Origin of the sequence: Amycolatopsis sp. NPDC051372 (assembly GCF_040682095.1) — a bacterium.
Classification (GTDB): domain Bacteria; phylum Actinomycetota; class Actinomycetes; order Mycobacteriales; family Pseudonocardiaceae; genus Amycolatopsis.
This window is the reverse complement of record NZ_JBFBAF010000043.1, coordinates 1-55,597: the sequence shown is the minus strand read 5'-3', so window position 1 is coordinate 55,597 and position 55,597 is coordinate 1. Positions and strand designations below refer to the sequence as shown.

Sequence of the window (55,597 nt, the reverse complement as noted above, 5' to 3'; positions counted from 1 at the left end):
ACGGTCAGCCGCGGCGGGGCGTACGGCACGAACGGGTATCGGTGCTTCCGCGTCTGAGTCACGCTGACCACACTGCCAACCAGCGATTACCGAGTCCAGCTTGAAGAGCTGAGCCCAGTTATATGCTGAGCTCATGAATCTGCCGAACGTGACGATCCGGCAGCTCGAATACCTGATCGCCGTCGCCGAAACGGGTTCGCTCACCACCGCGGCCACGCGCTGCCACGTCTCGCAGGGCGCCATTTCGCTCGCCCTCACAGAGGTGGAACGTGCCCTGGGCCTGCGGCTGGTGATCCGTTCACCCCGGCGTGGTGCTTCGCTCACCGCGGCCGGCAAGCAGGTACTCGCCGACGCGCGGCGGGTGGTCGGGGCCATGAGCGACCTCGGCGTGGAAGCCCGGGGCCTGGGCCGCCACGTGAGCGGCACGCTGGTCGTCGGCTGCTACGGCCCGATCGCGCCCTTCCACCTGCCGGCCGCCATCGCGACGTTCGAAAACGATCATCCGGACGTCTCGGTGCGGTTCGTCGAGGGCAGCCTGCCCGAGATCCAGGACCACCTGCTCGACGGGCGGTGTGAGATCGCGTTCCTCTACGAACAGGACGTCTACCCCGCGATCGCCTTCCGAACCTTGTACGACCAGCAGCCGGCGGTCCTCCTGCCTGGCAACCACCGGTTGGCCGGCCGCGAGTCGCTCTCGCTCGGGGAGCTGGCCGACGAGCCCTTCATCCTGCTCGACGTGCCGCCGAGCGAGCGCTACTTCCGCGCGGTGTTCGAGTCCGCACATCTGGCGATGGTGCCGACCCATCGGGCGCGAACTTTCGAACTCGCGCGGTCGCTTGTCGCCCGCGGTCTCGGCTACTCGATGACCGTTCAGCAACCCGCGCTGTCGCATTCCTACGAAGGCTTGGCAGTGATCGCACTTCCGTTGCGCGAAAAGGCACCTTCGACGCCGGTCATCATGGGCTGGCCGGCCGGGGGCCCGCTCACACATCGCGCGCAGGCGTTCCTCGACCATTGCGAACGGCTGTTCGCGGAAGGCCGCTGACCACGGCGTTCCGGCCGCAGCGCCTCGACCTGAACATCCTGGCCTCGGCATTCCGACCTCAGCGTCCTGAAGCGAACGCCCGATCCAGACCCGTCTTCGCTCCGCCCCGGCCGAGCGTATGGTGCAGCCGCTTGCCTTCGACGTACACCCCGAGCTTGTTCGGGTCGAACGCGACGAACCCGGCGACCGCCGCCGACTCCGCCGGCGCGTCCGCATAGGACCACGCGGCCCCGGACCGACCACCGATGGCGTAGTAGGTCGCGACCCCCTTGTACGGACACCGAGTCCGCAAGGTCTCCTCGGACAACGCGGTCTCGTCGACGTCCGCGCGCGGCAAGTACCACTGCGGCTCCCGGTCCGATTCGTACAGCACCCGCGAGCGGCGCGACTTCGCGACCAACCGTCCGTCCACTTCGACCAGGACCTCACGCGAGGCGTTCCGCACGTCGATGCGGTGGTACGGGTCCGCCGCGTGAGCGGTGACGGGTTCGTCCTCTTCCTGGAACCCGTCCATGGCCCGCCACGAGAAGGCGACGAGGTTCGCGAACTCCGCGGCGTGAGCGGGTGGACGCACGTGCTGCCAGGCCGCACCCTCGTGAACCCGGTCCCCGACGCGGACGGCGAACCACGCCGTCTTCCCGAGATCCGGGTGCAGCGTCGTCCGCTGCCGGAACTCCAGGACCTCCACGCGAACGTCCGTGGCCGGGAAGTACGCGACGGGGAACCGCCCCGGCGTGTGCAGGAGAATCGCGTCCTCGCTGTCCGCGATCCACTCCCCCGCGAACCGCACCCGCAGCCTGCGCCGCAGCGGTTCGCGGTACGACAGGCGATCCGGCAACGCGTCGGGCACGAGGAACTTGCCCCGGAACATGTCCGGCTGCGCAGCGAGCAACCACGGTAATGGCATCACGAACCTCCCTTCATCGTTTCGTTCCCCTCGGCACGACCGGAGCCACGCCGGCCTGCTCCCGCACGGATCGGTGTCCGACACGCGCCAGGCCGCCTCGTGGTAACCCGAATTGCGCAGGTACACGGTCAACTTTCGTCCACTGAGGACAGCATCACACCAGCGGCTCGCCACCGTCGACGCCGAGCGACACCCCGGTCACGAACCCGTTGGTCAGCGCGAAGAGCACGGCGTCGGCGATGTCCTCCGACGTCCCGATCCGCCGCGCGGGGTTGCTCGCCGAACGCTGCGCGAAGAGCGCGGCCTTCTTCTCGTCGCCGAGCGCGTCGTACGCGCCGGTGTCGATCGTGCCCGGCGAGACGGCGTTGACGCGGATCGGCGCGAGCTCCACCGCGAGCGCCTTGGTGAGCGAGTCGACCGCACCGTTGGTGGCGGCGACGGCCAGCATCCCGATCGACGGCTTGCGGGCCGTCGCGCCGGAGAAGAGCACCATCGAGCCGTCGGCCGGCATCTTCGGGGTCAGGTGCTTCGCCAGCAGGATCGGCCCGATGACCTTGGTCTCGAACGAAAGCGCGATCGTGCCCTGGGCGAGGTCGCCGACCAGGCCACGGGCGCGAGCCGACGCCGTGGACACGACGTGGTCGACCTGCCCAAGGCGCTCGGCGAGCGCGGCCACGCTGGCCTCGTCGGTCAGGTCGACCGTTTCGACCGAGATACCCGGATCGTCGTAGGCGCCCTTGAGCTTCTCCTCGTCGCGACCCGCGACGACGACCTCCGCACCGGCGGCGCGCACCGCGAGCACCACGGCGCGCGCGATGCCACTGCCGCGGCCGACGACGAGAACCTTGCGCCCCTTGAGGGATTCGGACATGAGCGTGTCTCCTTTGAACAGTCTCGCGAGGAAGCGTAGGCCGGGGGTTCGGCCCGCTTCATGAAAGTTTTCTGCCCATGAGCGAGAGCCGGCGAATGTTTCGCGCCGCTTTTGCCGGGCTCCGTCCTTCCCGTCCTACCCGCCACTCATCTAATGCCTATAAGGACGCTATACCCATTAGTTAACAGACGCAAGGTCCCGACTTTTAGTCACCCATTTGATCAAGGTCGACGGCCGGAACACCACCTAATGGTTGCGAGAGATCCATGAGCAAAACCTCATCTGACCCGCCATAACATCGATAGCTCCCCGGCGCGCCGCGACCGTACGGTGGAAGAGTCCACAGAGGAGCACGGGAGGGACGGTCGTGCAGACAGCGCTGGAAAATCGCACGGTTCTGGTCATCGGACGACCGAGCGGCATCGCCCGGGCAGTCACGCTCGCCGCACGTGCCGAGGGCGCCCAGGTCGTGGTCGCGGGCCGAGACAAGGCCAAGTTGGAGCAGGCCTACGACGACGAAGGCATCCGCGCCGAAGAGGTCGACGTCACCGTCGACAAGTCCATCGCGGCACTGGCCGACCGCCTGGGCTCGGTCGACCACCTCGTCACCACGGCGTCGTCACGAGCTCGCGGCCGCCTCGAAGAGCTGGACCGCGACGCGCTGCGCCGCTCGTTCGACACCAAGGTCATCGGGCCCGTCATGCTGGCCAAGCACTTCGCCCCGCACCTCGCCGAAGGCGGTTCCTTCACACTTTTCTCCGGTGTGGCCGCGTTCAAGCCCGCGGTCGGCTTCCTCGGCGTCGCCATCACCAACGGCGCGGCCGACTTCCTCACGCGCTCGCTGTCGCTGGAGCTCGCGCCGATCCGCGTGAACGCCATCTCCCCGGGCGTCATCGACACCGGCATCTGGGACGCCATGGGCGAAGAAGGCAAAGCCGCCTACTTCGAACACTTCCGCACGCACAACCCGGCCCGACGCATCGGCACCGTCGACGACATCGCGTTGGCCGTACTGTTCGCGATGACCAACCCGTTCCTGACCGGCGTGACCCTGCGCGTTGACGGCGGCGAACCCCTGACCTGAGCCAAAAGAACACCACGGTGGCCTCGATTCCGCTCCGAATCGAGGCCACCGCTCCGCCCGTCAGACAGACGCGTCGCGCCCCAGGCGTACCGGCAGCTCCGCGTGACCATTCGACAGGAACGAGCTCATCGGCACCAACCGCGTCGACGGCTCCGCGAACGCCAGGTCCGGGAACCGCTCGAACAACATCCGCAACGCCGTCGTCGCCTCGAGCCGCGCCAGCGGGGCACCGAGGCAGTGGTGGATCCCGTGCCCGAACGCCAGGTGCTGCTTCACCCCGCGCGTGACGTCGAACTCGCCCGCGGTCTCGCCGTACTCCGCCTCGTCACGCCCGGCCGCGGCGTAGGCGGCGAGGATCGCGTCCCCCTCGGGGATCACGACGTCACCCAGATCGATGTCCGCTACCGCGTACCGCAGCGGCAGGTACGCCACGGGGGCTTGCCATCGCAGGGTTTCCTCGACGACGTCACTCCAGGTGCGTTCGCCGGACCGCACGAGCGCGAGCTGCTCCGGGTGCGTAAGCATCGCCGTCACGGCCTGGTCCAGCAGGTTCACGGTCGTCTCGTGCCCGGCGGTCAGCATGAGGATGAGCGTGTCGACGACCTCGGCGTCGGTGAGCCGGCCGAAGCGGTCGGAGTCGGCCTGGATGATCGCGCTCGTCACGTCGTCGCCGGGCTGCGCGCGCTTCTGCGCGGCCAGGCCCGTGAGGATCCGGTACATGTCCTCGGCGTTGGCCTGCGCGGCTTCGGGGGTGGTCGTCGTGTCGAAGACGGTGTCCACCACCTTGCGCAGGCCGGCGCGCTGCGAGTCGTCCACGCCGAACAGCCGGCAGATGACCTCCACCGGCAGCTGATACGCGAAAGCTGCCCGCAGGTCGACGACACCGTTCGCCCGGCCCAGTGAGGCCACCTCGTCGAGCAGCGTCGCCGTGATGCGTTCGACCCACGGCTTGAGCTCCATCGTCCGCTTCGCGGTGAAGCCCGACGCGACCAGCGAGCGCAGCCGCCGGTGGTCGCTTCCGTAGGCGGTGAACATGTTCTGCACCGACACCCAGAGCCGCAGCGGCCAGTCGGCGGCGATGCGGTCTTCCTTCCACGCGGCCCAGTGCTGCCGCGGGTCCTTGGACACTCTGCTGTCGGTCAGCAGGGACTTCAGCGTGCCGGCGTGGCCGACCGCCCAGGCGCGGACCCCGCCCGGCAGCTCCACCACCACCGCCGAGCCACCTTCGCGCAGCAGCGCGCCCTCCGCTTGGATGTCGGTCCCGTCGACGTCGAGTACATAAGCCTGCAGCTGATCCACGTACGCGCTTCTTCCGTGTTCGGGGGAACGCGCGCCGGACCGCACGAAGCCGCGGGAATCCTTGCGGGAGAAGAGAGTCCGGTGTCGGTCCGCGCCCGCGAACCCACCTCGCGTTCCCGGTCGACAACCAGGTCGACCGCCACGGTAGCCGCGGCAGGCGGTGCGAAACCCGCGTCGCGGAGACCGAAAGAATTCCGTCACACTCTCAGTTCGCGCGTGAGGGGCGGCCACCCGGCAGCCCGCGCCGGCGCAGATCGCCCACGAACAGCTCGACCAGCGAGTCCGACGGCGACGCGACCACCACCACGATCTCCCGCTCCACCAAGGGATCCAGCCGCCGCACCACACCCGGCGGGCGAGCCGGCAGCGCGGAGACGGGCACGATCGTCACGCCCATTCCCGCGGCCGCGAGCTGCGCTGCAGTGCGCGGACTCCTGGTCCGCAGCACGGGATCCAGCACCACGCCGTGTTCCGCGGCGAGCTGGTCGAGCCACACCGACAACCCGTTGTCGCTCACGAAGTGGACGAACGGCTCCGCCGCGAGATCCGCGAACGGCACCGACAGGCGTTCGGCGAACGGGTGGCCCGCCGGCGCGACGACCACCACCTCTTCTTCACCGAGCACTTCGAGGTGCTCACCGGTCTCGGACGGCCGCGGCCCCACGGCGACATCGACCTCGCCCGAGGCCACGAGATCCACCATCCGGTCGGAACTCGTGTGCTCGCTGAGCTCGATGAGCACCTCGGACCGGCGCGCCCGCCAGTGCCGCAGCACCGGCACGAGCAGCCACGCCGTCATCGTCTCCGCGCAGGCGATCCGCAGCCGGCCCGCGCCGCCGGAGCCGATCTGGCGGCCCACGCGCACCGCGCGTTCGGACGCTTTCAACGCCACCCGCGCCTCTTCCGCGACCGCGTGGCCGGCCGCGGTCACCAGCACGCCGCGGCCCATCTTCTGCACCATCGGGGTGCCGATCTCGCGTTCGAGCGAGGCGAGCTGGTGCGACAGCGCGGGCTGCGACATCTGCAACGAGGCCGCGGCACGCGTCACCGAGCCCTCTTCCACGAGGGCGACCAGACATTCCAGGGCGCGCAGCGTTGTCATTCGGAAAATCTAACAAGATCCTCCGAAAATTTCATGTGAGGTGACCATTTCCCCGCTCCGGGGAAAACGCGCCCCACAGTAGTTTGGCGCCATCGAGGAAGGAGCCCGAGTGTCAACGCTGGTGTCGGTCAACGTGGGAATGCCCAAGGACGTCGAGTGGAACGGCAGGATCGTCCACACCGGCATCTGGAAGAGCGCGGTCAGCGGCCCCCGGATGGTGCGGAGGCGCAACGTCGACGGCGACGGACAGGGCGACCCGTACGGCCACGGCGGCGAGCAGCGGGCAGTTTTCTTCTACCAGCTGGAATCGATCGAGTACTGGCAGGCGTACTTCGGGCACGAGAGCTACGAATTCGGGCAGTTCGGCGAGAACTTCACCGTCACCGGCCTGCCCGACGACGAGGTCTGCGTCGGCGACCGCTACCGCATCGGCGAGGCGGAGTTCGAGGTGACGCAGCCGCGCGTCACGTGCTTCCGCGTCGGCATGCGCCTGAACGAGCCGGACCTGCCGTCGCTGCTGGTGTCCCACGGGCGGCCGGGGTTCTACTTCCGGGTGCTCGAAGAGGGCCACGTGCGGTCCGGCGACGAGATCGTGCGGACGCGGCGCGGGCCGCACGGGATGACCGTCGCCGACGTCGACGCCCTGCTCTACACCCCGAACCGCACCACCGAAGCCCTCGAATCCGCCGTCGACCTCCCCGCGCTCAGCCCCGGCTGGCGCCAGTCTTTCCGGGACCTGCTCAGCCCGGCCGAGAAGCCCGCGGGCCCGGGCTGGACCGGGTTCCGGCCGCTCACCGTGACGAGGCTCGTACGCGAGAGCGCGACCATTATGTCCGTGTACCTCGACGCGCCCGGCGAACCCTCCCGGCCGCGCGGCCCGGCCAGTACCTCACCGTCCGGCTGCCCGGCGCCGAAGGAACGCCGCTGGTCCGCAGCTATTCGCTCTCGACGACCGAGGGCTACCGCCTCAACGTGAAGCGCGACGGCGCCGCGAGCACCTACGTGCACGACGTGCTGAAGGCCGGCGACACCCTCGACGTGGCCGCGCCGCGCGGCGACTTCGTGCTGGAGCCGGGTTCCGGCCCGGTCGTGCTGCTGTCCGCCGGCGTCGGCGTCACCCCCGTGCTGGCGATGCTGCACCAACTCGCCGCCGAGGAGCCCGAGCGCGAGGTCTGGTGGATCCAGACGGCCCGGAACACGGCGGACCAGGCGTTCGAGCTCGAAGTCCGCGGCCTGCTCGCAAAGCTGCCGAAGAGTCACGTGCACTTCGTCCACACCCGGCCGGAATCCGGCGCCGACGGACGGCGCGTGACCGGTCGGACGCTGAAGGAGCTCGCCCTGCCGGCCGACGCCACCGCGTACGTCTGCGGCCCGCGGGCTTTCATGGACGACGTCCGCGAAGCCCTGTTCGCCCGGGTTTGCGCTGACGTCCGCACGGAACTCTTCGGTGCCCTCGCCGCGATCAACCCCGGCGTGCGCGGAGCTGTCACCGTCGCGCCGCACCAGCCGGACGGCCCTCCCGGAACCGGTCCCGCCGTCACCTTCGCCCGCAGCGGCCTCACGGTCCGGTGGCGCGACGACGGAAAACCCTGCTGGAGCTGGCCGAAGCCTGTGCTGTGCCCACGCGCTGGGCCTGCCGCAGCGGCGTCTGCCACACCTGCGACACCCCACTGCTCGCCGGGACGACGACATACGACCCGGGGCCACTCGAACCGCCCTCGGCCGGGCGGACCCTCGTCTGCCGCGCCCGGCCGGAGACCGACGTCGTGCTCGACCAGTAGCTCACCGGCCGCGCAGGCGCGGGGACACCAGCCCGGCGATCGAGCACCCCACCAGGATCAAGCCCAGCACGGCCACGACGACTTCCAGCGCGGGCTGGCCGACCGTGCTCGTGCCGAGCACCAGCACGGCCTGGACGGCCAGCGCGAGTCCGATGAGGAGCCAGAGCACGCACAGCCCCGCGGTTCGTGGGATCACGTGCCACCGAGTGCCAGCCGACATGAGAACTTCCCTTCGTCCGGGTCGGCACCTGGCTACCCGGCGGCCCCGCCGGGTGAACCGGCCCCGGGCCGATCTTGGTCGTACAGACCGTTTTTCGGTAGCCGAACGGACAACGGTTCAACGGGCCGGCCGCGTCGCGAACCCGGCCGCGACGAGCGCGAGCACGACCACCGCGGCGAGCACGCTCAGCGCGATCGGCAGCCGCGCTGTGAACGCCGCCGTGTTCAGGATCGCGCCCAGCACCGACACCGACATCAGGGCACCCGACTGCCGGCTCGTGTTCTGCACGCCGGACGCGACCCCCGACTGGCTGACCGGCACGCTCGGCACCAGCAGCGACGTGAGCGCGGAGAACGCGATCGTGCTCGACACCCCGACCAGCATCAGGCCGACGGCGACCGGCACGTACGCCGTGGCCCCGGTGAAGATCAGCAGCACCGCGACGCCGGACGCGCAGCAGGCGAAGCCGGTCAGCAGCGCCACGGGGTTGCCGAACCGCCGGGACAGCGGCCGGTAAAGCACGAGCGAGCCGATCGTCGACCCGACCGTGAGCGGCAGGAGCGCGATCCCGGCCTCGCCCGCCGACCACCCGCGGACCTGCTGGAAGTACAGCGACATCACGAAAAGCGTGCCGTAGAAGAGGAACCCCATGAACGCCGCGCTCGCCACCGCGACCGAGCGCACCCGGACCGAGAAGAATCCTCTCGGCAGCATCGGCTGCGCGACCCGACGTTCGACCAGCCAGAACGCGGCGGCGGACAGGAGGCCGCCGGCCAGCAGGCCGAGGCTGAGCGGGGAGCTCCAGCCGGCGCTGCCGCTCACGATCACGCCCGCGGTGATCAGCCCCAGCGCGGCCACGGCCGTGAGCTGCCCGGCGTGGTCGACCTTGCGCTCGTGCCGCGGCGCCTCCGTGATCCCGGCCCGGGCGAGCAGGATCGCGGCGACGCCGATGGGCAGGTTGATCAGGAAGATGCTGCGCCAGCCGAACGCGTCGATCAGCAGCCCGCCCACCATCGGTCCCACCGCGGTGGAGATCGCGCCGGTGGACACCCAGATGGCCGTGGCGCGGGCGCGTTCGCCGTCGTCGGAGAACAGCGTGCGGATCAGCGCGAGCGTCGCCGGCAGCAGCGCCGCCGCACCCACGCCCTGGACCACACGGGCCGCGATGAGGACGTGCACCGACGGCGCGAGCGAGCAGGCCAGCGAGGCGGCGGTGAAGATCGTGGTGCCCCAGAGGAAACACCGGCGCAGGCCCCAGCGGTCACCCAGGGCTCCCGCCGTGAGCAGCAGCGCGGCGAGGCAGAGCGTGTACGCGTTGATCACCCACTGGACCGAGGCCAGGGACGTCTTGAGGTCGTCGCGCAATGCGGGCACCGCGATGTTGAGCACGCTGCCGTCGAGGATGATCGCGAAATACCCCAGGCAGATGCCGGTGAAGCCCACGGTCCGGGCTCCTGCGGCCATGTCGGGGCTCCTTTCGTGAGGCGTCCTGGCGAATGTAGCCGCCGCGACCGAACACGTGCGGCATGACGCGGCCCATTCCTTAATCGAATGACAAGGATTCCGGATCCGAATTCGTCGGCGGCGCGGAACTACAATGCGGGACGCGGTTACCTGTCGGGTGAGACATTCGGCGGCCGTGCTTAAGATGTGGCGAATGTTCGCGCGGAGCGGGTCAGAGGTGGTCTCAGATGTCTCTCGGCTTCCGGCTCCTGGGCAACGTCGAGGTGGTCCGGGGCGAGGAGCCCCAGCCGATCGGTCCGGCGGGGCCGCGCGGCATCCTGGTGTCGCTGCTGCTCGAAGCCGGACAGCCGGTCTCGCTCGACGACCTCGTGGTCCGCGTGTGGGGCGACGAAGCACCGGGCAGCGCGCGGGGCATGGTGCACAGCTACTTCACCCGGCTGCGCACGGGGCTGGCGGGTGAGCACCAGATCGTGCGCCGGGGCCACGGTTATGTTCTCGACGTCGAGCCCGACCACGTCGACGTGCACCGGTTCCGGCGGCTGGTCTGTCTCGCCCGCCGCACGGAGGACGCCGAGGAGAAGGTCGGGTTCTACGACGAAGCGCTGGACCTGTGGCGGGGCGAACCGTTCGCGGGGCTGGACAGCCCGTGGCTGCGGGAGTTCCGCACGGCGTTGCGGGCCGAACGCGAGGAAGTGCTGCTGGCCAGAACGGACCTGCAGCTCGAACTCGGCCGCCACGCGCAGGTGCTGCCGACGCTCACCAGCCGGGCCGAGCACCACCCGTACGACGAACGGCTCGCCGGCCAGCTCATGATCGCGTGGCACCGCACCGGCCGCCAGGCCGATGCGCTGCGGCACTTCCAGAAGGTGAAGACGCTGCTGGCCGAGGAGCTCGGGGTCGATCCCGGGCCCGCGCTGAGGTCCGTGTACCAGGCGATCCTGCGTGACGAGGCCACTGTGGACGATCGCCCCTCGCGTCCCGGCTCCGCCGACGACGATCCCGGCCTGCCACCGCCGGTTCCGCGGCAGCTGCCCGCGCCGCCCCGCGCGTTCACCGGGCGGGACCGGGAGCTCGAAGCGCTGGCGGACGCTCCGGTGTCGGTGATAGTCGGCCCCGGCGGGGTCGGCAAGACCTGTCTCGCGCTGCGCTGGGCGCACGACCACGCCGGCCGGTACCCCGACGGGCAGCTGTTCGTGGATCTGCGTGGGTTCGCGCCGTCCGGGGACCGGGTGCCACCGGAGACCGCGGTGCGCGCATTCCTCTCCGCGCTCGGGGTGAAGCCGGCGGCCGTCCCGCAGGACCTCGCCGCGATGAGCGGTCTTTACCGCAGCCTGGTGGCTGACAAACGCCTGTTGGTGGTCATCGACAACGCGCTCGACGCCGACCAGGTCACGCCGCTGCTGCCGGGCACTCCGCAGTGCCCGGTCGTGGTCACGAGCCGCAACCGGCTGACCACTTTGGTCTCGAGCCACCACGCGGACCTCATCTCCCTCGACGTCCTCGACGGCGCCGCGGCCCGGCAGCTGCTCGTCTCGCGGCTGGGCCCGTCGCGAACAGCGGCGGAACCCGCCGCCGTCACTCGGCTCGCCGACGCGTGCGGAGGCCTGCCGCTCGCGCTCAGCATCGTCGTCGGCCGGGCTCAGGAGCACCCCGAGTTCGCACTCACCGCGCTGGCCGACGAGCTCGTCGACTCCGGCTCCACCCTCAACGCGCTGGAGATCGGCACCGACCTCAGCATCCGGGCCGTGCTGCGGACGTCGCTGGCGGCGCTGGCGGGCGAGCCCGCGGAACTGTTCACGCTCCTCGGTCTCGTCCCCGGCCCGGACATCTCGCTCGACGCCGCCGCGTCACTCGCGGGCAAGACCTATGCGGCGACGCGGACCGCGCTGCGAGTTCTCGAACGCGCTTCGTTGGTTCAGCAACACGAGCCGGGCCGCTTCCGCCTCCACGACCTGGTGCGTGCGTACGCGCGAGAACTCGCACAGCTTTCGCGTGACAACGAACAAATCACGTCCGCGCTCCATCGTCTCACGTGCTTTAACCTCCACACCTTGATTCACGCGGTCACACTCGCCGACGCCGGACGTCCGCCCATCACCCCCGTGCCGCTGCCCGCAGGGTGCACGCCCGTGCCGCTGCGCGACAGCACCGAGGCCAAGCGGTGGGTGAACACGGAGGCCGAGAACATCGGCGCCGTCCGGTCGGTGGCGAAAGAGCGCGAGTGGCACAGAATCGTGTGGCAGCTGGCGTGGGGAAGCAGTTCGCTCTACGCCACCCAGGGCGACGCTCACCACGCCATCGGCGTCTGGCGCGACGGGCTGGCCGCCGCCCAGATCCTCGAGGAACGCAGCTCCGAATGCCTGGCCCACCGCGTGATCGCGCAGGCCCTCACCCGCACCGGCCGGCACGAGGAAGCCGTCCAGCACGTCGAGGTGGCGCTGAGGATCGCCGAGGAACTCAAGGACGTGTCGCAGCGCGTGCTCAGCCTCAACGCGTGGTCCGAGATCTCCGTGCGGGCGCAGCGGACCGCCGAGGCCGTCGAGCTGAGCACGGACGCGTGGCGCCTTGCCGCCGAGCTGCCGCCGGCGATCCGGGCATGGGTCGGCAACCACCTGGCCTGGGCCTTGCAGCTGGAGCGCCAGTACGAGAGAGCGCTGGAAATCTCGGAAAAGACTCTCGCGCTGGCCGACGAGGCCCACATGAACAACATCCGTCCGGCCCTTTTGGACACTCTCGGGACCATCCACCTCGGTCTCGGGAACCTCGGCGGGGCCATTGCCTTCCTCGAGGAGGCGCTGGCGCTGTTCGGGGACGAGATGTTCTCCATTCCGGACACCCTGCTCACGCTCGGCGCGGCCTACGAGCAGCTGGGCCGCCACGACCTCGCGGTGAAGAGCCTGCGCCAAGCGGTGGAGCTCTACCACCAGCAACACCGCGAGCACGACGGGCAGCAGGCCCGGCGCGCACTCGACGAACTCCTGCGGAAGATCCCGTGATCGCGCGGGCGACGTTTCCCGCCTTCCGGCCAACTCCGTGTTTTCCCGCCGCACGGCCGGGGAGAATCGGCTTCGCCGGGCCGCCACCAGCGCGTCCGGCGATCTCGCCTCGACCTAAGGAAAGCCCGATGCCGCTCTCGTCCCCCGCACCCGTCCACGGTGAGACCGCCGAAGGCTTCGAGCCGGTGGCCCAGGTTTCCGGCAGAACTTCGCCGAGCGGAACGAGCTGGGCGCGGCCGTCACCGTCGTGGTGCGCGGCCGGACCGTCGTGGACCTGTGGGGTGGCTGGGCGGACGAGGAGCGCCGGGCTCCGTGGCTGCGCCCGACGCTGACCAACTTGTGGTCGAGCACCAAGGGCCTGGTCGCGCTGTGCGCCTTGCAGCTCGTGGAAAGCGGCGACCTCGACCTCGACGCGCCGGTCGCCCGCTACTGGCCCGAGTTCGCCGCCGCGGGCAAGGCCGGCATCCCCGTCCGGTGGCTGCTTTCGCACCGCTCCGGGGTCACCGGGGTCGCGCCCGAGCACCCGCTCCAGATCGACGACCTGCTCGACTGGACGAAGATGACCCTGCTCCTGTCCGCGCAGGAACCGTTGTTCGAGCCCGGTTCGGCCAGCGGATATCACGCGCTGTCCTACGGTTTCCTCGTGGGCGAGGTGATCCGCCGGATCACCGGGCAGACCGTCGGCGAGTTCTTCCGCGCCAACGTGGCGTTACCACTCAATGTGGACGTCCACATCGGAGTGAGCCGCGACGATCTCACGCGCTGCTCCACGATGGTCGAGCCGGGCGCCGGTCCGGACCGGACGGTCGCGCCGGACCGCGCGACGCTGGCGGCGCTCGCCAACCCGCTTCCCCTTGGCCGCACGGCGAACCTCACCCGCTGGCGCGTCGCCGAGGTGCCGGCGGCGAACGGGCACGGCACCGCCCACGGCCTCGCCACGATCTACGGCGCCCTCGCCGACGGTTCGGAACGGCTGCTGCGGCACGAAACCATCGAGCTCGGCCGCGCCGGCCAGGGCCGCTGCCGCGACCTGGTCATGGGGCTGGACAACGAGTTCGGCCTCGGCTTCACCCTCGGCAGCGACCAGCTCAGCTTCGGCCCAAACCCCCGCGGCTTCGGCCACGACGGGTTCGGCGGCTCGACGGGGTTCGCCGACCCGGAGAGCGGCATCGGCTTCGGATACGTGATGAACCGGATGGGCTCCCACCCGCGCGATGACCCCCGCAAGATGGCGCTGGTCGAAGCGACCTACGCCTGCCTCGCCCGGCTGGTTCAGCGCTCGGTCAAGGTCCGGTAGTCCTGCGCGCCCAGCAGCTTCGACTCCCCGGCCCGCACGTCGACGGTGACGAGCCAGCCGTCGCCGTACGGATCGTCGTTGACGACCTCCGGGCTGTCGGCGAGCAGGCCGTTGACCGCGGTGACCACACCGGACACCGGCGCGTAGACCTCGGCCACGCTCTTCGTCGACTCGACCTCGCCGAACGGCTCGCCCGCCACGACCTCGGTGCCCACCGACGGCAGGGACACGGAGATGATGTCGCCCAGCTCCTCCTGCGCGAAGTCGCTGACGCCGATGCGTGCGGATTCGTCCGGCAGCCGCCGCACCCACTGGTGGGTGACGGTGTATTCGACCTCGGGGTCCACTTCGGCCATCTCGGTGCCACACCTTTCGCCGGCGGACGAGTTGCGGTTCACTGCTGTCCGCCGGACGAGCGTAGATCGTCCCCGGCCACCGCGACGGTATTCGTCGCATGAGTCTTTTCGAGGCTCGGCCACCGAAGAACGAATGACACCAACCGTGCGCGGGTGATCGCCGTGTGCGATAAAGCTTTCGTCAATGCCGCGCCCACGCGCCCGAGGCATGCTGGAGGAGCACCAGGAGCACGCCCGCGTCCCCGCACCGACTCCGGATGACGAGACAGGCAAGGAAAGAGCACCATGGAACACGTTGCGGTCCGGCCCCGGCCCCCCGTCCCGGGATCCCACCCCGTCGCGCTCCGGCCGCGGGTCGCCCAGCAGGTTTCGGTCCGCGTGGAGGCCACGGACACCCTCAGCGCCACGGGCCTGCGGCTGGTCCTCGAAAGCCACACCGGCCTCGTGCGGACACGCCCGGGCTCGCGTCCCGTCGTCCTCGTCTTCTCGACACCGCATGTGAACGCGGCGACCGTGGCGCAGCTGCGGGCCCTGCAGTCCTCGGGTGTCCCGGTCGTGCTGCTCACCGCCGGCATCGAGGAAGCCGCGCTGCTCACGTTGATCGAGCACGGCGTCGTGGCCATCGTGGACAGCAAATCGGCCGACGGCGCCGAGCTCGCGGCCGCGGTGTCGGCCGCCGCGCACCAGCACAGCGTGATGCCGCAGAACCTGCTCGGGACTCTTCGCGGCCTGGTGCGGCGGATGCAACGCGAAACGCTCGGGCCCCTGGGCGTAAACAGCGCCGGCCTCCGAGCGTGAGGTCGAGGTGCTGCGGCTCCTGGCCGACGGAGCGGAAACCGCCGAGATCGCTTGAAAGCTGACGTATTCGGAGAGCACGATCAAGCACGTCCTGCACAGCCTCACCACCCGCTACAAGCTCCGCAACCGCGTCCAGGCCGTCGCGTTCGCCCTGCGCGCCGGCGTCTTGTGATTCGATGATCGGGTAGTCACCAAGAAGTGAGGCGGACTGGTGGAAATCGAACAGGTGCGAGCCCACGTCGAGGCCGCTTGGGCGGAGCGGGTTCTGCCGAGCCTCGCGGAGTTCGTGGCGATCCCCGCGGTCTCCCCCGCGTACGACGCGCAATGGCGCGAACGCGGCCACCTGCGCCGCGCGGTCGAGCACGTCCGCGGCTGGATCGAGGCGAACGCGCCGGCGGGCAGCACTGTCGACGTCGTGGAGCTCGACGGCGTGCCACCACTGCTGTTGGCGGAAATCCCCGCCACGCCGGGAGCGTCGGGCGAGGGCACGGCCCTGCTCTACGGGCACCTCGACAAGCAGCCACCGTTCGACGGCTGGTCCGAAGGACTCGGCCCGTGGCAACCGGTGGTGCGCGGTGACCGGCTCTACGGGCGCGGCGCGGTAGACGACGGTTACGCGGCCTACGCGGCCCTCACCGCGGTCCGGGCCGCCGGCGGCGAGCACTGCCGCGTGGTTCTCGTGCTGGAGGCGGGCGAGGAGTCGGGCAGCCCCGGCCTGCCGGACTACCTCGACCACCTGGCGGACCGGCTCGGCCGCGTCAGTCTCGTGACCTGTTTGGACTCCGGCGGCGGTGACTTCGAACGGCTGTGGGTCACGCGGAGCCTACGCGGGATCCTCCAGGCCACGCTCACCGTCGCCGTGCTTCAAGAAGCCGTGCACTCCGGGATCGCCAGCGGTGTCGTCGCCAGCTCGTTCCGCATCCTGCGGCTGTTGCTCGACCGGCTCGAAGATCCCGCCACCGGCCGGATCCTGCTGCCGGAACTGAACGCGCCGATCCCGCCCGAACGCGTGGCGGACGCGCAGCGGCTGGCCGAGCTGCGTCCACTGTCGACACTGCGCCCGCTGTCCCTCGTCGCAGGCGGCCGGCCCGCCGACGACGACGAGGCCGAGCGCATCCTCAACAACACCTGGCGCCCGACGTTGTCGGTCACCGGCGCGGCCGGCCTGCCGGACGTGGCCGAAGCCGGCGCGGTCCTGCGAGCCTCGACGTCACTGCGGCTCAGCTTCCGCCTGCCGCCCACCGTCAACGCGGCCGACGCGGCGGCCGCGCTGGAACGGGTGACCACCACCGACGTGCCGTTCGGGGCTTCGGCGACCCTCACCGACGTGATGGCCCAGGACGGCTGGTGCGCGCCCGAGCCGCCGGCGTGGTTGTCGGCCGCCCTCGAATCCGGGGTTTTCGAAGCCCCACACCAGTTCATGGGTCTGGGCGGCGGGATCCCGTTCATGCAGATGCTCGGCCAGGCCTACCCGGACGCGGCTTTCCTCGTCACGGGCGCGGTCGGCGCCGAGTCGAACATGCACGTGCCCGACGAGTGGCTCAACATCCCCTTCGCGCGCCAGGTCACCGAAGCCGTCGCCCACGTTCTCGCGGCGCACGCCCTCCAGCGCTGAGGAACCATTCGCCTCGTCTTGGTTCGACCACCGGATTTCTCATGTGACCGAACTCTTGCGAAACCGGTTTCCGGCGAAATCGCTCAGTATCTTCAGTGGGAGAACGGCACCGGAGGAGGGATTCGTCGTGACGTCCGGTTCACCCGTCGCGGCCAGGCCGCGCCGGTCGCTCACCGAAGTCGCGGTCACGGTCTTCGGCCCCGACCCGCTGACGACCGAAGCCATCCGCAAGCTCCTGGGCGTCGAAGCTCCGCGCACGTCGGGCGACGAGCCGCCCCCCGACGTCACCGTCGTCGTCGACGACCGCTTCTCCACGGCCACGATGCGCCGCGTCCATGCCGCGGCCGTCCTCGCCGCCCCCATCGTCCTGCTCACCGCCGACGTGCGGGAGCACTCCCTGCTCTCCCTCGTCAGCCACGGCGTCGTCGCCGTCCTCGACCGCACCACCGCGACCGGCGCCGACCTCTCCGACGCGGTCCTCTCGAGCGCCAACGGCTCCGCCGTCCTGTCGCCCCGTCTGCTCGGCAACCTCGTCGCCCAAATCCGCGGCCTGCAACGCAACGTCCTGGAACCCCTGGGTTACACCGGCCCCGGACTGTCCACCCGCGAGGTCGAGATCCTCCGCATGCTCGCCGAAGGCGTCGAGACGCGCGAGATCGCCAAAACCCTGGTCTACTCGGAGAGCACGGTGAAAAAGGATCTGGCCTCGATCATCGGCCGGTTCAACCTCCGCAACCGCACGCAGGCGGTGGCCTTCGCGCTCCGCGCGGGTGTCCTGTGAGTCACTACTGATTCGTCGTTCAGGATAAGCTCGCCCCCGTGAGCCGTAGCCGGAAAGACACCACCGTGCGCCGGGACGAGATCTTGCGCGCCACCGTTCGCCACATCGAGCAGGCCGGGATCCACGCCGTGCGGATGGCCGACGTCGCGGCCGACCTGTCGGTGAGCACCTCGCTCGTGCTCTACCACTTCAAGAACAAGGAAGCGTTGATCGCGGAGGCCTTCACCTGGGCCGCGCAACGCGATCTCGAAACGCTGGCGCAACTCACCGAAGGCGTGGTCACCGCGTCCGAACGCCTGCACACCGCGCTGGACTGGTACGCGCCGACCGGGCAGGCGAAGGGCTGGCGCCTGTGGATCGAGGGCTGGTCGGCAGCACTGCGCGAACCCGAGCTCCGGCAGGTCGGCCGCGAGCTGGACCTGCGGTGGAAGGAAGCCCTCGTCACGATCATCCAGGACGGCGTGCACGCCGGCGAGTTCACCGCGCCCGACCCGCGTGGCGCGGCGTGGCGGATCACCGCGTTCCTCGACGGCCTTGCCGTGCAGGCACTGGTGCACGGCGGGGTGCAGAACCGGGAACGGATGCAGGAGTGGGCGCGTCGGCACGTCGTGCACGAGCTGGGTCTCGCCGACTCGCCGGCCTGTTGACAAATCGTTCGCCCGCTACTGCATCGTGATTCAGTAGCGGGCGAAGACGAACGGGGCACGCATGACAGCGCGAGAGCCACATCTCTCGATCACCTGGACCGACGCCGAGACAGGCCGGCGCGGGTTCGTGGTCGTCGACCGCCTGGTCCGCGGCGTCGCGAGCGGCGGGTTGCGCATGCGCGAAGGTTGCACGCTCGACGAGATAGGTGGCCTCGCGGCGGGCATGACCCGCAAGGAAGCGCTGCACTACGAACCCGGCACTCGCTACATCCCGCTCGGCGGCGCCAAGGGCGGCCTCGACTGCAGTCCGCACGACCCCGAGGCCCGCGGCGTGCTCACCCGGTTCCTGGCGGCGGTGCGCGCGATCGTCGAACGGCACTGGGCCACCGGGGAGGACCTGGGCGTCCGGCAGGAGACGATCGACGAGGTCGTGGCGGAGCTCGGCATGGACAGTTCCGTGCAGGCTGTCTATCCCTTGCTGGACAACGCCGACGAGGCGCGCGCCCGGCTGGCGAAGGCGTTTTCGATCGACGTCGACGGAGTCGCGTTGCCCGAGCTCGTCGGCGGGCTGGGCGTCGCGCAGGCCGCGCTCACGGCGATGGACCGGCTCGGGCTGTCTTCGGCGCCCAGGCGCGCGGTCGTACAGGGCTTCGGTTCGATGGGCGGGGCGACCGCGCGCTATCTGGCGCGGGCCGGCGTCCTCGTCGTGGGTATCGCCGACGCCGACGGCGTTGTGGCGAATCCCGAGGGTCTCGACGTCGAGCGTCTCCTGCTCACCCGCGATCCGTTGGGCGGCCTGGACCGCACTCGACTGCGCCCGGCCGACCGCGAGCTCCCGCCGGGCTCCTGGCTCGACCTCGAGTGCGACGTCCTTGTCCCGGCAGCGGTTTCCTACTGCCTCGATGAGACGAACCAACACCGCGTCACCGCGAGCATCGTCGTCGAGGCGGCCAACATGCCGACCACGACTGGGGCCGAGACCGCACTCGCTGCCCGCGGCGTCACCGTGATCCCCGATTTCGCGGCCAACTCGGCCACCAACGCCTGGTGGTGGTGGACCCTGTTCGGCGACCTCGACGCGGACGCGCGGCAGGCCGAAGCCAAGGTCCGCGAGGCGATGGACCGCATCGTCACCGACCTGCTCGCCCGGTCGCAGACCCACGCGGTCTCCCCCAGGACGGCGGCGCAACAGGTCGTGGACCGCAAGCTGGCCGAGATCGAGCTCCGGTATCCGGCCTGAGCCGTTTTGACTCAGTCGATGGCGGTGACCAGTCCGTTGCGGCTGCCGATCACCAGCGCGCCGTCTCCCGTGAGGGCCGGGTAGCTGTCCACTTTGCCACCGAGGTCGACGTCGAACAGCCGAGTGCCGTCGGGGTTGTAGCCGTAGGCGTGGCCGTTCTCGCCGCCGAAATAGAGGTGGTAGGTGCGGTCGACAATGGTCGAGCTCCAGATTTGGGCGCCGATGGGGCCGTAGTGGGTGGTCTCGTGTCCGGTGTGGACGTCGAAGACGTGGACCTGTCCACTGTGGTCGGCGACGTAGGCCAGGCCGGTGGCGGTGACCACGGGTGAGGAGTACGTGATCACCCGCGGCGCCTGCCAGGCGAGTTTCCCGTCCGGGTGGTAAGCCCATTCTGCGAGGCCGTTGGTGCCCAGCAGCACGGTGCCGTCCGGGGCGAGGCCCGCGGAGACCTCGGTGATGTCGTCGTGGGGGTCCACACGCCACGCGACGCGGGCGGAGGTGCCCTGGTCGTCGAGGGCGATCAACGACGAGTCGGCCGTGGTGTAGACGCGTCCGTGGCCGTCGGTGACCACCGAGCCGTAGGAAGTCGTTCCGGTGTCGACGGTCCAGATTACGTGGCCGGCCGTGGTGTCCACTGCGGACACCGCGCCGTCGCCGGTCCCGACGTAGACCCGGCTCCCGTCGAAGGAGACCGGGGACGTCACCCTGGAAGAAAACGTCTTCGTCCACAGTGGCCGGCCGGTCGGGGACAACGCGATCAGATCCTCACCGCTGGGCACGAGGATCGTGCCGTCACGGAGGACTAGGGGTGAGATCGACAGGTCGCCGCCCACGGGGTTCTTCGTGTCATAGGTCCACTTGTCGTGCCCGTCGGCCGGGTCGAGGGCGTGGAGAACGCCACCGTTCGACGCGAGGTAGACAGTGCCGTCCGCGCCGACCACCGGGCCCGGGGTCGTGGCGCCTTCGAGACGGCGTTGCCAGCGGATGGTGCCGTGCGTCGGTCCGGACTCCGCCGAGGCGCCCGAATGCCGGGCGTCATGCAACGCCGAAGGCCACGGTGTCCACGTCGCGACGCCGGCCGAGGCCTGAGGAAACACGAACGGCGGCGCGGCCGGAGCGGCCGGAGCAGCGCTGCAGGCGGCGAGGAGCAACGCGCAGGCAGCAAGGGCACAACGTCGGAACATCACGTCCCCGAAGCTACCCACTCAAGGGCCACCTCGATCATTACGAACCCCTAACCGGCACCGTCCTCAATGGCCAGGAGCAAGCCCTCGAGGTCTTCCTCGCACGGACCGCACGAACGCAGGTGCGCGGCGATGCGCGGGTGGAACCTGGCCGCGTCCTCGCCTCGCTGGAGCAGCTCGGCGTAGACGTGCAGCAGCTCCATCGCCTCCGCGCACCCGCCGTCGCGCGGGTCGGTGTCGAGGAAACGCTCCAACGCACTCAGGTCGCTCACGCTCGCCCTCCCGGCTCGTCCAGGTAGCCCTCGGCGACGAGCCGCGCGCGCAGCTTGCGCCGGGCGTCGAAGAGGGTTTTGTAGATCGCGTTGCGATTGGTGGCGAGCTCGGCCACGAGCGCGTCGAGCGGAACCGCGTTGAGCACCAGCGCCACGAACACCCGCCGCTGCCGCTCGCTCAGCACCTCGTGCACGGCTTTGCGCAGGCCGAGCACCAGGTCCTGCCATTCCGCCTGCTGCTCGGGCACGAGCCCGAACCGGTCCGGGAACGCGGTCCAGTCCTCGACGTCCCAGCCCTCCGGCGACGGGCGCCGGAAGTGGCGGCCGAGCGTCGCGGACACCTCGAACACCACGAACTTGTACGCCCACGTGGTGAACCGGCTCTCCCCGCGGAACTCCCCCAGCTTGGCGAGCACCGCCACGACCGCGTCAGTCGCCGCCTGCTGGGCGAGATCATCGACATCGCCGCCGGCCCCGCGGCGCCCGCACTCGGCGCGCGCGATCCGCAACAGGCTGCCGTGCAGCCGCGCGACCGCCGCATCGCGCGCCGGCGCGCCGTCGGACAGCGCGCGCACCCACTCGGCTGACTCCGGATCCACGTCCGCCGACATTACCCCCCGGGAAATCTCGGCCGAACCGGGTAAGAACCGGCGGCCGCGCGACGCAAATCAATGTGCAGCGCCTGTCGCCAACGTCGGCGGGAGACGAAAGCCGCGCCGTGGCTGTTCTCGAAGCCGGAAACCCCACCAGAAAGGGTCTCGTCATGCCCCTGCTCCACCCCGGAGACACCTTCCCCGACCTGTCGCTGACCACTGTTGACGGCACCGTCCGCCCGCTGCCCGCCGAGCTGGCCGGGCACTTCGCCGTGGTGCTGTTCTACCGCGGCAGCTGGTGCCCGTACTGCAACGCCCAGCTGCGGGCGTTCCAGCGTGCCGCCGACACGTTGGCGGAGCTCGACGTCAAGGTCGTCGCGCTGTCAGTGGACGATGAAGCGACCACAAAGGACCTGACGGCCAAGCACAAGATCACCTTCCCGGTCGGCCACAGTGCCGACGCCCGCACGCTCCACGACGCGACCGGAGCGTTCTTGAACGAGGACCCGCTCTACGTCCAGTCCACGGGCTTCCTGCTCGACCCGGCGGGCAAGGTTCTGGTGAGTGTCTACTCCAGCGGCGCGATCGGGCGGCTCGTGCCCGAGGACGTGATCGGCATGATCCGCTACCTGCGCGAGCACTAGGCAGACGCGGCGTTAGCCGACGGTAAGGGATCTTCACGGTGACGCGGGGCACACTACGAACAGTGGTCATCCAGCCAAGGAGCGTTGTCATGCAAAGGTCACCGGAAACCACCCCCACGCCGCACCTTAGCCGCAAGTCCTGGATCATTCCGGCCGCGGCGGCGGGGTTCGCCCTGTTCGTCGCGGCCGGCGCGCGAGTCGCCGCCATCTTCGCCGAGTCCATGATGAGCGGCGTGGCCCTCATCGGCTCGTGGCTCATCCTCACGCTGGGCCTGGCCTACGCGGGCACGCGACTGCGGCCCGGCCTCGGGGCGGCGCTGTTCGTCGGGTTCGCCGTGGGCGTCCTCGCCGTCGCGTTCTTCGGCGGGATGCACATGCTCACCTGAGATCTTTCGACTTCCTTACCGCAGCGGTGAAAGTGCCGTCGTGGCCACGATCGAGTGGCTACGAAGACAGCGTGGTGCGGCTTGGGCTCGCCGCACGATCAGTCCGCTGAGTGCGGCACTCACCCTGACCCTGCCGCTGGGTGCGGCGCCGAGCGCGTCCGCCACCACCACCCGTGATCCGGTTGCGTCGGAGGTCGTGACCCCCGTGTCCGCAGGCACGAACGTCGGACCGGCCACCACCGTGTCCGGCCGCGTCTACCTCGCCGGCCGCGATCCCGAGCACCTGGCAGCCTATTCCGCCGACGTGTCCAATCCGGACTCCAAGAACCACGGCCGCTACCTGTCGGCCACGCAAACGTCGCAGCGCGTCGGCCCCACGGCACCACAAGCCGACCGGGACACCGGCTGGCTGACCTCGAACGACTTGCGCGTCACCGCCCGGACGCAGAACTACGTCAGATTCGAAGGCAGGTGACCGGTGCCGGCCCTGGAAGCGGCATCCGGGGCCGGCCCGGTCAGCTCGTCGGCAGGGTGATACTCGTCAGGTCGGGCTGACGGCCACCCGTGAGCACCGGCGGTCGCGGGCCGCCCACCGAGCCGTCGGCGGCCAGCGCGTAGCTCGTGACGCTGCCGTCGCCGTCGGTGTTGAAGTTCGCGTTGTAGAGGGTACGGCCGTCGTGGGACAAGGCGATGCCCTCGGCGCCGTTGCCGCCGGTCGGCACTGCCGGGCCCGCCTGGCTGAGGCCGGTGGCGGTCACCCTGAACGTCGTGATGTGGCCGGGGCCGGTGCCGTTCGCGAAATTCGCGATGTAGGCGCGGTCGCCCTTGGCGGTCAGGACGATGCCGCGGGGCTCGTCGGCCGGGTTGGGCACGGTACTGACCAACGCAGGCCGTGAGTCCGCGCCCAGGTTGAGGAAGCTGATGCTGTCGGCCAGCGAATTGGTGACGAGCACGTGCGAGCTGTCCGGGGTGATGGCGGCGAAGAACGCTCCCTTGCCCGTGGCGATGGTCGTCACCCAAGTGAGGCTGCCGTCGCCGGCGATGGTGAACGTCGAGACGTCACCCGAAGCGCTGTTGGCCGTGACGAGTGTGCGGCCGTCGGGTGAGACCGCCAGCGCCGTCGTGCCCCGTCCGTGAGCGGGGATCGTCGCAACGCCGTGCGGCAGTCCGTCGGCCGAAACGCGGTAGTGCGAAACGGTTCCGTCACCGCCGTTGCTGAAGTTGGCCGTGTAGAGGTTCTTGCCGTCCGGGCTCAGCGCGATGCCGGACGGCGTCACGGGCTCCGGCGCCGGACCGTGCGCGGCGGGAAACGCGGTCAGGCGCCCGTCGGCTTCGATCCGGAAAGGAGTGACGTCGCGCGTGCCCCAGTTGCCGACGTAGAGCCATTTTCCGTCGGGCGAGCGGATCGACGCCTGCGGGTGGGTGTCGCCTTTGCCCACCGGCAGTGAAATTGCCGGTGCCTTCAGCGAACCGTCGTCGTCGAGCCCGAACTCGGCGATGGTGTCGGAGGCCCAGTTGGTGACGTACACCGCGCGGGACCCCGGGGCCGCGGGCGCGGCGGGCTCGTCCGGCGAACAAGCTGCGAGCCCGACCGCGACCACGGCCGCGAGACCGCCGGCCACCACGCGTTTCACCATGCATGTTTCCTTCGTCTTGGCCGGGCTGATGGAAACCAGGCTAATCGCCGACGAAGGCGCGGCAGTAGTTTCCGATTCCTTACGGCACCGGAACCCTCCACTTCGGACGCGTCAGTGCGTGAGCGCGGTCGGCGCGTCTTCCGGGCGTTCGGCCAGCGGCTCGAACTCGTTCACACCCGCGAGATCCGCGCCCATCGAGATGTTCGTGACCCGCTCCAGGATCACCTCGACGATCACCGGCACGCGGTACTCGGCTGCCAGCTGCCGCGCCTTCTCGAAGCCCGCCCTCAAATCCTCGGGCCGGCGCACGCGAATGGCCTTGCAGCCCAGGCCTTCGGCCACCTTGACGTGATCCACGCCGTACCCGGCTGTCTCGGGCGAGTTGACGTTCTCGAACCCCAGCTGCACGCAGTAGTCCATGTCGAACGCCCGCTGCGCCTGCCGGATCAGGCCGAGGTAGGAGTTGTTGACCAGGACGTGGACGTACGGGCGGTTGAACTGCGCGCCGACGGCCAGCTCCTCGAGCATGAACTGGAAGTCGTAGTCCCCGCTGATTGCCACGACCTCGGCGTCGGGGTCGGCGGTGGCCACGCCCAGCGCCGCCGGGACCGTCCACCCGAGCGGTCCGGCCTGCCCACAGTTGATCCAGTGCCTCGGCCGGTACACGTGCAGGAACTGCGCCGCGGCAATCTGCGAAAGCCCGATGGCCGAGACGTACCGGGTCTCCTTCCCGAACACCTGGTTCATCTCTTCGTAGACACGCTGCGGTTTGATCGGCACCTCGTCGAAGTGCGTCTTGCGTTCCATCGTGGACTTGCGGCGCGCGCAATCCCCGGCCCACGCCGAACGATCCGGCAGGGTCCCGGCCTCGCGTCGCTCACGGGCGACCGCGACGAACTGCTCCAGCGCGGCCTTCGCGTCGGACACGATCCCGTAGTGCGGCGCGAACACGCGGCCGATCTGCGTCGGCTCGATGTCGACGTGGACGAACGTGCGCTCGCCGCGGTAGACGTCGAGGTCACCCGTGTGCCGGTTGGCCCAGCGGTTGCCGATGCCCAGCACGCAGTCGGCTTCGAGCATGGTGGCGTTGGCGCCGCGGTGGCTCGTCTGGATTCCCGCCATGCCGGCCATCAGCGGATGGTCGTCGGGGATGGTGCCCCAGCCCATGAGCGTGGGGATCACGGGAATGCCGGTCAGCTCGGCGAACTCGACCAGCAGCTGCGCCGCGTCGGCGTTGATGATTCCGCCGCCGGCCACGATCACCGGCCGCTCCGCCGCGCCCACGAGGTCCAGGGCCCGGTCGACCTGCGCTCGCGTCGCCGCCGGTTTCGCGACAGGCAGGGGTTCGTAGGAGTCGATATCGAAGTCGATCTCGGCCAGCTGCACGTCGATCGGCAGGTCGATCAGCACCGGGCCGGGCCGGCCGGTGCGCATGAGCCAGAACGCCTTCTGGAACGTACCCGGCACCTGCGCCGGCTCCATCACCGTCACGGCCCACTTGGTGACCGGGGCCGCGATGGCCGAGATGTCGACGGCCTGGAAGTCTTCCTTGTGCAGCTTGGCCACCGGCGCCTGGCCGGTGATGCACAGGATCGGGATCGAGTCCGCGCTGGCGGAGTACAGGCCGGTGATCATGTCGGTGCCCGCCGGGCCCGAGGTGCCGATGCACACGCCGATGTTCCCCGGCTGGGTCCGGGTGTAGCCCTCGGCCATGTGCGAGGCGCCTTCGACGTGACGGGCCAGCGTGTGCGCGACGTTTCCGTCCCGGCGCAACGCGGCGTAGAACGGGTTGATGGCGGCGCCGGGCAACCCGAAAGCAGTTGTGATGCCTTCGCGGCGCAGCACTGCGACGGCGGCGTCGGCTGCGGTCATTCTGGGCATGAGTCCACTCCTGACAAGTGACTGTCCTACTGGGTCCGGCCCGCGAGCTCTTCGGTGAGCTTGAACAGACCGGAATGGTCGAGCCCGCCGTCGCCGCGAGCGACGAGGGAGACGATCAACTGGGCGACCGCACTGCCGAGCGGGATCGCCACCCCGGCTTCCCGTGCGGCCGCGGTGACGATGCCCATGTCCTTGTGGTGCAAGGAGAGGCGGAAACCGGGTGTGAAATCGCGCTTGAGCATGTTCTCCGACTTGCGGTCGAGGACCGTGCTGCCGGCGAGCCCGCCGCCGAGCACCTCCACGGCGATCACCGGGTCCACATCGGACGCCTCGGCGAGCACGAGCGCTTCGGCGAGGAGCTGCAGGTGGCCGGCGACCATGAGCTGGTTGGCGGCTTTGACGGTCTGGCCGGCACCGTGCGGACCGACGTGCACGATGGTGCGCCCGACGGCTTCCAGCACCGGCTTGGCGGCGGCGAAGTCCTCGGCGGCGCCACCGACCATGATGGACAGCACGCCCTCGACGGCACCGGCTTCCCCGCCGGACACCGGCGCGTCGAGAACGCGCACCTCCACTTTCGCGCCGGCTTCGGCGACCGCGCGGGCGGTGGCCGGCTCGATGGTGCTCATGTCGATGAGCAGCTGACCGGGGTGCGAGTTCTCGAAGATGCCGTTTTCGCCCATCGCGACAGCCGCGACGTCCGGCGAGTCCGGCACCATCGTGATCACGACGTTCGAGCCCTTGACCGCTTCGGCGATGCTCGACGCACCACGGCCACCCGCGGCGACCAGCGCATCGACCCGCTTCGCGCTGCGGTTGTAGCCGACGACGTCGTACCCGGCCTTGACCAGGTTCTCGGCCATCGGCAGGCCCATGATGCCCAGGCCGATGAAACCCACCGTACTCATGTGAAATCTCCTGAAAAACGACGCGGTGAATCAACGCCGGGACAATCGGCGCTGGAAAACGAAGCTATGAAGAACTGTGAAAAACGACGCTCAGGAACGCGTCTGGGGTGGATCGAGTGGATCTGCTTCACGAATGGACGCGTCGAGCAGCTGGATCGGGTGCACCACCGGGACCCCCTGGTCGAGGAACCGGCGGATCTGCAGCAGGCATCCGGCGTTCGCGGTGGCCACCACGTCGGGTTCGACGTCCGCGAGGTGCTTCGCCTTGCGGCGGCCGAGTTCTTCGGCGGTTTCGGGTTCGACCAGGTTGTAGATCCCGGCCGATCCGCAGCACAGCTCCGCTTCGGCGATGTCGTGCACGGACAGTTCCGGGATACTGCGCAGCAGTTCGCGCGGTTGCCGGCGGATTCCTTGGGCGTTGGCGAGGTGGCAGGCGTCGTGGTAAGCGACCTTGGTCTTCATCGGGTGCCGGGTGGCGCGCGCGGGGAGGTCCGCGATCAGTTCGTTGATGTCCCGCACCCGCGAGGCGAAGGTCCGCGCTCGCTCGGCGTACTCGGGAACGTCCGCGAGGAGGTCGCCGTACTCCTTGAGCGTGGACCCGCAGCCGGCCACATTGGCGACGACGACGTCGAGGTCGTAGCGCTCGAACATCTCGATGGTCGCCTTGGCGCGGGTGAGGCCGTCTTCTTCTCGTCCCGCGTGGACGGACAATGCACCGCAGCACTGGTTGTCCTGCGGAACGTAGACGTCGCAGCCTTCGGCGGCGAGCACACGGATGGTGGCGGCGTTGACGTCACCGAAGAAGACGCGGTTCGCGCAGCCTGCGAGCAGTCCCACCCGCAGCCTCGCCTCCCCGGCCGGTTTGAGGGTGCGTTCCGGCGTCTTCGCCAGCAACGCTCGCAGCGTCACCGGCGGCAGCAAGGCTTCCAGCGCCCTGAGGCGGGGCGGCAGCAGCTTCAGGATGCCCAGCCGGTGGACGAGCGCCCGCAAGCCCAGCCGGGTGTAGAGCAGACCGCCGAACGCCGCGAGCCGCAACCGGCGCGGATACGGGAACAGCGAGAAGACGAGCGCGCGGAACACCTTGTCGAACAAGCCGCGCGGCACGTGGCGCTCGACCTGGGGGCGGACCGACTCGATGAGCTTGTCGTACTGCACTCCCGAGGGACACGCGGTGGTGCAGGCCAGGCAGCCCAGGCAGGTGTCCATGTGGTGCCCGAACGTCTCGTCCAGGCCGATCTCGCCCTTGGCGGCCAGGTCCATCAGGTAGATGCGCCCGCGCGGCGATTCCATCTCCTGGCCGGTGACCGCGTAGGTCGGGCACGTGGGGAGGCAGAATCCACAGTGGACGCAGTCGTCGAGGAGCTCCCGTTTCGGCGGGTGGTGCTCGTCGAAGGAGCTGCCGAGTGTCGACGTCATGACGCACGCTCCTCGTCTTCGAGCCAGGGGGAGAACCGGCCGGCACCGAACCGTCCGGCCGGGTCGAACTGCCGCTTGATCGCCCGCATCACGCGCACCGGCGCCGGTGGCGAACCCCATCCGCGGCCGGCGGAGAGGCCGTCGCGGCGCAACACGGTCACGGCCGCGCCGAACTCCTGGTGCAACTGGGCGAGGAGTTCGTCGTGGTCACCGCCGTTGAACTGCACGGTGTGGACGCCGATCGCCAGCGAACTGGCCACGGAGGCTCCCGCGGCCACCATCCTCGTCACCAGAGCCGGGCCGACGGCCGGCATTGTCCCGATTCGCACAACTGTTGTCCCTCGAACACCAGCCGCGCTCGCGGCAACACCCGCCCAGGCCGCGTCCGCCTCCTCGACCGCGAGCACGCGGGCTGTGGTTCCCCCGAGCCGGCACAGCTCACGTTCGCGCTGCTCGACGCCCTCCGGCGTCCCTTCGAGCTTCACCAGCAACTGCCCACCGGACCATTCGATGGCGGACGCTTCCAAGCCCGTCATGACGACCTTGCCGGCCAGGTCGAACGCCTCGCCCGTGTCGGCCTCGACCGCCACCGTGCGCACCGCCAGGGGAAGCGGGTGCAACCGCAGCACGACTTCGGCGACGACCCCGAGCGTCCCCAGGGAACCGTGGAACAGCTTCGCAAGGTCGTAGCCGGCGACATTCTTGATCACGTGCCCGCCGGACCGCGCCACCGTGCCGTCACCCAGGACGACGGTCGTCCCGATGACCAGGTCACGCAGGCTGCCGAACGCCGTGCGCAACGGCCCGGCATCCGCCGTGGCCAGCAGCCCGCCGATCGTGGCACCCCGCCAGGCCCGGGCCGGGTCGAGCGCCACGCGCTGGCCCCCCTCCGCGAGCGTCTCCTGAACTGTCGTGAACGGCGTGCCCGCCCGAACCGCGATCGTCAAGTCCGAAGGCGCGTACTTCAGCACCCCGGTCAACGACGTCGTGTCGATGACCGCGTCGGCCGGCGCGGCAGGCGCGCCCCAGCCCGAGGCGGTCCCCGCGCCGGCCACGAGCAGCCGAGGGTGGCTCGCCCGGGTGTCCGCCACCGCGGCGCGCACTTCCTCCACAGTGGACGGAGTGAACGTGGTCTCCTGAGTCACGCCGCTCACATCCGCTCGATCAAGCCGGCGGCTTCGAGGGGATGCGGCTTGTAGACACCCGGCCGTTCCCCGCACAGCCGCGGCGTCGGCAGCAGCTTGCCCGGGTTGCAGATCCCCGAGGGGTCGTACGCGTGCCGCAGCCGCGCCATCGTGGCCAGGTCGTCCTCACTGAACTGCCGCGGCATCGAACACGCCTTGTCCGTCCCGATCCCGTGCTCCCCGGACAACGACCCGCCCAGGTCCACGCACAGCTCGGCGATGGCCCGCGAGAGCGCCTCCGCCCGCTCGTGCTCACCGGCGGCCTCGCTGTAGAGCACCAGCGGATGCAGATTCCCGTCGCCGGCGTGGAACACGTTCGCCACGCGCAGCCCGGCCCCGGCGGCCAGCTCGGAAATCCGGGTCAACGCCGTCGCCAACTGGGTGCGCGGGACAACCCCGTCCTGCACGAAGTAGTTGGGGCTGATCCGCCCCACCGCGGCGAACGCGGCCTTGCGGCCCTTCCACACCAGCGCCCGCTCCTCGGCGCTCGCCGGAATCCGCAGCTTCGTCGCCCCGAACTCCTCGCACAGCTGCTTCACCTGCGCGAACTGCGCGTCGACCTCCGCCTGCGGCCCGTCGAGCTCCACCACTAGTGCCGCGGCCGCGTCGCGCGAGTAACCGGCGTCGACCGCGGCTTCGACAGCCTCGATGGCCAGCGCGTCCATCATCTCCACCGCCGCGGGCACGATCCCGGCCTCGATCACGGCACTCACCGTGTCGCCCGCCTGCTCGACGGACGGGAAGTCGGCCACGAGCGTCTTCACAGCGGCCGGCTTGGCCAGCAGTTTCACGGTGATGCGCGTGGCGATGCCGAGCGTGCCCTCGGACCCGATGAACGCGCCCAGCAGGTCGTACCCGCCCAGCTGCGGGCTGTCGCCGCCGAGGACCGTGGTCGTGCCGTCGGGCAGCACGACTTCGGCCGAGTGGATGTGGTGGACGGTGAAGCCGTACTTGAGGCAGTGGGCGCCGCCGGAGTTCTCCGCGACGTTGCCCCCGATCGTGCACACCTGCTGCGACGACGGGTCCGGCGCGAAGTACAGCCCGTACGGCGCCGCCGCCCGGCTGATGTCCACATTGGTCACTCCGGGCTCGACGATCGCACGCCGGTTCACCACGTCGATATCGACGACAGACCGCAGGCGCTGCAACGAGATCACGACCCCGTCGGCCACCGGCAGCGCGCCGCCGGACAACCCGCTTCCGGCACCGCGGGCGACGAACGGCACGTCGTGCTTCGCGCAGACCCGCACGGCCGCGGCGACCGCCTCCGCCGTGCGCGGCACCAGAACCAGCGACGGGACGACGCGGAAGCCGGTCAGCCCGTCGCATTCGTAGGACCGCAAGGCGACCGGGTCGGACACCACCGCGTCGGCACCCACGGCTTCGACGAACTCGGCGTGCAAGCCCTGCGGCACCGTCGCCACCTCCACCAGATCGTCCAGACCTTCCCCGGTGCTCGGAGGAGGTCTGGAACATGACTGAGATACAAGTCGTAGCCCGACCAACGCTAACTCTCAGCCTACCGGCCCACAAGCCCTGAAGGCCAGAAATTTCCACCAAGTGTAATTGATATTCCGTATAGTGAAATTCAGAGAACGGCTGCACCGCCCTTCGCCGCAGCGCGCAGCCGGCCCGCAAGGTCGGCGAAGCTCACCGCGTTGAGGTCGCAGTCCGTGGTCTCGGCGGTGTCGGCGGGCCGGTCAGGGCCCTTTTCCGCCGGTCGCTCGACGAAGGCCGTGCGGAACCCGGCGTCGCGAGCGCCGTGGATGTCCCAGGTGTGGGCGGCGACCATGAGGATGGTGCGGGGCTCGACGTCCAGGAGCTTCGCGGCGTTGGTGTACGCGCGGCAGTCCGGCTTGTACGCGCCCACGTTCTCGGCCGACAGGATCGCGTCGAACCCGAGGCCGGCGTCTTTCACCACGTGGACGAGCTGGGCGAACCCGCCGTTGGACAGCGCGACCACCACGAAGTCGCGGCGCAGCTCGGCCAGCCCCTCGACGGCGTCCGGCCACGGCGGCAGCGCGTACCAGGCCCGGACCATGCGCTCGCGCGCCTCGGCGCCGAACTTCCCGCCGACGCCGAACACCTCCAGGCACTCGTCGAGCGCCTCGCGGTGCACGGCGTCGAGGTTCGCCCATTCGCGCTCGCCGCGGTTGATCTGCCCGACCGCGGGCAGGTAGCGCTCGCGCCACGCGTCGACGAGGGCGGGGCAGTCGAACTCGGCCTCGTGGTGTTCGGCGATCGCGGCCACGCCGTCGATCACGCCGGTGCGCCAGTCCACAGTGGTCCCGAAAACGTCGACGGCGACCACCGTCACATCGCTGACATCGAACATCTCGCTCCGTTCTGGCGTTGAACAGCAACACTTACGCCGGGTCGAAACCCAGCCAATCGCGCAGCTCGCGCCGCCCGGCCTCGGTGAGGTCGACGGCGCGGCTCGCCTCGAGCAGGTCGATCCAGCCCAGTTCGAGCAGCCGGCCCTTCACTGCGGCGCCGAGGCTGCCCGCGAGGTGGTTGCGGCGTTCGCTCCAGTCCATGCACGGCCGGGCCAACGGCCGGGCGTGACCGCGCAACCCGTCCACATCGATCCCGTGCGCCGCCAGTTCGGCGCGTCCTTTGGCTGAAACGCCGTAGGAATCGTGGTCCTCGACCAGAAACCCCTTCGCCAGGAAGGCGTCGTTGATGGCCACGCCGACGCTGCCCGCGAGGTGGTCGTAACAAACCCTGGCCTCGCGCAGCTTTCGCCCGCGCGTCGCCTGCCGCAACGACTTCGCCGGCCCCGGCGGCGCGAGCAGCAGCAGGCCCTCGATCGCGTCGGCGACGGGGCTCGCGAGCCGGTAGAGCCGTTGGCGGCCGGACACCTCGACGACGACCAGGCCGCCGTCCTTCAGCTTGCGCAGGTGGGTGCTCGCCAGCGACGCCGAGATGCCGACCTCTGCCATCAACGCCGAAACCGGCTGCGGCCGTCCGTCGAGCAGCAGCAACAGCATCGCGGCACGGTTTCGGTCGGAGAGAAGGAATCCGATCCGGGCGAGATCCGCGTCACCTGCCATGCGGCCACGATAACTCCGGAACAGTTGAGCCCCGGTTGAACAATGGCCGGGCTTTCTACAGCCCCGCGTCCTCGGTGACACCCAGGGCCCTGCGGGTGCTGGACAAATGCACCCGGACCGCCTCGCACGCCCGTTCGCCGTCCCCGACGTGAACGGCTTCCGCGATTTCCCGGTGTTCCTCGAGGATCACGTCGAGGCGGTCGCGCGCACCGTCGCGGCCGTTCACGGTGGACTCGCCGACCATCCGCATCTGCCGATCACGCAGCGAGCCGTGCACCGAGACTAGGATCGGGTTCGCGGCCGCGTCGACCAGCACGGTGTGGAACGCGCGATCGGCCTCGAGGAACTCCCCGAGGCCGGCCGCCGCCTGCTGCTTGGCCCGCTGCTCTTCCATGCCCGCGAAGACGGCTTCGCGCACCTCCGGCCTCGAGGCCGCGACCTTGCCGGCCGCGAACTGCTCCAGCACGAGCCGCGCCTCCAGCACCGCGCGGACCTCGTCGGGCGAGACCGGCACGACCAGCGCGCCACGCTGCGGGTACAGCCGCAGCAGCCCCTCACCTTCCAGCCGCAGGAACGCCTCGCGCACCGGCGTCCGGGACATGCCCAGCGCCTCGGCGACCTCGCCCTCACTGATCAGCTCGCCGCCCGGAAACCCGCCGGACAGCACCTGCTCCTTGACGTAGGCGAGCGCACGATCCTTCGCGCCGACGCGCTCGCTCGCCATCGATCCCCCGTGAGGTCGGAAGAAATTCCAGTCGTATCTTAGCGGCCGGTCAGCCCGGGGTGAGCGCGGCGCGGAAGGTGGTCCGGTAGCTGCCCGCGGTGGTGCCGACCTGGCGTTCGAAGTGACGGCGCAGCGTTTCCGCGGAGCCGAAACCCACCATCGCGGCGATTTCGGAGATTCGGTGCTCGGTGGTTTCGAGCAGCACCTTCGCGCTCGCGACGCGTTCGCGGTTGATCCAGTCGAACACGGCCATCCCGGTGGCGTGGCGGAATTTTCGCCCGAGGCTGCGCTCTCTCAGGTGCAGGTGGCCGGCGAGCCCGCCGAGGGTGAGCGGCTCGTGGAGGTGCTCCCGCAGCCACGCCAGGAACGAACCGAGCGCCGGCTCGCCCGCGATCCGGATGGAGTCCTTCACGAACCGCGCCTGCGCGCCCGGCCGCCGCGGCGCCGTCACCAGCAGCCGGGCTCGAGGCGGACGTCGGGAAACTCGCGGCGGAACTCCTCGGTGAACAGCCGGTGCGTGGTCGCGCGGCGTCCGTCCAGCAGCCCGGCGCGAGCCAGGAACGCGCCGCCGCAGAACGACACCATCCGCGCGCCGTTCCCGGCCGCGCCTCGCAGGGCCGCCAGCAGCGGCAGCAGGCGCTCGGCCGGCGGATCCTCGACGCAGGGGACCAGCACGGCGGTCAGCAGCGTGTCCAGCGACGCGAGCTCACCGAAGTCCACGCCCGAGGACAGCACCTGCCGGGGCTGCTCGCCGCACAGCACCACTTCGTAGGCGCTCTCGGCGTCGCGCGTCAGCTCGACGATCGCGGACATCCGCGGCCCGAAGACCTGGTGCCCCACCGTGACCTCCAGCGCCACGGAATCGGGCACGACCAGCACCGCGATCACGTGCTTGGCGCGGCCACGCGAGGTGACGGGCGTCTTGGCGGGGTGCACGAGTTCACGGCAGCGAGCATGACTTGAAAATTCAAGTCATTGCCGTCACAGTTCGCCGGCGTCGTTCCGCACGACGAATCAGGTCTCGGTGCCGAAGGCGCTGCCCAGGACGCCTGCCCGCAGTTCGGCGAGCACGACGTCGGCGACCTCGGCGATCTCGGCCGGCAACTCGGGCTTCGCGCCCGTGCCGCTCGCGACGACGACCGTGGCGACGTCGTGCAGTTTCACGTTCGTGTGCTGCGAGACCTCACGCAGGGCCTCGAAGGCCTCGTCCTCGGTCCAGCTCCGCACCAGCATGAGCATGCCCTTGGCCTGCTCGATCACCGGGCGCGTCGCGAGCGCCGCCTCCAGCTGCTCCACCTTGGCAGCCTGCCCCACCGGCTCCAGATCAGAACTCACGGCAAAATTCCACCACAAGATGGTGGGATCACACCACTTCCGGCCGCCGCCGGTCACCCTCCCGAACCGGTGCCGTTGCCCGGCCCCAGCCCGAGCTCGGCCCACACGGTCTTCCCGGTCGTCGTGACCTGCTGACCCCAGGCAACACACAGCGCGGCGATGAGGTGCAGTCCGCGGCCACCCTCGTTGTCCGGCGGCCGCGGCGCCGCGCGGACCGGGGTGCTGTCGTCGACCTCGATGCGGACCAGGCCGGGCAACCGCAGCAGGCGCACGCACTGCGGCGGCCCGCCGTGGGAGAGCGCGTTGGTGGCCAGCTCGTCGACCACCTGCACGACGTCGATCAACACGTCGGCATCGACGTCGGGCAGGTGCTCGCGCGTCCAGCACCGCACCTTGTGCAGCTCACCGCCGGCGCCGGTCAGCGGCAGCGCCGTCATCGCCGCGTCCGGCTCGAGCGCACGGGACAGTCCACCAGCGGTCAGCGCTCCTTCTCCGAACTTCGACATGATCCAGCGTCCTCATACCCCGATCCTGCGGAGTTCAAGCATCATCAGGCCGGCGCGCCCGTTCTGCCCCGGTTGAAGGGCGCACAGCAAAAACCACCGGACCCGCTCGGCGAGCCCGGTGGATCATCAGCTCTTGTTCGTCCCCGGCGTGAGCACCTTGTCGATCACGAAGACCGTGGCGTTCTTGGTGGGGACGTTGCCGCACAGGATCTTTGCGCCGTTGACGGTCATGGTGTCGCCGGTGCCCTCGACCGTCACCGGGCCGCCGGCGGTGTTCAGCGACATCACCGAGCCGGCGGACGCGAGGCCCTTGGCGTCGTACCGCTTGCCGATCACGTGGTACTGCAGGATCGGGGCGAGCTCACTCGGGTTGCCGGCCAGCTCCTGGAACTGGCGTCGCCCAGGGCGTTGAACGCCGGATCGGCCGGGGCGAACACGGTGATGCCCTGGTGGCTGTTGAGCGTGTCGACGAGGTTGGTCGCCTTCACGGCGGCGACCAGCTTGGTCAGCAACGGATTCGACGACGCGGCCGGCGCGACCGGCTGCGGGCCCATGGAGTCGAGCGAGCCGGGCGCGTTCCCTTGCGGCAGCCGGGAACACGCCGGGCCGAACCCGTTGGCATTGGAGGTCACGCCGCCGGAAGCGGCGGTGTCCGCGCTGGACATCGCAGACGTCGGCGCGGGAGCGCTGCTGCTCGGCGCCGAACCGCTGTCGCTGCCGGTGCCGCAAGGGTCGGGCGATGAGTCGATTCGGCAATTCTTCCGTAAGGAGTTGTTGTCGAATCCGGGACCAAATCCGCGCGGCCGTCAGTTCCGAATATCTACCGGACCGCGGAATTCGACACCCGCAGCGACCTGCCCAGCGGGGGCCGGGCGAACTGTGCACTCAGCACAAACGGGACCCGCGGGTCACGCGAGCCGCACCGCCATGAGCAGCGTGGCGCGGACACGGCCGTCCTGCAGGTCGAGCGCGAGAAGTTCCCGGATCCGCCTGAGGCGGTAGGCGAGCGTGTTGCGGTGGATGAACAGCTCCGCGCAGATCGCGGGCGTCGCGCCGCTGTGGCGCAGGTAGGCCTCGAGGGTGGTCAGCAGCGTGCGGTCGTCGGAGCGCGACAGGGGTGCGACCAGGCGCTGGGCCAGGCTGATCGCGCCGGGGTGGCGCAGGGTGTCGACGACCGCGTCGAAGTCGAGGCTCGGCGCCGCGTGCACGCCCGGCTCCCCGAGCGCGCGGCGGCACATCCGCAGGACGAGGCCCAGTTCGGCGGCGTTCTCGGCCGTGGCGACCACCGCCGACACCGACCGCGCGGGCCCGACCGCGGCCCGCGCCGCCGTCACGAGGTGGTCGGGATCGAGCGCCTCGCTCTGCAGCAGGATCGTCGACAGGTCCGGCTCCTCCACGAACCGCATCGCCGAGAACTCGCCCGCGAGGATCACGCGGGCCCGCCACGACACCGACCGCAGGTAGGTCGTCGACATCCCCGCCTCGGCCTGCAGCACGACCACGCCCGTGCGCTGGTAGGGCTCCAGCTCGGCGTCGCGGGCCAGAGCGATCAGGTCGGCTGTGGGCACGGCGTCATTGCCGTACACGGCTTCGGTCAGCCGCCCGGCGTTGCGCGAGTGCGCGACCCCGGCCGAGCCGAGCGTGGTGCTCAGCTGCATGGACACGACCGCGGCGACGGGCGCGAGCAGTGTCCGGATCGCGGGCTGCGCCACGGTCTCCTCCACGACCAGCCGGAACCGGTCGCGGTTGTTGCCCGGCAGCGTGAACTCGGTGCGGGCCGCGAACCCGCCCTCGTCGCCGGCCGAGAGCAGCGTCGCGCCGGTCGAGTCCTGAATGGACACCCGCGCGCCCGCGGCCTCGCTGATCCGGTGCAGCACGTCCTGCATCGTGCCCTGGTCGGCGGCGATGCGCGTGCAGTCGTGGGCCAGCTCGGAGCCGCGCCGCAGGGCTTCGTAACGTTCGGCCGAAAGCCGGTCCTGCACGTCGCGCTGCACCAGCACGAACGGCACCTCGTCCGGCATCACCAGCAGCGGCACCCCGCGGTTGCGGCACGCCACCACCAGGCCTTCGGGCAGCGTCGCGTGCGCCGGCCCGAGGCCGAAGGCGAGCGCGGCGATGGGGACGTTCGCGAGGCGTTCGACGTAGGCGTCCCAGATCCGGACGTCGGTGACGTTGAGGGCCATCCCGGACGTCAGCATCACCGCGCCGGGCGTGAGGAACGGCGACGGGTCGATCGATTCGGTCGGCGCGCACCACGTGATCGGCCGCTCCAGCGCACCGGGCGGCCCCGCGACGCGGATTTCGATGCGACGCTGGGGATCTTCGAGCAGGTCGGAGACGCGCACTCGCCCAGGCTAGAGCACTCCGCACAACCACGGCCGATCGATTAGGTCACTTTGACCAATGTGCCGGGCACCACACGGTGCCTAGGGTTGCCAACCATGACCGCGACCCTGAATTCCGACATGGGCGAAGGACTCGGCCTGCACAGCTTCGGTAACGACGAAGCCCTGCTCGATCTCGTCGACGTGATCAACCTGGCCTGTGGCTTCCACGCGGGCGACCCGGATGTCATGGACGCGACCGTCGCCGCGGCCGTCGCGCACGACGTGCGGATCGGCGCGCACCCGGGGCTGCCGGACCTCACCGGCTTCGGGCGGCGGCGCATGGTCCTGACCGCCGAAGAGGTCGAGTCGATCATGCTCTACCAGGTGGGTGCCCTCACCGCGTTCCTCACCAAGCACGGCGCCGCGCTCAATCACGTCAAGCCTCACGGCGCGCTCTACGGAATGCTCGCCGGCGACCCGGAGCTGATGGCGGGCGCAGCGCGCGTGGCGAAGCTGTACGGCGTGCCGTTTTTCGGCATTCCCGGCAGCGCCCACGAAACGGTGTGCGCCGAGCTCGGCGTGGAGTTCGTCGCCGAGCTGTACGTCGACCTCGACTACGACGGCGACGGGAACCTGATCATCCTGCGCCGCCCCGCCCGCACCGATCCCGCGGCGGCGGCCGAACGCGTCTCGCGTGCGGCCGAGGGCAAACCGGTGCTCGCCGTCGACGGCACCGAGCTCGACCTGCGCTTCGACAGCGTCTGCGTGCACTCCGATGCCCCCAACTCCCCCGACGTGGCCGCGGCCGTCCGCGCCGTGCTCGACCGTCAATGCTGAGGAAGGCAGGTCCGTGTCCGACATCCTCTCCCCGCTCCCGGGCATCTTCTACACCCGGCCCGGGCCCGACAAGGAGCCGTTCGTGCAGCCCGGCGACCGCATCGAGGCCGGCGCCGCGGTCGGCATCGTCGAGGTGATGAAGCAGTTCACCGAGATCCGCTCGGAAATCGCGGGCACGGTCGTGTCGATCAACGTCGCCGACGGAGGCACCGTCACCCCGGGCGAAGTCCTCGTCGTGGTGGAGGACTAGTGCGCAAGCTGCTCATCGCCAACCGCGGCGAGATCGCCGTACGGATCCTGCGCACGGCCCACGCCCTGGACCTGGCGACCGTCGTGGTGTGCAGCGAGGCCGACCGTGATTCGCTCGCGGCCCGGACGGCGGGCGAGGCCGTGGTCATCGGCCCGCCGCCGGCGCGGGACAGTTACCTCAACGGCGCCGCCGTGGTGCAGGCCGCGCTGGACACCGGGGCCGACGCCGTGCACCCAGGGTTCGGTTTCCTGTCGGAGAACGCGGGGTTCGCGCAGCTCGTGCTCGATGCCGGGCTGACGTGGGTGGGCCCGGCTCCGTCCGCGATCCGGCTGATGGGCGACAAGGTGGCCGCGCGGGAGGCGGCGCGGCGGGCCGGGGTGCCGGTGCTGGCCGGGTCGGACGGGCCGCTCGACGTTGCGGCGGATCCGCTGGCGGTCGCGCGTGAGGTCGGGTTTCCGTTGGTGCTGAAGGCTTCCGCAGGTGGCGGCGGGCGGGGCATCCGGCTCGTGACCGATCCCGCGGACTTCCTCGGCGCGCTCGACCTCACCCGGTCGGAGGCGCGGGCGAGCTTCGGCGACGACACGATGTACGTGGAGCGCTTCGTCGAGCGCGCCCGGCACGTCGAGGTGCAGGTGCTCGGCGACGGCGAGCGCGTGATCCACCTCGGCGACCGGGATTGTTCGATGCAGCGGCGTTCGCAGAAGGTGCTCGAAGAAGCGCCGGCGCCGGACCTGCCGGACGCGGTCCGTGAGCGGATCCGCGACTCGTCGGTGGATCTGGCGAAGGCCTGTTCCTACAGCGGTGCGGGGACGGTGGAGTTCCTCTACGACCCGGTTCGCCAGGAGGCCGCGTTCATCGAGATGAACACGCGGCTGCAGGTGGAGCACCCCGTGACGGAGCTGGTCACCGGCATCGACCTGGTCGAGCAGCAGCTGCGGATCGCGCGGGGCGAGGGGCTCGGGCTCGCGCAGCCGGACGTGACGTTCACCGGGCACGCGTTCGAGTCGCGGATCAACGCGGAGGACCCGGACCGCGGTTTCCTGCCCAGTCCGGGCACGATCTCGGCGCTGACGTGGCCTTCGGGTCCCGGCGTGCGCGTGGACAGCGGGGTTGCCGCGGGTGACGCGGTGGCGCCGTACTACGACTCGATGATCGCGAAGCTGATCGTGCACGGTCCTGATCGGACGGCCGCGATCGCGCGGATGACGGAAGCGTTGCGGGGCGTGGAGATCACCGGTATCGCGACGACGGTCGGGCTGCAGCTGGACCTGTTCGCCCGGCCCGAGCTCGCCGCGGTGGAGCATCACACGAAGTTCATCGAGACGACTCCCGGACTGCTGAAGGAGACGGCGTGAGCGCACCGCAGACCCTGCCCGCCACGGCCCGCTACACCTGGGGCGGCGACGAGTTCCTGTTCGTGGAGATCGCCGAGGAGATGAGCCTGCCCGGCAACCTGCGGGCCATGGGCATCGCCCGGGGCCTGGCCGAGGCGGCACTCGACGGGATCGTCGACATCTGCCCGGCCAACGCGTCGCTGCTCATCCGCTTCGACCCGGACGTGCTGGAGCCGGCTTCGCTGGAGAGCACGGTGCGCGAACTGGAGGCGCGGACGCGTTCGGAAACGAACACGGTGTTGTCGACGCGGATCGTGGAAGTGCCGGTGTGGTACGACGATCCGTACACGCGTGAGGTCGTGGGGCGGTTCCGCGAGGGTTATCACCAGGATCCGGCCGGCACCGATCTCGATTACGCGGCGCGGGTGAATGGGTTGTCCGACGCCGCGGAGTTCATCCGCCGTCATCACACGCAGCCGTGGATCGTGTCGATGGTCGGCTTCGTCGCGGGGTTGCCGTTCTTGTTCCAGTTGGTGGAACGCGAACATCAGCTGGAAGTGCCGAAGTACCTGAGCCCGCGCACGGACACCCCGAAGCTGACGGTGGGTCACGGTGGGTGCTTCGCCTGCATCTACTCCGTGCGCGGCGCGGGCGGCTACCAGATGTTCGGCATCGCCGCGGCACCGATCTTCGATCCCGCACAGAAACTGGCGGATTTCGCACAATCCATGGTGTTTTTCCGACCCGGCGACATCGTGAAGTTCACCCCGGTGTCCGAAGAGGAATACCGCCGGATCGAGGCCGACGTCGAGGCCGGCACGTTCCGCTACCGCACCGTCCCGGTCGAGTTCGACACCGAGCGGGCCGTCGCCGACCCCGAGGCCTACAACGCCACCCTGCTGGAGGTGCTCCGTGGCGAGTGAGCGCGCGATCGAGATCAGCCAGCCCGGGCTGGCCACGACTGTCCAGGACCGCGGGCGGATCGGGTACTACGACCTCGGAATCCCCCAGGGCGGGGCCTTGGACCAGTACTCGGCCGAGCTGGCCAACGCGTTGGTGGGCAACGTCGACGGCGAGGCCCTGCTCGAATGCACGTACCTCGGGCCGGTGCTGCGGGCCTTGGCCCCGCTCGACGTCGCGGTCACCGGCGCTCCGGTCCCGGTGAAGGTGAACGGCGCCGAACGTCCACAGTGGACCCGCCTTTCGCTGGCGGAAGGCGACGAACTGTCCTTCGGCTACATCGGCGGTGGCTCGCGCTACTACCTGGCCTTCTCCGGCGGTATCGACGTCCCCTCCGTGCTGGGCAGCCGCTCGACTTACTTGCTCGGCGCCCTCGGCGGCTTCCACGGCCGCAAGCTGGCAGCAGGCGACGTGGTGCCGATCGGCGCCCCGGGTGCGTTGCCTCCCGGTTCCGTGATCGATCCCGAACACCGCCCGGTGTTTTCCGCACACCAGGACGTCCGTGTGCTGCTGGGCCTCTACGACCACCGTCTCACCGACCGCGGCCTCGCGAACCTGGTCGAGGAGGAATGGACCCTCACCCCGGTCGCCGACCGCGCCGGCCTGCGCTACGACGGCCCCGGCGTCGAATGGCGCGACCGCGTCCAGCCCTTCGGTGCCGGCTCCGACCCCTCCAACATCGTGGACGCCGGCTACGCCGTCGGCTCCATCCAGATCCCCGGCGGCACCCAGCCCATCGTCCTGCACCGCGACGCCGTCTCCGGCGGCGGCTACGCCATGGTCGCCACCGTCATCAGCGCCGACATGGACCTCGTCGCCCGCGCCGCGCCGGGCACCAAAACCCACTTCCGTCCGGTCGACCTCTCCGCCGCCCTGGTGGCGCGCAAGGACCGCACTCAACGCTTGGCAGCCGCGCTGGCTTCTCTCACCTGACCCCGCCCGGCCGCTCCGGCCACGACCGCCGCGCCCCAAACCGCGCCGGCCCGATGCTCCGGCCCGGCCGCAGCCCTGCGGCCACACCCACCCCCGCCGCTCACGGTCGTCGCTGGCCGGACGCGCGAGCGACCCCACCACTCACGAGCCCGCAACACCCCATCGTTCCACTTCGCCGCTCCACAGCCCTCCTTCAGCCGAAGCGTTCACCTCGGCAACGGACGCGGCCACGCCGCCGCGGTCGCAAACGCAGCCCACTCGCGGATGACCAAGCAGGCTCCCACCAGACCACCCAGCCGAAGCATTCACCCCGACAACGGAAACGACCACCCCGCCGCAGTCGCAAACCCAGCCCACTCGTGCGTAACCAAGCAGGCTCCCACCAGACCACCCAGCCGAACCTCGCATCCGGTCAAGGGGGCGAGCCGCGCCGCCGGCTGCCGGAAAGCCGCGCAGCGGCCCGAGCCGACCATGCCTGCGGGCACGACAACCGTGACCGGAATCCACTCAGCCGAACCCTCACACCCGTGCGGAGCCCCATCACACCGCCACCCGCCGCAACGACCCAGCCAAGCCGATGTGATCCCCATCGCGACCGCCCGACCAACCCTGCCAGGCCAGTAATGTCGACCGCCATGGGGTTTCGGCGGGGGTTGGCGCTGCTGGTGGCCGCCACGTTCTTCATGGAGATCGTCGACGCCACGATCATCGCGCCCGCGGCGCCGCTCATGGCGGCCGACCTCGGGGTGAGCTCGGTGGACGTCAACGTGACCATCACGGCCTACGTCCTCACCCTCGGCGTCCTCATTCCGATCAGCGGCTGGCTCACCGACCGCTTCGGCGCGCGCCGCGTGTTCGCAACCGCACTGATCCTGTTCACACTTTCATCATTGGCGTGCGCCCTCGCACCAAACCTTGTGCTGCTGACAACAGCGCGAGTGGTGCAGGGCGTCGGCGGCGCGATGATGGTGCCCGTCGGCCGGCTGGTGGTCTTGCGCGCCACGCCCAAGCAAGACCTGGTCAAAGCGGTCGCCTACCTGACGTGGCCCGCGTTGCTCGCGCCTGTGGTGGCGCCGGTCGTCGGCGGGTTGCTGGCGCAGTACGCGTCGTGGCGGTGGATCTTCGTGATCAACCTGCCCTTGGGCATCGCCGCGCTGGCAGTGGCGTGGGCGATCGTGCCGGACCTGCGCGCGGAGCGGCCCGCGCCGTTCGACCGTGTCGGGTTCGGGTGGGTGGCCGTCGGCACCGCCGCGCTGGTCGTCGCGCTCGAAGGTCTCGGCTCGGGCTTCGGCCCGGCAACGGCCGTGGCGCTGGTCGTGGCCGTCGTCGGCCTCGGCTGGGCGATCCGGCACCTGCTGCGCGCCCTGAACCCCTTGCTCGACCTGCGGATCCTCCGCATCGCGACCTACCGCATCACTGCCGCCACGGGCTCGGTCTACCGCGGCGTGATCACCGCCATCCCCTTCGTTCTCCCGCTGCTCTTCCAGCTCGGCTTCGGCTGGAGCCCCGCCCGCGCCGGCCTGGTGGTCATCGCGCTGTTCGTCGGCAACGTCGGCATCAAACCCGCCACCACCCCGCTCATGCGGCGCTTCGGCATCCGCACGGTGCTGCTCGCGTCGATCCTCGTCGGCGCTGCCTGCCTCGTCGGCCTGGCCTTCGTGGAGGCCGGCACCCCGTTGCCCGTGCTGCTCGCCCTGCTCCTCATCAGCGGCATCTCGCGCTCAACCGGCTTCACGGCCTACAACAGCGTCGCCTTCGCCGATGTCGACGAGCCCCTGATGAACCACGCCAACACCCTGCTCTCGACCCTGCAGGAACTCGGCGCGGGCCTGGGCGTGGCCATCGGCGCACTGCTCATCCGCGCCGGCGGCCTGGTCGCCGCCGACGCGCCCGGCCCGTTCCGCGTGGCGCTGGCGCTGCTGGCCGTTCTGCTGGCAATCCCGCTCGTCGCCGCGATCCGCTTGCCCCACAACGCCGGCAACGCCGTCACCGGGCGTGAATCCCGGCGAGGATGAGGTCGATCCCGGTCAGGAACTGCTCGCGGTCGTCGTGCTCACGCGCCTGACGGGCGACGGCGCGGGTGAACGGGTAGTCGTCCGGGTCGAGCTCTTCCCACGCCGCCGACACCGTGTCGAGGAACTCGGCCCGGTCCACCGCTGATCCGGCCACGCGGGCGTTCGAGGCGTTCTGCGCGGCGGAGCCGAGGATGTAGTGCATCAGCGCCGACGCCACGGTGAACCAGCTGTCCTCGGGCACGCCCAGCGCGCCGACGTGCCGGCCGATGCCCTCGAAGATCCGCAGCGGCACCGATTTCGTCGGACCATGCGACAGCTGCAGCGACACCTGCGTGGCGAGCCACGGGTGCTCGGCGATCGCGTTGAACAGGCCCAGCGCGACGGCGCGGATCTCGTCCCGCGGTGACCCCGCGGCCTCGGCGGGCTCGGCCAGCGCGGAGGCGACCACGGTGTCGGTCGCGGCCTCGAGCAGCTCGCTCTTGTTCGCCACGTGCCAGTAGATCGCCCCGGGCCCGGTGGCGAGGTGCTCGCTCAGCGCCCGGAACGTCAGCCCGCCCTCGCCGGACGCGTCGAGCAGCTCGACGGCGGCCTCGGGGCTGGGCCCCGGAACTCACCGCCCTCATCACCGACGGCGACACCCCACCCTTGCTACGCCCCCACTTCACATTGCCCCTCGACCACCACTGGGACCGCGCGCCGGGCGTCACCCTCATCGGCGACGCCGCCCACCTCATGCCCCCCAACGGCGAAGGCGCCAACCTCGCCATGCTCGACGCCGCCCGGCTCGGCCAAGCCCTGGCCGCCCACCCGGGCAACGTCGAGAAAGCCCTGTCCGAATACGAACAGGAAATGTTCCCCCGCAGTCAGGCGGTCGCAGTCGAGGGCGCCGAAATGCAGGAACTCTTCGCGGGCGGCACCTCGGCCCGCGACCTCGTGGCCATGTTCACCGGCGCCGAGTGAGCGGCACCGGTTCCGCCGGCTTTACCGCCGCGGCACACCAAAGCCGCAGCCGCGCCGCCGGCGGAACCGGCGCCAGCGACAGAGGTCCCGGACGCGGCTGGGCGGCTTCGGCATCCATCGCACCCGGCGTACCTGGACACCGTGGCGATGTTCACCAGCGCCAAATGAGCGGCAACGGAGCCACTGGCTTTACCGCCGCGACACGCCAAAGCCGTAGCCCAGCCGCCGAGGGAACCGCTTGCCAGCGACACAGGTCCCAGACGCGCCTGGGTGGCTTCGGCATCCATCGCACCCTGCGTTCCTGGACACCACGGCAATGTCACCAGCACCAAATAGGCGGCAACAGATCCACTGGTTTCCGCCACGACACACCAAGGCCGCAGCCCAGCCGCCGAGGGAACCGCTTGCCAGCGACACAGCTCCCAGACACGCCTGGGTGGCTTCGGCATCCACGGCACCCAGCGTCCCCGGACGCCATGGCAATGTTCACCGGCACCAAATGAGCGGCAACGGATCCACTGGCTTTGCCGCCTCGACACAACAAAGCCGCAGCCCAGCTGCCGACGGAACCAGCACCTGCACGACAGGTCCCAGACTGGTCCGCGTGGCTTCGGCATTCGCGGCGTCCAACTCTCCCGAACGCCATGACCATAACCACCGCCACCGATTCGGCGGCACCGGTTCCGCTGGCCTTACCGCCGCGGCAAACCAAACCCGCAGCCGCGCCACCGGCGGAACCGGCCAGCGACACAGGCCCCAGACGGGTCCGCATGGCTTCGGCATCCACGGCACCCGGCGCTCCCGAACGCCGTGACCATGACCACCGGCACCGAGCAAGCGACGCCCGTTCTCCTGTTTTACGAAGCGGCAAACCAAACCCGCAGCCGAGCCGCCGACGGAACCGGCCAGCGACACAGGCCCCAGACGGGTCCGCATGGCTTCGGCATCCACGGCACCCGGCGCTCCCGAACGCCGTGGCGATGCTCAGCAGCGCCGAGCAAGCGACACTCGTTCTCCTGATTTACGAAGCGGCACACGAAAGCCGTAGCCAAGCCACCGGCGGAACCGGCGCGAACACCGTCGCGTGGTCTCGGTATCAGCAGCACTCGGCTTTCCCGGACGCTGCGACCGCAGGAAAACCGGCCACCGCGGCGCGGCAAGCGCCCGGCCGCGTCGGCTCGCGGAGGTGGCGTCTAACGTGAGTCTGCCGCCGGTCGCTCGCTGAGGGCACGACCGCGTTCCGACTCCGGGAACCGCTCCAGCATCGTCCGAAGCTCGACGGCCTCGACGTTCGCGCCGAACGTCTCCGCGCCCGGCTCCAGCCGCACGCCCTCGGCCAGACCGCCGGCGGGCACGGGATCGAAGCCGAGCGCATCGACCACAGTGGACACTTCCGCCACGGCCGCGGCGTCGTCGCCGACGAGGGCGATGGCCTTGCGGCCGGGCGTCCCGGCGGGGCGGGCTTCGTCTTCCAGGTCGTGGTAACCCATGTGGTTGAACGCCTTCACAACACGCGCGCCGGGCAGGAATTTCTGCACCGTCTCGCTCGTGGAGACCTCCAGGTCGGCGCGGTGACCGTCCACTTCCCACCAGTAGTTCATGGCGTCGATCACGAGTTTGCCGTCCAGCTCCGCCGCCGGGATGCTGCGGTACTTGCCCAACGGCAGCGCCAGGATCACGACGTCGGCCGAGGCGGCCTCGGCCGGCGTCGTGGCGACGGCGCCCGGGGCGAGGACTTCCACGGTGAGCGCGATCTTCTCCGGCGCACCCGAGCCCGCGATGAGCACGCGGTAGCCGGCCGCCACCGCGAGCCGCGCGAGGACCGTGCCGACCTTGCCCGCGCCGAGGATGCCCAGCGTCTCCGTCATTTCCCCTCCGCCAGCAGGTCCCGCACCATCGGGATCACCTTCGTGCCGTACAGCTCGACCGCGTGCATGCGCGCGCTCGCCGGCTGCGAACCGCTGGAGTAGATGAGGTCGAACCGGCCGACGTCCAGGTCCTTCACCGCGCCGGCAATCTTGCGCGCGACCGTTTCCGGCGAGCCGATGTACATCGAGCCGTGCTCGATTTCGCTGTCGTACTCGGCGCGCTGGATCGGCGGCCAGCCGCGCAGCCGGCCGATGCGGTCGCGGATCACGCGGTAGCGCGGCCAGAACAGTTCACGCGCTTCCTCGTCGGTGTCGGCGATGAAGCCGGGCGAGTGCATGCCGACGGGGTGGGCGGTCGTGCCGAACTCCGCGGCGGCGCGGCGGTAGAGGTCCACGTACGGCGCGAACCGCTTCGCCGGCCCGCCGATGATCGCGAGCATCAGCGGCAGCCCGTAGTGGGCCGTGCGGATCACCGACTGCGGCGAGCCACCGACGCCGACCCACGTCGTCAGGCGGCCCGACTCCGTCTTGGGGAACACGTCGGCCGCGTCCAGCGCCGGACGGAGCGTTCCGCTCCACGTCACGGGCTTCTCGTCGAGTAACTGAACGAACAGGTCGATTTTCTCTTCGAACAGCTTGTCGTAGTCGGAGAGGTCATATCCGAACAGCGGGAACGACTCCGTGAACGAACCACGTCCGAGAATGATCTCCGCGCGGCCGTTGGAGAGTGCGTCGACGGTCGCGAAACGTTGGAAAACGCGCACGGGATCGTCGGAACTCAACACGGTCACCCCCGAGGACAGGTGGATCCGCGACGTGCGCGTGGCGATGCCCGCCAGCACCGTCTCCGGGGTGGTGATCGAGTACTCCGGCCGGTGGTGCTCGCCGAGCGCGATCACGTCCACGCCGATCTCGTCGGCGAGCACGGCCTCGTCGAGCACGTGCCGGATCGCGGCGGCGTAGGACATCGGCGTGCCGGAGTCGTCCTCCGGGACGTCGCCGAAGGTGTCGAGGCCGAAAACCAGGTCAGACATGGGAAGGCGCCTTCGTGAGCAGTTCGCGAACCCGCGGCGCGACCTCGCGGCCGAACAGCTCGATCGACCGGGCGCGAGCTTCGCGGGGCAGGTTCATGATGTCGTACTTCAGGTCGAACCGGTTGAGGCGCAGGTCACGCGCCACGGTCGCGATCTTGCGCGCCACGGTGTCCGGCGAGCCGACGAACAGCGCGCCGCCCTCGATCTCCGCCAGGTAGCGGCGGCGGTCCGGCTTGTAGAAGCCGCGCTCGGCCGCGAGGTTCGCGACCACGGGATGCCAGTACTCCCACCACGTCTCGACGGCTTCGGAGTCGGTGTCCGCGATCAGGCCGAGCGAGTGCTGTCCGACCGGCAACACCGGCTGTCCGAATTGCGCCAGCGCGCGGTGGTAAAGCTCCACGTGCCCGGCGAACCGCTGCGGCCGACCGCCGATGATCGCCAGCATCAGCGGCAGCCCGTACTTCGCGGCGCGCACGACTGAATCCGGGCTGCCGCCCACGCCGATCCACGTCGGGATCCCGCCCGGGCGCATCCGCGGGTGCAGCGTCTGGTCCACCAGCGGCGCGCGCACGGTGCCCGACCACGTCACGGACTCCTCGCGTTGTAAGCGCATGAACAGTTCGAGTTTCTCTTCGAACAGGTGCTCGTAGTCGGCGAGGTCGTATCCGAACAACGGGAACGACTCCGTCGCCGACGCCCGGCCCAGCACCAGCTGCGCGCGGCCGTTGGAGACGGCGTCGACGGTGGAGAAGTCGTGGTAGAGGCGGACGGGGTCGTTGGTGCTCAGGACCGTCACGGACGTGCCGAGCTTGATGCGCTCGGTCGCGGTCGCGACGGCCGCCAGGAGCACCGGCGTCGCGCTGTCGTTGTGGCCCTCGCGGTAGTGCTCGCCGACGCTGAAGACGTCGAGGCCGGCTTCTTCGGCAAGGCGTGCCTCGTCGACGAGCAGGCGGACGGTCTCCGCGTCGCTCAGTGTGCGCGCTCCGTCGGTGGCGACTTCGCCGAAGGAGTTCAGCCCGAACTCGAAGCCGGGGTTCTTCGTCATGCCATCAGGATGCGTCGGCGCGGGGGCCGTCTGCCGCTCCCTCTCATGGAGACCTTCAGCCATCGGCTTCGATGCGCCGGGTGATCTTGTCGGCCGCCGTGCGCAGGGTGCGCAGCTCCGTTTCGGACAGCACGTCGTACACCAGCTCGCGCACGCGCTCGACGTGACCGGGCGCGGACTCGAGCACGTGCGCGTAGCCGGCTTCGGTGAGCACGGCGTGGGTGTAGCGGCCGTCCTCCGGGTCGGGCTCGCGGTAGAGGAACCCGCGCTTCTCCAGCCGGCTGATGAGGTGCGACAGGCGGGAGAGTTCGGCGTTGGTCAGGATCGCCAGCTCGCTCAGCCGCATGCGCCGGCCGGGTTCCTCCGACAGCCCGGCCAGTGCGTAGTACTCGACGTAGCTGAGCTGCGCGTCTTCCCGCAGCTGCTTCTCCAGCTCGGTCGGCAGCCGGTGCAGCAGGTACGTGAACGAGCGCCACGTCTGCAGCTCTTCGGAGTCGAGCCACCGCGGGGCGGCCTGCCGGTGTGTCATGCGTCCCAGTCTAGCGCGTGACTTGAATGTTCAAGTTCGCGTGTCCAGCATTTGACATGAACATTCAAGTCACCTCCGGAAGGAACCGGCACGTGAGTAACCTGAAGATCGCCGTCATCCTCGGCAGCACCCGCCCGGGACGTAACGGCAAGCAGGTCGCCGACTGGGTCTTCGCCAAGGCCAAGGCCCGCACCGGCGCGGACTACGAGCTCGTCGACCTGGCCGAGTTCCCGCTGCCCCACCTGGACGAGGCCCTGCCGCCCACCCTCGGCCAGTACGCCGGCGAGCACACCAAAGCGTGGGCCGCGAAAATCGACTCCTACGACGGCTTCATCTTCGTGACGCCCGAGTACAACCACTCGACGTCCGCCGTCTTGAAGAACGCGATTGACTACCTCTACGCGGAGTGGAACAACAAGGCCGCGGCCTTCGTGTCCTATGGCTCACTGGGCGGCGCCCGCGCGATCGAACACCTGCGCGCCATCTGCAGCGAGCTCCAGATCGCCCACGTGCGCCAGCAGCTGTCATTCTCGCTGTTCACGGACTTCGAGAACTTCGCGTCCTTCGCCCCGGCCACCCTCCACGACGACGCGGCCAACACGCTGTTCACCCAACTGGAGACCTGGTCGGGCGACCTCAAGGCGATCCGGGACTGAGGTCTTTTTCAAGTGGCGCCGCGCCGGCCTTCCTCCGGCGTGGTGCCCACTGTCCACAAGACACTGACGGTCAGCTCTTCTTCCACGTGCACCCACCGGAGGACTTGAAGAACTCGCCCTTCTTAGGGTGATTCACGTAGGTCCGGCGATGTTGTCGTTGGCGATGATGGCGTCGAACGATCCGGTGTCGTTCTTGTCACGCTCCCAACAGCAGTTGTTCACGAATGAGTCGGTCCCGGGGCCCCGCGGTCTTGTACGTGCCCGCCACGATGTCTTCGCCGACTTTGCAGGTGCCGTTGCCGAACTCGGTTTGCGGTCCGCTTGGCCGCGTCGTGCTCGTGGTCGGCGCCGCGGCCTCGATCGCGACAGGCGGCGGAGCCGGCGCGGTCGCGGTCACCGTGACCGTCGTCGGCGAGCCGGTGCTCCGCGCGGCCGTGGGAGTGGCAGGCGCGGCGCGACCAGCACTGACACTGGCCCCCTTGTCCTGAGCCTCAACGCGGTTCGCGCCGTGCCGAGCAGCTGTTACCCGCAAAGGGACACGATTCGGACGAGCGCCCGTCCGCCGCTGCGCACGGCGACGGTGTTGGCAGCTGGGGTTACTCCAGGTTTACGCTCACGACCATGCGATTCGCCATCAAGACTTCGCCCCAGAACACCGTCTGGGAGGACATGCTCGCGGTCTGGCAGGCGGCCGACGAGATCGAGCTGTTCGAATCCGGCTGGACGTTCGACCACTTCTATCCCATTTTCTCCGATTCGACCGGCCCCTGCCTGGAGGGCTGGGTCACACTGACCGCGCTCGCGCAGGCCACCAAGCGGCTGCGCCTGGGCACGCTCGTCAGCGGCATGCACTACCGGCACCCCGCGCTGCTCGCGAACATGGCCGCGACGCTCGACATCGTGTCCGGCGGGCGCCTGGAGATCGGCATCGGCGCCGGGTGGAACGAGGAGGAGTCCGGCGCGTACGGCATGGAGCTGGGCACCATCAAGGAACGCAGCGACCGTTTCGAGGAAGGCTGCGAGGTCCTGATCAGCCTGCTGACGCAGGAAACCACCACCTTCAAGGGCACGCACTACCAGCTCACCGACGCCCGCAACGAACCCAAGGGCGTCCAGAAGCCCCACCCGCCCATCTGCATCGGCGGCAGCGGCGAAAAGCGCACCCTGCGCACGGCCGCGAAGTACGCCGACCACTGGAACTTCACCGGCGGCACGCCCGAGCAGTTCGCGCACAAGCGCGACGTCCTGCACCGCCACTGCGCCGACATCGGCCGCGACCCCAGCGAGATCACGCTGTCCTCGCACGTGCGCCTGGAGCCCGACCTGGACTACGCCGCGGTCGCCAAGCAGGCCGAGGGCCTCGGCGAGGCCGGCCTCGACCTGGCGATCGTCTACCTTCCGCCGCCGCACACCCCCGCGGTGCTGGAGCCGCTGGCGAAGGCACTCGAACCGCTGCGCTGATCTTTCACCGGGGCCGCGCACACACTTGTGTGCGGCCCCGTCGTGGGAGGTCGAGGCTTCGGAATACCGAGCCGGTACCACTCGGCCCTGTCCACAGAAGACTTGTCTGCAGGGCTTCCAAAACATCCCTAAAGCACTCACTCGCTCGATCCATTCAGGACGGACGAGCACCGGCGCGAGTCCGCGGAAACCACCGGCCCGGCATCTCTCTCCGGCCAGAAGCCCCCACTTCAGATTCCGGAACACGCATCACGCGATGCTAAAATTCCACCATGCCCGCTGACGAAAACGAAGACCTCCGGAAACGAGCTCGCACCGTCATGGCGGACCTCGCGCGTGCAGGCAACACGAAAGAGCTCGCGGAGTTCATCGAGCACGGCCTGGACGTCAACGTGCTCGACGAGGCCGGCAATTCACTCCTCATGCTCGCCGCGTACCACGGGCGGGGCGAGACCGTGGAGTACTTGCTGCGGCACGGCGCCGATCCCGACATCTGCAACGCCCGCAACCAGTCGCCGATCGCGGGCGCCTTGTTCAAGGGCGAGAGGGAAATCGTCGCGGCGCTGAAGAAGGCGGGTGCCGATCTGGACGCTGGGACTCCGAGCGCGCGGGAAGCCGCGAAAATGTTCGGGCAGAGCCTGTAGAAAAGCCGCGCCCCCGTCGCAGCGACGGCGACGGGGGCAGCGGCCACAAAGGACTTACAGCGCGCCCAGGGCCTCGCAGGCCTTCTGCACACCCTCACCGTAGGCCGGGTCGGCCTTGGTGCAGTTTTCGATGTGCCGCTGGACGGTTTCCTTGCGCGCACCCTTGATCGCGCGCGCCGTGTTCTCGAACAGACGCTGTTGTTCGTCCGCGGACAGCAGGCGGAACAGGTTGCCCGGCTGGGTGAAGTAGTCGTCGTCGTCTTCGCGGAAGTTGAAGTGGTCCGCGGTCGAGCCGACGGCCTGCGCCGGGTCGGCGTAGGCGGGCTGCTCCTGCCAGCGGCCGAAGTTGTTCGGCTCGACACCGGGGACGCCACCCTGGTTGCCGTCGACGCGCATGGCGCCGTCGCGGTGGTAGGTGTTGACCACCTTGGCGCCGCGCGGGTAGTTGACCGGGATCTGGTGGTGGTTCACGCCGACGCGGTAGCGGGCGGCGTCACCGTAGGAGAACAGGCGGCCCTGCAGCATCTTGTCCGGGCTGAACGAGATGCCGGGGATCAGGTTCGCCGGGGTGAAGGCGGCCTGCTCGACGTCGGCGAAGTAGTTGTCCGGGTTGCGGTTGAGCTCGAACTCGCCGACCTCGATCAGCGGGTAGTCCTTCTTGCTCCACACCTTCGTCAGGTCGAACGGGTGGAAGCGGTAGGTCGCCGCGTCGGCCTCGGGCATGACCTGCACGAACAGCTTCCACTTCGGGAAGTCGCCACGCTCGATGGCGTCGAAGAGGTCGCGCTGGTTCGACTCGCGGTCGGCGGCGATGACGGCGCCGGCTTCCTCGTCGGTCAGGTTCTCGATGCCCTGCTGGGTACGGAAGTGGAACTTGACCCAGTTCCGCTCGCCCGCCGCGTTGATCAAGCTGTAGGTGTGCGAGCCGAAGCCGTGCATGTGCCGGTACGACTTGGGGATGCCGCGGTCGGTCATGATGATCGTGACCTGGTGCAGCGCCTCGGGCAGGTTCGTCCAGTAACCCCAGTTGTTCTCCGGGTCACGCAAGTTGGTGCGCGGGTCACGCTTCACCGCGCGGTTGAGGTCGGGGAACTTCAGCGGGTCGCGGTGGAAGAACACCGGCGTGTTGTTGCCGACGACGTCCCAGTTGCCCTCTTCGGTGTAGAAACGCAGCGCGAAACCGCGGATGTCGCGCTCGGCGTCGGCCGCGCCGCGCTCACCTGCGACGCTCGAGAACCGTGCGAACATCTCGCACTCGTTGCCGACCTTGGCGAAGATCGCGGCCTTCGTGTACTGCGAAATGTCATGCGTGACGCGGAAAGTACCCCACGCGCCGGAGCCCTTGGCGTGCATGCGGCGCTCCGGGATGACCTCGCGGTCGAAATGCGCCAGCTTCTCGATGAGCCACAGGTCCTGCAACAGCACCGGGCCCCGCGGGCCCGCGGTGACGCTGTTCTGGTTGTCCACGACCGGCGCACCCGCCGCCGTCGTCAGCGGTTTGGTGTTCTCCTCGAAAGCCACTTCATCTCCTTCAGGTGGTGGACAGTCAGTTTTCGTTGCAGGAAGGGCAAAGGCCCCAGTACGTCACTTCGGCCTCGTCGATGACGAACCCGTTGGTGCTCACGGGTGTGAGGCAAGGCCGCTCCCCCGCCGCGCAGTCGACGTCGGCGACCGCACCGCAGCTGCGGCACACCACGTGGTGGTGGTTGTCGCCCGTGCGCACCTCGAACCGCGCCGGCGACCCGGCCGGCTCGATGCGCCGCACCAGCCCCACCTCCCCCAGCGCGGCGAGGATGTCGTACACCGCCTGCGTCGACACCGCACCGAGCTCGGAGCGCACCGCGCGGACCACCGCCTCGACGTCTGCGTGCGGCCGCTGCGCCACCGCGTGCAGCACGGCGGTCCGCTGCTTGGTGACTCGCAGTGAGACACCCCGCAGACGTTCCGCAGGATCGGTGGCCGGCACAAGGGCATCAGACCATGTTTTCTGGAACAAGTCCAGACTAGAGAATGGATACGTTCAAGTGAATCGAAGTGCTCATCCGAGCAAGGCGTGTGACTTCAGTAGTGCCTTGACCAGGGGCGACTGTGCGTCGGTGATCAAGAGTTGGTGTTTTGCCGACGCACCCTTGGTCGGATTCGCACATCCGATGAGATGGTAGTCACAGGAGTTGATCACCGGCGAGACTCGAGTGTTCGTTCTCGCGCATGAGTACACAAAGTGATGATCGTGCTGACGGTGTGTGCGCCCACCGGACGGCCGCACCCTCCACCAGCGGCGACGTCCTACTTCCGCGTCATTCGCAGCTTGGCGATCTCCCTCGCCCAGGCCAGGAACGCCACCGGCACAGCGCCTCGACTGGGATTGATGGTCACGGTCGCATCGGTCCACGAGCTGCCGCGCGGTACGGGAAGGACGAGAACGGCCGCATCCTCACGCCAGGCGCGATCGCGGAACTCGATCAGGCGCTCCCCCTCGGTGACGACATCGAACAGTTTGATTTCGCTGCCGTTGAACGTTTCCTTCGCCGCTGTCACCCTTCGGAAGTCTTTGCCCCGCGCCGGCCGGTCGATCCGTTCGGCTCCGTCGAGCAGAAACCGGGGAAGTTTGCCCCGCGCATCCAGCATCTCGACACCCAGGACACGACCGTCCGCCGAGAAGTCCAGGTTGATCATGCCGCCCACACCGTTGGGATCACACGGATACATGTGCAACCTTCCGCGCGCCAAGACGACCGCGACTGCTCAAGGTAACGGCAAACAGCCGCCACCATCAGAACCCTTCAACCTCGCCTTCCAACGTCGCCGTGCGAAAGGCCTCCGCAAGACGCGCCGCGGCGTCCGAAGGGCGGCCCGGGAGGCGCGCAAGCAAGATGCGCCGCCGTTCGGAAGGGCCGCCCCGGACAGGAAGGACACGGACGCCGGGCGGGAGGACCGGAGTGAGCGCGGTGGGCACGGTCGTGATGCCGCAGCCGGCGGCGACGAGGTGGAGCTTGGCGAGCCAGTCGCGTGCGGTGTGGGCGATGTCGGGGCGCTCGTCGAGGCCGGGCCAGACGCCCATGACGAGCTCGTCGCGCGAGCCGGCGATCCAGCGCTGGCCGGACAGATCGGCGACGTCGATGAACTCGCCACGCGCGAGGGGGTGGCCGGTGGGCACGGCGACGCACAGGCTGCGTTCGGCGAGGGTCTGCACCTGCAGTGCCGGGGTTTCGCTGTCCGGCGGGCGGAAGGGCGGCGCCGACGCGATCAGCGCCAGGTCCAGCGTGCCCGCGCGCAGCGCGCGGACCAGCGCGGGCGTGCTGCCTTCGCGCGTGGTCACGGTGATGCCCGGGTGCGTGCGGCGCAGGTCCGCCAGCGCGCGGGGCACCAAGGCGGCGCCGGCGCTGGCGAACCAGCCCAGCCGGACGCTTCCGTGACCGTCGGGCAGGCCGACGAGGTCGCGCGCCGCGGGGGCAACCAAGAGGACAACAGTTGGGGCGCGGCGCACGGCCAGGCCGGGCGGCGGTGTGGGACGCGCG

Annotated in this window: 59 protein-coding genes and 4 pseudogenes (1 of these 63 cut by a window edge); 26 read left to right on the top strand and 37 right to left on the bottom strand. The window is 69.8% G+C overall.

Features of this window, described 5'->3' with window-relative positions:
- Positions 1-62 carry the 5' end (the start) of a nitroreductase family protein gene (locus AB0M56_RS43925; protein WP_364187625.1) on the bottom strand. 625 nt of this gene lie to the left of the window's left edge, so only the first 62 of its 687 coding nucleotides appear in the window; it begins with the start codon at positions 60-62; the stop codon falls past the left edge of the window.
- 71 nt (positions 63-133) lie between these two features.
- Between AB0M56_RS43925 and AB0M56_RS43920 the strand changes: the two genes are divergently transcribed.
- The gene (locus tag AB0M56_RS43920; protein ID WP_364187622.1) at positions 134-1,045 is read left to right on the top strand and encodes a LysR family transcriptional regulator; all 912 of its coding nucleotides are present in this window, start codon (positions 134-136) and stop codon (positions 1,043-1,045) included.
- Between the two features lie 58 nt (positions 1,046-1,103).
- Here AB0M56_RS43920 and AB0M56_RS43915 read toward each other — a convergent pair whose 3' ends face one another.
- Both AB0M56_RS43915 and AB0M56_RS43910 read right to left on the bottom strand, forming a co-directional pair.
- Positions 1,104-1,952 (bottom strand): DUF427 domain-containing protein, encoded by an 849-nt coding sequence (locus tag AB0M56_RS43915; RefSeq protein ID WP_364187619.1) that lies wholly within the window; start codon positions 1,950-1,952, stop codon positions 1,104-1,106.
- A 154-nt stretch (positions 1,953-2,106) separates the two neighbouring features.
- Positions 2,107-2,823 (bottom strand): SDR family oxidoreductase, encoded by a 717-nt coding sequence (locus AB0M56_RS43910; RefSeq protein ID WP_364187616.1) that lies wholly within the window; start codon positions 2,821-2,823, stop codon positions 2,107-2,109.
- A 367-nt stretch (positions 2,824-3,190) separates the two neighbouring features.
- On the opposite strand from AB0M56_RS43910, the gene AB0M56_RS43905 reads away from it, so the two are divergent.
- Positions 3,191-3,907 (top strand): SDR family oxidoreductase, encoded by a 717-nt coding sequence (locus AB0M56_RS43905; RefSeq protein ID WP_364187613.1) that lies wholly within the window; start codon positions 3,191-3,193, stop codon positions 3,905-3,907.
- 60 nt (positions 3,908-3,967) lie between these two features.
- Here the strand turns inward: AB0M56_RS43905 and AB0M56_RS43900 are convergent, their stop codons facing one another.
- Positions 3,968-5,206, bottom strand: coding sequence for a cytochrome P450 (locus tag AB0M56_RS43900; RefSeq protein WP_364187611.1), 1,239 nt, complete (start codon positions 5,204-5,206; stop codon positions 3,968-3,970).
- 205 nt (positions 5,207-5,411) lie between these two features.
- A complete protein-coding gene (locus AB0M56_RS43895) occupies positions 5,412-6,308 on the bottom strand; it encodes a LysR family transcriptional regulator (RefSeq protein WP_364187608.1) in 897 nt (298 codons plus the stop codon).
- A 109-nt stretch (positions 6,309-6,417) separates the two neighbouring features.
- Here AB0M56_RS43895 and AB0M56_RS43890 point away from each other — a divergent pair, with 109 nt between their 5' ends.
- The 3 genes and pseudogenes from AB0M56_RS43890 (at position 6,418) to AB0M56_RS43880 (ending at position 8,089) form a co-directional block, all read left to right on the top strand.
- Positions 6,418-7,284, top strand: coding sequence for an MOSC domain-containing protein (locus AB0M56_RS43890; RefSeq protein ID WP_364187605.1), 867 nt, complete (start codon positions 6,418-6,420; stop codon positions 7,282-7,284).
- Positions 7,209-7,646: pseudogene (locus AB0M56_RS43885) on the top strand (sulfurase); the annotation flags it as partial. The gene AB0M56_RS43890 and the pseudogene AB0M56_RS43885, both read left to right, overlap by 76 nt.
- A gap of 230 nt (positions 7,647-7,876) precedes the next feature.
- Positions 7,877-8,089: a 2Fe-2S iron-sulfur cluster-binding protein gene (locus tag AB0M56_RS43880; protein ID WP_364187603.1), complete on the top strand. Its 213-nt coding sequence runs from the start codon at positions 7,877-7,879 to the stop codon at positions 8,087-8,089.
- Position 8,090: 1 nt separating this feature from the next.
- Here the strand turns inward: AB0M56_RS43880 and AB0M56_RS43875 are convergent, their stop codons facing one another.
- Positions 8,091-8,309 carry a hypothetical protein gene (locus tag AB0M56_RS43875; protein WP_364187600.1) on the bottom strand — a complete coding sequence of 73 codons (219 nt, stop codon included), beginning with the start codon at positions 8,307-8,309 and terminating at the stop codon, positions 8,091-8,093.
- A 117-nt stretch (positions 8,310-8,426) separates the two neighbouring features.
- Positions 8,427-9,773, bottom strand: coding sequence for an MFS transporter (locus AB0M56_RS43870; protein WP_364187598.1), 1,347 nt, complete (start codon positions 9,771-9,773; stop codon positions 8,427-8,429).
- A gap of 227 nt (positions 9,774-10,000) precedes the next feature.
- On the opposite strand from AB0M56_RS43870, the gene AB0M56_RS43865 reads away from it, so the two are divergent.
- A complete protein-coding gene (locus tag AB0M56_RS43865) occupies positions 10,001-12,769 on the top strand; it encodes a BTAD domain-containing putative transcriptional regulator (RefSeq protein WP_364187595.1) in 2,769 nt (922 codons plus the stop codon).
- Positions 12,770-13,016: 247 nt separating this feature from the next.
- Positions 13,017-14,066, top strand: coding sequence for a serine hydrolase domain-containing protein (locus AB0M56_RS43860; protein ID WP_364187593.1), 1,050 nt, complete (start codon positions 13,017-13,019; stop codon positions 14,064-14,066).
- Here AB0M56_RS43860 and gcvH read toward each other — a convergent pair.
- On the bottom strand, positions 14,042-14,422 hold the full coding sequence (gene gcvH / locus AB0M56_RS43855) for a glycine cleavage system protein GcvH (RefSeq protein ID WP_364187590.1): 381 nt from the start codon (positions 14,420-14,422) through the stop codon (positions 14,042-14,044). The two genes, AB0M56_RS43860 and gcvH, sit on opposite strands and share 25 nt — an antisense overlap.
- 285 nt (positions 14,423-14,707) lie before the next feature.
- On the opposite strand from gcvH, the gene AB0M56_RS43850 reads away from it, so the two are divergent.
- From AB0M56_RS43850 to AB0M56_RS43825, 6 genes are all read left to right on the top strand, one after another.
- Entirely contained in the window at positions 14,708-15,220 is a 513-nt protein-coding gene (locus AB0M56_RS43850; RefSeq protein ID WP_364187587.1) for a hypothetical protein, read from the top strand.
- Between the two features lie 7 nt (positions 15,221-15,227).
- Positions 15,228-15,275: a hypothetical protein gene (locus AB0M56_RS43845; RefSeq protein ID WP_364187680.1), complete on the top strand. Its 48-nt coding sequence runs from the start codon at positions 15,228-15,230 to the stop codon at positions 15,273-15,275.
- 156 nt (positions 15,276-15,431) lie between these two features.
- Complete coding sequence (locus AB0M56_RS43840) at positions 15,432-16,835, top strand: M20/M25/M40 family metallo-hydrolase (protein ID WP_364187585.1); 1,404 nt, start codon at positions 15,432-15,434, stop codon at positions 16,833-16,835.
- Between the two features lie 127 nt (positions 16,836-16,962).
- Positions 16,963-17,616, top strand: a complete 654-nt coding sequence (locus tag AB0M56_RS43835; protein WP_364187583.1) for a response regulator transcription factor — start codon at positions 16,963-16,965, stop codon at positions 17,614-17,616.
- Positions 17,617-17,654: 38 nt separating this feature from the next.
- Complete coding sequence (locus tag AB0M56_RS43830; RefSeq protein WP_364187581.1) at positions 17,655-18,263, top strand: TetR/AcrR family transcriptional regulator; 609 nt, start codon at positions 17,655-17,657, stop codon at positions 18,261-18,263.
- A 61-nt stretch (positions 18,264-18,324) separates the two neighbouring features.
- Positions 18,325-19,503 (top strand): Glu/Leu/Phe/Val dehydrogenase dimerization domain-containing protein, encoded by a 1,179-nt coding sequence (locus tag AB0M56_RS43825; RefSeq protein WP_364187578.1) that lies wholly within the window; start codon positions 18,325-18,327, stop codon positions 19,501-19,503.
- A gap of 11 nt (positions 19,504-19,514) precedes the next feature.
- On the opposite strand, the gene AB0M56_RS43820 is transcribed toward AB0M56_RS43825, so the two are convergent.
- The 3 genes from AB0M56_RS43820 to AB0M56_RS43810 are packed head-to-tail and all read right to left on the bottom strand — an operon-like array spanning position 19,515 to position 21,558.
- Complete coding sequence (locus AB0M56_RS43820; protein ID WP_364187575.1) at positions 19,515-20,708, bottom strand: PQQ-binding-like beta-propeller repeat protein; 1,194 nt, start codon at positions 20,706-20,708, stop codon at positions 19,515-19,517.
- A gap of 29 nt (positions 20,709-20,737) precedes the next feature.
- A complete protein-coding gene (locus tag AB0M56_RS43815) occupies positions 20,738-20,959 on the bottom strand; it encodes a hypothetical protein (protein ID WP_364187572.1) in 222 nt (73 codons plus the stop codon).
- A complete protein-coding gene (locus AB0M56_RS43810; protein ID WP_364187569.1) occupies positions 20,956-21,558 on the bottom strand; it encodes a sigma-70 family RNA polymerase sigma factor in 603 nt (200 codons plus the stop codon). Before AB0M56_RS43810 ends, AB0M56_RS43815 begins: the two co-directional genes overlap by 4 nt.
- Positions 21,559-21,722: 164 nt before the next feature.
- On the opposite strand from AB0M56_RS43810, the gene AB0M56_RS43805 reads away from it, so the two are divergent.
- The 3 genes from AB0M56_RS43805 to AB0M56_RS43795 all read left to right on the top strand — a co-directional run bounded on the left by AB0M56_RS43805 (position 21,723) and on the right by AB0M56_RS43795 (position 23,057).
- Positions 21,723-22,196 carry a peroxiredoxin family protein gene (locus tag AB0M56_RS43805; protein WP_364187566.1) on the top strand — a complete coding sequence of 158 codons (474 nt, stop codon included), beginning with the start codon at positions 21,723-21,725 and terminating at the stop codon, positions 22,194-22,196.
- An 89-nt stretch (positions 22,197-22,285) separates the two neighbouring features.
- On the top strand, positions 22,286-22,582 hold the full coding sequence (locus AB0M56_RS43800; RefSeq protein WP_364187563.1) for a hypothetical protein: 297 nt from the start codon (positions 22,286-22,288) through the stop codon (positions 22,580-22,582).
- A 40-nt stretch (positions 22,583-22,622) separates the two neighbouring features.
- On the top strand, positions 22,623-23,057 hold the full coding sequence (locus AB0M56_RS43795; protein WP_364187560.1) for a protease pro-enzyme activation domain-containing protein: 435 nt from the start codon (positions 22,623-22,625) through the stop codon (positions 23,055-23,057).
- A 40-nt stretch (positions 23,058-23,097) separates the two neighbouring features.
- Here AB0M56_RS43795 and AB0M56_RS43790 read toward each other — a convergent pair whose 3' ends face one another.
- From AB0M56_RS43790 to AB0M56_RS43720, 15 genes and pseudogenes are all read right to left on the bottom strand, one after another.
- Positions 23,098-24,219, bottom strand: a complete 1,122-nt coding sequence (locus tag AB0M56_RS43790; RefSeq protein WP_364187557.1) for a beta-propeller fold lactonase family protein — start codon at positions 24,217-24,219, stop codon at positions 23,098-23,100.
- Positions 24,220-24,330: 111 nt separating this feature from the next.
- On the bottom strand, positions 24,331-26,100 hold the full coding sequence (gene gcl / locus AB0M56_RS43785) for a glyoxylate carboligase (RefSeq protein WP_364187554.1): 1,770 nt from the start codon (positions 26,098-26,100) through the stop codon (positions 24,331-24,333).
- 26 nt (positions 26,101-26,126) lie between these two features.
- Positions 26,127-27,008 (bottom strand): 2-hydroxy-3-oxopropionate reductase, encoded by an 882-nt coding sequence (locus tag AB0M56_RS43780; protein WP_364187551.1) that lies wholly within the window; start codon positions 27,006-27,008, stop codon positions 26,127-26,129.
- A 90-nt stretch (positions 27,009-27,098) separates the two neighbouring features.
- A complete protein-coding gene (locus tag AB0M56_RS43775; protein ID WP_364187549.1) occupies positions 27,099-28,424 on the bottom strand; it encodes a heterodisulfide reductase-related iron-sulfur binding cluster in 1,326 nt (441 codons plus the stop codon).
- Complete coding sequence (locus tag AB0M56_RS43770) at positions 28,421-29,569, bottom strand: FAD-binding protein (protein WP_364187546.1); 1,149 nt, start codon at positions 29,567-29,569, stop codon at positions 28,421-28,423. The genes AB0M56_RS43775 and AB0M56_RS43770 overlap by 4 nt, the downstream gene beginning before the upstream one ends.
- Positions 29,570-29,574: 5 nt before the next feature.
- The gene (locus AB0M56_RS43765) at positions 29,575-31,023 is read right to left on the bottom strand and encodes an FAD-linked oxidase C-terminal domain-containing protein (RefSeq protein ID WP_364187544.1); all 1,449 of its coding nucleotides are present in this window, start codon (positions 31,021-31,023) and stop codon (positions 29,575-29,577) included.
- A 173-nt stretch (positions 31,024-31,196) separates the two neighbouring features.
- Positions 31,197-31,943, bottom strand: a complete 747-nt coding sequence (locus tag AB0M56_RS43760; RefSeq protein ID WP_364187542.1) for a haloacid dehalogenase type II — start codon at positions 31,941-31,943, stop codon at positions 31,197-31,199.
- A gap of 31 nt (positions 31,944-31,974) precedes the next feature.
- On the bottom strand, positions 31,975-32,661 hold the full coding sequence (locus tag AB0M56_RS43755) for a winged helix-turn-helix domain-containing protein (protein WP_364187539.1): 687 nt from the start codon (positions 32,659-32,661) through the stop codon (positions 31,975-31,977).
- A 55-nt stretch (positions 32,662-32,716) separates the two neighbouring features.
- Positions 32,717-33,385 carry a GntR family transcriptional regulator gene (locus AB0M56_RS43750; RefSeq protein ID WP_364187537.1) on the bottom strand — a complete coding sequence of 223 codons (669 nt, stop codon included), beginning with the start codon at positions 33,383-33,385 and terminating at the stop codon, positions 32,717-32,719.
- Positions 33,386-33,434: 49 nt separating this feature from the next.
- Positions 33,435-33,797, bottom strand: a complete 363-nt coding sequence (locus tag AB0M56_RS43745; RefSeq protein ID WP_364187534.1) for a helix-turn-helix domain-containing protein — start codon at positions 33,795-33,797, stop codon at positions 33,435-33,437.
- Between the two features lie 35 nt (positions 33,798-33,832).
- Positions 33,833-34,321, bottom strand: coding sequence for a hypothetical protein (locus tag AB0M56_RS43740; RefSeq protein WP_364187532.1), 489 nt, complete (start codon positions 34,319-34,321; stop codon positions 33,833-33,835).
- A 78-nt stretch (positions 34,322-34,399) separates the two neighbouring features.
- Positions 34,400-34,720, bottom strand: coding sequence for an ANTAR domain-containing protein (locus AB0M56_RS43735; RefSeq protein ID WP_364187529.1), 321 nt, complete (start codon positions 34,718-34,720; stop codon positions 34,400-34,402).
- Between the two features lie 53 nt (positions 34,721-34,773).
- Positions 34,774-35,226: an ATP-binding protein gene (locus AB0M56_RS43730; RefSeq protein ID WP_364187526.1), complete on the bottom strand. Its 453-nt coding sequence runs from the start codon at positions 35,224-35,226 to the stop codon at positions 34,774-34,776.
- Positions 35,227-35,352: 126 nt separating this feature from the next.
- Positions 35,353-35,975: pseudogene (locus tag AB0M56_RS43725) on the bottom strand (fasciclin domain-containing protein).
- A 159-nt stretch (positions 35,976-36,134) separates the two neighbouring features.
- Positions 36,135-37,571, bottom strand: a complete 1,437-nt coding sequence (locus AB0M56_RS43720) for a PucR family transcriptional regulator (RefSeq protein ID WP_364187524.1) — start codon at positions 37,569-37,571, stop codon at positions 36,135-36,137.
- A gap of 96 nt (positions 37,572-37,667) precedes the next feature.
- On the opposite strand from AB0M56_RS43720, the gene pxpA reads away from it, so the two are divergent.
- From pxpA to AB0M56_RS43690, 6 genes are all read left to right on the top strand, one after another.
- Positions 37,668-38,390: a 5-oxoprolinase subunit PxpA gene (gene pxpA / locus AB0M56_RS43715; protein WP_364187521.1), complete on the top strand. Its 723-nt coding sequence runs from the start codon at positions 37,668-37,670 to the stop codon at positions 38,388-38,390.
- 13 nt (positions 38,391-38,403) lie between these two features.
- A complete protein-coding gene (locus AB0M56_RS43710) occupies positions 38,404-38,640 on the top strand; it encodes an acetyl-CoA carboxylase (protein WP_364187519.1) in 237 nt (78 codons plus the stop codon).
- Complete coding sequence (locus AB0M56_RS43705) at positions 38,640-39,995, top strand: acetyl-CoA carboxylase biotin carboxylase subunit (RefSeq protein ID WP_364187516.1); 1,356 nt, start codon at positions 38,640-38,642, stop codon at positions 39,993-39,995. Before AB0M56_RS43710 ends, AB0M56_RS43705 begins: the two co-directional genes overlap by 1 nt.
- On the top strand, positions 39,992-40,897 hold the full coding sequence (locus AB0M56_RS43700; protein WP_364187513.1) for a carboxyltransferase domain-containing protein: 906 nt from the start codon (positions 39,992-39,994) through the stop codon (positions 40,895-40,897). The genes AB0M56_RS43705 and AB0M56_RS43700 overlap by 4 nt, the downstream gene beginning before the upstream one ends.
- Positions 40,887-41,867 (top strand): biotin-dependent carboxyltransferase family protein, encoded by a 981-nt coding sequence (locus AB0M56_RS43695; protein WP_364187510.1) that lies wholly within the window; start codon positions 40,887-40,889, stop codon positions 41,865-41,867. The genes AB0M56_RS43700 and AB0M56_RS43695 overlap by 11 nt, the downstream gene beginning before the upstream one ends.
- Positions 41,868-42,502: 635 nt before the next feature.
- Positions 42,503-43,882 (top strand): MFS transporter, encoded by a 1,380-nt coding sequence (locus AB0M56_RS43690; RefSeq protein ID WP_364187508.1) that lies wholly within the window; start codon positions 42,503-42,505, stop codon positions 43,880-43,882.
- On the opposite strand, the gene AB0M56_RS43685 is transcribed toward AB0M56_RS43690, so the two are convergent.
- Positions 43,854-44,330 carry a TetR/AcrR family transcriptional regulator C-terminal domain-containing protein gene (locus AB0M56_RS43685; RefSeq protein WP_364187505.1) on the bottom strand — a complete coding sequence of 159 codons (477 nt, stop codon included), beginning with the start codon at positions 44,328-44,330 and terminating at the stop codon, positions 43,854-43,856. The genes AB0M56_RS43690 and AB0M56_RS43685 overlap by 29 nt on opposite strands.
- Positions 44,331-44,351: 21 nt before the next feature.
- Positions 44,352-44,462 (bottom strand): annotated as a pseudogene (locus tag AB0M56_RS43680) (TetR/AcrR family transcriptional regulator); the annotation flags it as partial.
- Positions 44,463-44,476: 14 nt separating this feature from the next.
- On the opposite strand from AB0M56_RS43680, the pseudogene AB0M56_RS43675 reads away from it, so the two are divergent.
- Positions 44,477-44,842, top strand: a pseudogene (locus AB0M56_RS43675) (FAD-dependent monooxygenase); the annotation flags it as partial.
- Between the two features lie 1,193 nt (positions 44,843-46,035).
- On the opposite strand, the gene AB0M56_RS43670 reads toward AB0M56_RS43675, so the two are convergent.
- Genes AB0M56_RS43670 through AB0M56_RS43655 form a run of 4 tightly spaced genes read right to left on the bottom strand, consistent with a single transcriptional unit; the run spans position 46,036 to position 49,318 of the window.
- On the bottom strand, positions 46,036-46,710 hold the full coding sequence (locus AB0M56_RS43670; protein ID WP_364187503.1) for an NAD(P)-binding domain-containing protein: 675 nt from the start codon (positions 46,708-46,710) through the stop codon (positions 46,036-46,038).
- Positions 46,707-47,744 carry an LLM class flavin-dependent oxidoreductase gene (locus AB0M56_RS43665; protein WP_364187500.1) on the bottom strand — a complete coding sequence of 346 codons (1,038 nt, stop codon included), beginning with the start codon at positions 47,742-47,744 and terminating at the stop codon, positions 46,707-46,709. Before AB0M56_RS43665 ends, AB0M56_RS43670 begins: the two co-directional genes overlap by 4 nt.
- Positions 47,737-48,789, bottom strand: a complete 1,053-nt coding sequence (locus tag AB0M56_RS43660; protein ID WP_364187498.1) for an LLM class flavin-dependent oxidoreductase — start codon at positions 48,787-48,789, stop codon at positions 47,737-47,739. The genes AB0M56_RS43665 and AB0M56_RS43660 overlap by 8 nt, the downstream gene beginning before the upstream one ends.
- A gap of 55 nt (positions 48,790-48,844) precedes the next feature.
- The gene (locus AB0M56_RS43655; protein ID WP_364187495.1) at positions 48,845-49,318 is read right to left on the bottom strand and encodes a MarR family transcriptional regulator; all 474 of its coding nucleotides are present in this window, start codon (positions 49,316-49,318) and stop codon (positions 48,845-48,847) included.
- A gap of 92 nt (positions 49,319-49,410) precedes the next feature.
- On the opposite strand from AB0M56_RS43655, the gene AB0M56_RS43650 reads away from it, so the two are divergent.
- Positions 49,411-49,974, top strand: coding sequence for an NAD(P)H-dependent oxidoreductase (locus tag AB0M56_RS43650; protein ID WP_364187492.1), 564 nt, complete (start codon positions 49,411-49,413; stop codon positions 49,972-49,974).
- A 196-nt stretch (positions 49,975-50,170) separates the two neighbouring features.
- Here AB0M56_RS43650 and AB0M56_RS43645 read toward each other — a convergent pair whose 3' ends face one another.
- Positions 50,171-50,371 carry a hypothetical protein gene (locus tag AB0M56_RS43645; protein ID WP_364187489.1) on the bottom strand — a complete coding sequence of 67 codons (201 nt, stop codon included), beginning with the start codon at positions 50,369-50,371 and terminating at the stop codon, positions 50,171-50,173.
- Positions 50,372-50,595: 224 nt separating this feature from the next.
- Here AB0M56_RS43645 and AB0M56_RS43640 point away from each other — a divergent pair, with 224 nt between their 5' ends.
- Positions 50,596-51,435, top strand: a complete 840-nt coding sequence (locus AB0M56_RS43640; protein WP_360589809.1) for an LLM class F420-dependent oxidoreductase — start codon at positions 50,596-50,598, stop codon at positions 51,433-51,435.
- 272 nt (positions 51,436-51,707) lie between these two features.
- Positions 51,708-52,079, top strand: coding sequence for an ankyrin repeat domain-containing protein (locus AB0M56_RS43635; RefSeq protein ID WP_364187486.1), 372 nt, complete (start codon positions 51,708-51,710; stop codon positions 52,077-52,079).
- A gap of 54 nt (positions 52,080-52,133) precedes the next feature.
- On the opposite strand, the gene AB0M56_RS43630 is transcribed toward AB0M56_RS43635, so the two are convergent.
- The 4 genes from AB0M56_RS43630 to AB0M56_RS43615 all read right to left on the bottom strand — a co-directional run.
- Complete coding sequence (locus AB0M56_RS43630) at positions 52,134-53,600, bottom strand: catalase (RefSeq protein WP_364187484.1); 1,467 nt, start codon at positions 53,598-53,600, stop codon at positions 52,134-52,136.
- A 25-nt stretch (positions 53,601-53,625) separates the two neighbouring features.
- Positions 53,626-54,045 carry a Fur family transcriptional regulator gene (locus AB0M56_RS43625; protein ID WP_364187481.1) on the bottom strand — a complete coding sequence of 140 codons (420 nt, stop codon included), beginning with the start codon at positions 54,043-54,045 and terminating at the stop codon, positions 53,626-53,628.
- A gap of 320 nt (positions 54,046-54,365) precedes the next feature.
- The gene (locus AB0M56_RS43620) at positions 54,366-54,755 is read right to left on the bottom strand and encodes a DUF2283 domain-containing protein (protein ID WP_364187478.1); all 390 of its coding nucleotides are present in this window, start codon (positions 54,753-54,755) and stop codon (positions 54,366-54,368) included.
- Positions 54,756-54,852: 97 nt separating this feature from the next.
- Positions 54,853-55,597 (bottom strand): LysR family substrate-binding domain-containing protein (locus AB0M56_RS43615; protein WP_364187476.1); only part of this gene is annotated, 745 nt, incomplete at its 5' end.

Excerpts from the sequence above, each read along its gene's own strand:
- AB0M56_RS43750 (WP_364187537.1), bottom strand. The coding sequence starts at position 33,385 with ATGGCGAGCGAGCGCGTCGGCGCGAAGGATCGTGCGCTCGCCTACGTC.
- AB0M56_RS43755 (WP_364187539.1), bottom strand. The coding sequence starts at position 32,661 with ATGGCAGGTGACGCGGATCTCGCCCGGATCGGATTCCTTCTCTCCGAC.
- AB0M56_RS43800 (WP_364187563.1), top strand. The coding sequence starts at position 22,286 with ATGCAAAGGTCACCGGAAACCACCCCCACGCCGCACCTTAGCCGCAAG.
- AB0M56_RS43655 (WP_364187495.1), bottom strand. The coding sequence starts at position 49,318 with ATGACACACCGGCAGGCCGCCCCGCGGTGGCTCGACTCCGAAGAGCTG.
- AB0M56_RS43775 (WP_364187549.1), bottom strand. The coding sequence starts at position 28,424 with ATGACGTCGACACTCGGCAGCTCCTTCGACGAGCACCACCCGCCGAAA.
- AB0M56_RS43850 (WP_364187587.1), top strand. The coding sequence starts at position 14,708 with ATGGAACACGTTGCGGTCCGGCCCCGGCCCCCCGTCCCGGGATCCCAC.
- gcvH (WP_364187590.1), bottom strand. The coding sequence starts at position 14,422 with ATGGCCGAAGTGGACCCCGAGGTCGAATACACCGTCACCCACCAGTGG.
- AB0M56_RS43895 (WP_364187608.1), bottom strand. The coding sequence starts at position 6,308 with ATGACAACGCTGCGCGCCCTGGAATGTCTGGTCGCCCTCGTGGAAGAG.
- AB0M56_RS43670 (WP_364187503.1), bottom strand. The coding sequence starts at position 46,710 with ATGACGGAGACGCTGGGCATCCTCGGCGCGGGCAAGGTCGGCACGGTC.
- AB0M56_RS43875 (WP_364187600.1), bottom strand. The coding sequence starts at position 8,309 with ATGTCGGCTGGCACTCGGTGGCACGTGATCCCACGAACCGCGGGGCTG.
- AB0M56_RS43920 (WP_364187622.1), top strand. The coding sequence starts at position 134 with ATGAATCTGCCGAACGTGACGATCCGGCAGCTCGAATACCTGATCGCC.
- AB0M56_RS43730 (WP_364187526.1), bottom strand. The coding sequence starts at position 35,226 with ATGTCGAAGTTCGGAGAAGGAGCGCTGACCGCTGGTGGACTGTCCCGT.
- AB0M56_RS43870 (WP_364187598.1), bottom strand. The coding sequence starts at position 9,773 with ATGGCCGCAGGAGCCCGGACCGTGGGCTTCACCGGCATCTGCCTGGGG.
- AB0M56_RS43825 (WP_364187578.1), top strand. The coding sequence starts at position 18,325 with ATGACAGCGCGAGAGCCACATCTCTCGATCACCTGGACCGACGCCGAG.
- AB0M56_RS43640 (WP_360589809.1), top strand. The coding sequence starts at position 50,596 with ATGCGATTCGCCATCAAGACTTCGCCCCAGAACACCGTCTGGGAGGAC.
- AB0M56_RS43790 (WP_364187557.1), bottom strand. The coding sequence starts at position 24,219 with ATGGTGAAACGCGTGGTGGCCGGCGGTCTCGCGGCCGTGGTCGCGGTC.
- AB0M56_RS43760 (WP_364187542.1), bottom strand. The coding sequence starts at position 31,943 with ATGTTCGATGTCAGCGATGTGACGGTGGTCGCCGTCGACGTTTTCGGG.
- AB0M56_RS43780 (WP_364187551.1), bottom strand. The coding sequence starts at position 27,008 with ATGAGTACGGTGGGTTTCATCGGCCTGGGCATCATGGGCCTGCCGATG.
- pxpA (WP_364187521.1), top strand. The coding sequence starts at position 37,668 with ATGACCGCGACCCTGAATTCCGACATGGGCGAAGGACTCGGCCTGCAC.
- AB0M56_RS43620 (WP_364187478.1), bottom strand. The coding sequence starts at position 54,755 with ATGATCAACCTGGACTTCTCGGCGGACGGTCGTGTCCTGGGTGTCGAG.
- gcl (WP_364187554.1), bottom strand. The coding sequence starts at position 26,100 with ATGCCCAGAATGACCGCAGCCGACGCCGCCGTCGCAGTGCTGCGCCGC.
- AB0M56_RS43910 (WP_364187616.1), bottom strand. The coding sequence starts at position 2,823 with ATGTCCGAATCCCTCAAGGGGCGCAAGGTTCTCGTCGTCGGCCGCGGC.
- AB0M56_RS43665 (WP_364187500.1), bottom strand. The coding sequence starts at position 47,744 with ATGTCTGACCTGGTTTTCGGCCTCGACACCTTCGGCGACGTCCCGGAG.
- AB0M56_RS43915 (WP_364187619.1), bottom strand. The coding sequence starts at position 1,952 with ATGCCATTACCGTGGTTGCTCGCTGCGCAGCCGGACATGTTCCGGGGC.
- AB0M56_RS43660 (WP_364187498.1), bottom strand. The coding sequence starts at position 48,789 with ATGACGAAGAACCCCGGCTTCGAGTTCGGGCTGAACTCCTTCGGCGAA.
- AB0M56_RS43865 (WP_364187595.1), top strand. The coding sequence starts at position 10,001 with ATGTCTCTCGGCTTCCGGCTCCTGGGCAACGTCGAGGTGGTCCGGGGC.
- AB0M56_RS43690 (WP_364187508.1), top strand. The coding sequence starts at position 42,503 with ATGGGGTTTCGGCGGGGGTTGGCGCTGCTGGTGGCCGCCACGTTCTTC.
- AB0M56_RS43635 (WP_364187486.1), top strand. The coding sequence starts at position 51,708 with ATGCCCGCTGACGAAAACGAAGACCTCCGGAAACGAGCTCGCACCGTC.
- AB0M56_RS43805 (WP_364187566.1), top strand. The coding sequence starts at position 21,723 with ATGCCCCTGCTCCACCCCGGAGACACCTTCCCCGACCTGTCGCTGACC.